We start from the raw sequence: 57,671 nt of genomic DNA, 5'->3' as shown, positions 1-57,671 counted from the left end.
TATTTCATTGTTATTGATGATAATAATCAAATCCTCGCCCACGGTGACAATGCAAGTCTTGTTGGCACCTCAGCATTAACGTTTAAATTACCCAATGGCACTAATCCATTGGCCACTATGCTGCCATTAGCGCGGGCGAAATCGAAAACCACCCTCGAATACCCCATAGCCGATCCTATGACTCGCGCTATCGAAGATAAGCTCGCCGAAGCCCGTTACTACCCGCAATGGGGCTGGACAGTGATAACAGGCGCCTATCTCAGTGATGTGAAAGCGAGTTTAAAGTCAGTTATTATCGATTACCTGATTATCATGTTTTTAATTTCAGTGCCGATTTTTGCTTTCTTCCTTGTGCTTAATCATTCCATTACCTCGCCATTGAATGATGCCATTGATGCCCTTGAAGATATTGCCCAAGGCGAAGGCGACTTAAGCCAGCGCATTAATGCCCAAGGTAAAGATGAAATTGCCCACCTTGCCCGCGCCTTTAACATGTTTGCGCAAAAAATTGGCGACATGGTCGGCCATTTACAGCCTTTAGGCCAAGCATTAGACACAGACGCCAAACAGCTCTTAATTGCAGTTGAAGAGTCTAATCAAAGTGCTGAGCATATCCACAGAGAAACGGGTAGCGTTGCCACCGCAGTCAATCAAATGCTCTCGACCACCCACGAAATGGCGAGCAACACCCAGCAAGCGGCCGATGCGGCGAACAGCGTAAAAGAACAAGCACAGCAAAGCCAAGTGGTGATCGACAACACGGTCAGCAATACTGAAAAGCTGGTGGCTGAATTAAAAGCCTCTGAGGTCATCACCCAAAAGCTGGGCGTCGCCTCACAGCAAATCGGTAGCATTCTCGATGTGATCCGCAGCATTGCTGAGCAGACAAACTTGCTCGCCCTTAATGCCGCCATTGAAGCTGCGCGAGCGGGGACCCATGGCCGCGGTTTTGCTGTAGTTGCCGATGAAGTCCGCGCCCTCGCCACTCGCACCCAAGACTCGACCAATGAGATCCAAAAAATCATTAGCGAGATCCAATCTGGTGTCGGCTCAGTAATGAAGAGCAACAATCAAACTCAGCTGCAATCCGATGAGCTGCAAGCCCAAGCCCACGAAGCGGGTAAAGCCATGGCGGCGATTCTGCAATTGATTGCCCATATCAGTGATATGAACACGCAATTAGCCAGTGCCACCGAAGAGCAATCACTGGTGACGGAAGAGATTAATCGAAATATTTGTAATATTTCGGAATTAACTGAAGTCTCAGTCAAAGCCAACGAGAGCAATAGCCATGCGGCTCAGTCACTGCAAGACATTAGCCAAGACATGTCCCGCACCTTGGGTCAGTTTAAAATCTAACTAACAGTATATGAGCTGTATAACTTGTCGACAGGGGCGCCATAGAGCGCCCTTTTCGTTGCACACGTTTTCCAGTAACCCTGGTTAACCGCTAGCTCACCAACAATGAATTTCAACGAAAAAGTCCCATTAACCACAAATTCTCTGTCACGCTAACGTTTGATATGCGGTATGCTTTAGCCTTAAAAATCCAACCGAGAAACTACCATGCGAATGACCTTAGCCGTTCACCCTGAACAGTACACAATTCATAGCTTTAGCCCGAATGCCGTATTGCCCAGTGAGGTTTTTGCACAGGACATGTATTTCATTGGTAAAACCCAAGAAGGTTTATCTTTAGTCATTTCCAGTGAGATGGAACTCGACAGCCTAGAGCAAGAACCGGGCTGGTGTTGTTTTGAAGTGCTCGGGCCACTCGGATTCTCGATGACAGGCATTTTATCTAAAGTGTCTGGCACCTTAGCGGACGAACAAATCAGTATTTTTGCGATTTCCACCTTTGATACCGACTACATACTCGTGAAAAATAATCGCCTCAAAAGTGCCATCGCCGCCTTGAAAAAACAGGGCTACCACATCATAGAATCGAAAGACGAAGTGTAATACCCCTTTAAATATGAGCTCATCCACTATGTACGAAAAATCTGTCACCATTACCGCCAAACATGGGATTCACACCCGCCCTGCAGCTTTACTGGTTAAAGAAGCCAAAACCTTTGACTGCGATGTCATGGTCGAATGTAATGGTAAGCAAGCCAGCGCTAAGAGTCTGTTTAAGCTACAAACTTTAGGGCTATATTCTGGCGTCACGGTAAGAGTGTTTGCCGAAGGTGAACAGGCACAAGCCGCGGTTGAGAAAGTCTCCGAGCTGCTGATCACGCTAAGCTAGGCCTTTATCCTATTTACTAGTGCACTGATTAGCACACTAATCTCTAAGTACTTACATGTAGATCTTACCGACGAGGGATAAGTTGAAAGGGATTCTGTTCGTGCCAATAGTTTACATGCCAACGCTTTACAAACTCAACGCCACTCAACTAGACTCGCTAGCGCTAACGGGCACTCAGTTCAGTGGTTAATTTAGGAAGGGATATGTCAATAACGGGGATTATAGTGTCATCGGGAATTGCCTTTGGTCAGGCACTTCACCTTATTCACACCGAACACCACCTCGATTATCGCCCTATTCCCCTGTCGAAAATTCCCCAACAACAGGGCAAGTTTACCAAAGCCTTGCAAGAGCTACAGGCACAACTGGCCCACAGCCAAGCCGCACTCGATAGCGATTCAGAAAATTATCAGCTGATCGAAGCCGATTTATTGTTATTGGAAGACGATGAATTAATCGAGCAAGTGAACGATGCGATTCGTACCTTACAACTGTCGGCAAGTGTGGCGGTTGAACGCATATTTGCCCATCAAGCCAACGAGTTACAATCCCTAGATGATCCCTATTTAGCTAATCGAGCCCAAGATGTACGCTGTTTAGGCCAACGCGTTGTCGCCGCGATCAATGGCCATTTAAACCAAGGGCTCGAAAAACTCGACAGACCCACCATCTTGTTGGCACAAGATTTAACCCCCGCCGAATTTGCCTTGCTGCCAAGGGAAAACCTCTGCGGTATTGTGCTCAAAACTGGCGGTTTAACCAGTCATACGGCGATTTTAGCCCGAGCTGCCGGCATTCCAGCCATCTTAAGTTGTCAGTTTGATGCCGATTCGATCCCCAACGGCACGCCCTTAGTACTCGATGCGCTCAATGGTGAGCTTTGCGTTAATCCCAATCCTGATCAACAGGCAAGACTTACCGTCACCTTTCACCACGAACAGGCAAGACGGGCGGCGCTGCAAACCTATAAGGATGGACCCGCGCAAACCCAAGATGGCCATATTGTGGGGCTTATGGCTAACGTCGGCAATCTCAACGACATCACCCATGTCAGCGATGTTGGCGCCGATGGTATAGGTTTGTTTCGCACCGAATTTATGCTGATGAACGTCAGCACCCTGCCCGATGAGAAAGCCCAATACAGCTTATATTGCGATGCATTGCACGCTCTGGGCGGTAAGACCTTTACCATCCGCACCTTAGATATCGGTGCCGACAAAGAACTGCCTTGCCTGTGCCAAGAAATAGAAGATAATCCCGCCTTAGGGCTGCGCGGCATTCGCTACACCTTGGCACACCCCGACTTATTTAAAACCCAATTGAGGGCTATTTTGCGCGCCGCAAACCACGGTCCGATCCGCTTGATGTTCCCTATGGTTAATCAAGTCGAAGAATTGGATGAAGTGTTTGCACTGATTGCCCAGTGCCAAGATGCCCTGGAAGAAGAAGAGAAAGGTTACGGTGAACTCAGCTACGGTATCGTTGTCGAAACCCCCGCAGCGGTATTTAACCTCAATGCTATGCTGCCACGACTCGACTTTGTCAGCATTGGCACCAATGATTTAACCCAATATGCAATGGCAGCCGATAGGACCAACCCGCAGCTTACCCGCGACTATCCGAGCCTTTCGCCTGCCATTTTAGCGTTAATTAACATGACAATAGTCCAAGCAAAAGCGGCCAATGTGAAAGTGTCGCTGTGCGGCGAACTGGCCAGTTCACCACAAATTGCACCGCTGTTAATCGGCATGGGGCTGGACGAACTCAGTGTTAACTTAAGCTCACTGTTAGAAGTCAAAGCTGCCATTTGCCAAGGCAACATCCAACAATTTTCGGCGCTGGCGCACACTGCATTACAACAAGATAGAATTGCAGGTCTACAGCAGTGTATAACAAGCTATAAATAGAGACATTTATTCGTTATGCTGCATTACAGAACAAAAACAATGACAAAAACAAGCAAAAGAGGCTCTAGATTATGGGATTTTTAAGCCGAATTAGGCGCTTGGTATCGGGTCAGACTCAGTTAGCTGGCGGTATCATGGTATATGCCCCCGTTTCCGGCGATATCGTCGCTATTGAAAAAGTCCCCGATGTGGTTTTTGCAGAGAAGATTGTCGGTGATGGCATTGCCATCGCCCCCAAAGGCGAATTAATTCTTGCGCCTATCGACGGCACCATCGGAAAAATTTTTGAGACAAATCATGCCTTCAGCATTGAGTCTCCCCAAGGTTTAGAATTATTTGTGCACTTTGGCGTCGGCACAGTCGAGCTGAGGGGCAAAGGTTTTAAACGTTTAGCCCAAGAAGGCCAAGAAGTGAAAGTCGGCGATCCGATTTTGTCCTTCGATATTGATTATCTTAAAGACCAAGTCGACAGCCTACTCACCCCTGTCGTGCTGGCAAACATGGAAGACGTCAAATACCTAGACAAGGCCCAAGGCAGTGTCACCGCAGGTAAAGACGTGATCTTTACGGTACAGCTCTAATTTAACATGCATCGTTTATCGGTTGTGTTTTGAATAATAAAAGGCTGGCTCACAATCATGAGCCAGCCTTTTACGTTTTTGGAAACCGAGCCTAACAAGGTATTTGAATTCGCCAAGCTGTAGCAGTCTCGATACACAGCACTTAGAATAATCCATTTCGGTCGTTTTCACGCTCAGCCATCACGTTAGCTGCAACGAGCTGATACATAGCTCTAGTACACTAATCCGCTTTAAACATGGCAAAATCGGGTCGCGGTAGTCTATCTAAAATACTGTACAGATAAATCACCAATACCGAGAGTGCGGCGCCAGTCAAAAACAGCCACTGACCGCCAAAATGATCCAATATAATACCGCCGCCAAGGGGCGCGAGCGCAAAGCCTAAGTCATAGAATGAGGCGGCGCCAAAGTAAGCACCACGAAGATGGTCAGGAGCTAGGCGGTCGATATGCACATTCATAGTGGGAAACAAAATCGTCTCGGCGACACTCATCACCACAATTGCGCCTATCCAGCCCCAAAAAAGATCCAGCGGATTAAATGCCAGCCAGATCTGTGAGCAGATCAGTAACAGCAATCCGATTTGAATCCGTTTGACAAGCGGAAAACGGGCCATGAGTTTCAATAGCAAAAATTGGGTTGAGATAATCACCATAGCATTAGTGAAAATCATGCCAGAAATTAACGTCAGTAAATCAGGCGCGCCAGCACGAGTGAGATATTGGATCAACGAACTGTCCATTTGGGCATAAATGAACATACATAAAATATTGGCGAAAATTAAACATTGCAGCAGTTTATCTTGCAATAGAATGGCGACAATTTGCTTACGGCTCACGACAGCCGCTTTTTTCGTGCTCGTCTCAGTATCACTCAATAAGCCATTCACGCCACGATTAACACCGTCACTTGTTATGCCATTTACACAGCCATTTACACAGTCACATGCACACTCACTTGCACCATCACTTTCAGTGCCACTCGTAGCGTCACTTAAATTGTCATTCGATGAGGCGCCAGCCGCCAAAGCCGCATCCTGACGGTTTTGATGGTTAAATCCCCAGTACAACATAATTAACAGCACGGCAAAGGCCACTGCAGTAAGGTAAAAACTGGACTGCTTGCCCGTAAGACCAAGCCATACCCCAAGCATAGGGCCAACGGCGCAGCCCACGTTGACGATGAAATACAGCGACTGCATCGCTAATTCGCGCGTCTTAGGATCGGCAATGATGTCACCAATAGCCGCCGATGTCAGTGGTCGCCATAATGAAGTCGCCATAGAGCAAAGGGTCATCACAACCACATACCCTTCGACAGAATTGGCTTCAGCCAATAACGAAAACGAGATGATATAAAGGATGCCCGTCAGGTACATCAGCTTATGACGACCTATTCTGTCGGACAATGAGCTACCAACAAAGCTGGTAAATACCGAAATAATCGCGGCGCTGGACAAGACCATGCCGACCTCAGTGGCACTTAGCGCGAATTTCTCATATAAAATAACGGCCAAAAATGGCCATACCATGTAATAACTGCCACGGGTGATAAAAGACCCAAACAAAAATATCCACATCAAGCGCGGAAATTGCTTAAATCGCTGCCAAGAAACATCGCTGTGCATTTTAATCCTTTAAAAGTCGCGCTAGAGTCAACGCCAGATATCAAACTGATTTTAATAAGAAAATAATATATAACAGACAGCTTAAGTTAAACAAGTGTAAAGGAAGATACGGAGTAACCAAGGGATAACTCATCCAGTAATACAGCAACGGCATGAGTAATAATTCGACAAAATTTACAACCTAAAATGGGACCATAAACACTTGTTGATCACAAAAACTTAAAAATAAATATGACGACTTGTTTTAGAATGAAATGATGACTATACCTCTAAGAAAGCTTTTTGATATTCAAGAGGAAAAACAATGAAATTTAGTCATAAGATTGTAGCTGCATCCTCTATATTACTTTTAGTCACAGTAACGCTGTTAACATCCAAACAATACTCTTCAATTCAAAATGAAATGAAGTCACAGGTTGAAGCCAGTGTTACCGAAATTGTCGATGGGGTTAGAAATACTGTTTCGTCGGAAATTGAATCCCGTAAACAAATGGCCGCTTACACGACAAGTCTATTGGAGCAAGATCTCAGCCCCACACATATTACTTCTGTTATTACTCGTCCAGTTGTTAAAAACACCTTCATACTTGTCGGATTCGGCTATGAAAAAGATGGTAGCAACATAAATAACAATCCTAGTTGGGACCCTGGCGCCGGATGGAACCCACGAATTCGTCCTTGGTACATAGATGCAAAAAAATCCGATAAGCTGATTATCACTGCGCCCTATGCTGACTCAGCATCTGGTGAAATTCTCGTCTCAATTGCAACACCGGTAAAAGATAATGGCGAGTTCATTGGGGCTATTTTCTACGATGTCAGCCTCGTAGGTCTAGCCAAACTCGTCAATGAGGTTAAGCTCTTTAATGCAGGGTATGTCTTTATTATTTCAGGAGATGGCACGACAATCGCGCACCCAGAGTCAAAACGAAATGGCACGCCAATGAGCGACTATTTACCACATGTTGAAGTGACGGAGAAGCCACAAAAAGTCAGCATAGATGGTAAAAATTATACCTTAGATTTCTCTCGAGTTTCAGGAGAGGACTGGTATGTCGGCGTTATCTTAGATGAAGATATAGCCTATGCTGCAGTCACAAACCTACGCAATAGTTCTATTATCTATTCCGTTATTGCCTTAATCATCAGTATCACAGTACTACTATTTTTGATTATCCGTTTAATGCGCCCATTACAAACCTTAAATGATGCTATTCAAGATGTTGCCTCCGGCGAGGGTGATTTGACTCAACGCTTAAATACTAAAACAGACACTGAGTTTTCAGCATTGGCAATAGGATTCAACACCTTCACTGCAAATCTACAGCAACTGATCATTCAATCTAAGTCAATTGGGCAACTCATACATAAAAGCTCAGAAATGACATCGTTAGAATTACAGCAATCTACTAATGCCATGAACTCGCAACTCCATGAACTAGAACAACTTGCAACTGCGATGCACGAAATGGCCACCACGTCTTCAGACGTAGCCCGTAATGCTCAAGGGGCGTCATCCGCCGCAAAAGAGGCTGATGAAGCGACAAATGTGGGTTCCAAAGTCGTCAGTGATACCACAAATGCTATTAACGCTCTGTCATCAAAAATCGATATGGCTGTTGCTGAAGTAAACACCTTAGGGTCAGCAACAGACAACATTGCCACTATATTGAAAGTCATTAATGACATTGCAGATCAAACAAATTTATTAGCCTTAAACGCAGCCATTGAGGCAGCAAGAGCTGGTGATTCTGGTCGTGGTTTTGCTGTGGTCGCAGATGAAGTCAGAACCCTCGCCCAAAGGACTCAACAATCTACAACTCAAATCCGTAACATGATAGAGCAACTCCAAACAGGAGCAAGGGCTGTTGCAGAGGTCATGAGTCAAAGTAAAGACAATGCAAAAGATGCGGTTACACTCGCCCAAGGTGCTAATACCGCATTAGACAAAATTCGTGAAGCAATATTGCAGATCAGCGATATGAATCTACAGATCGCCTCTGCAGCCGAAGAACAAAGTTTAGTTGCCGAAGAAATTAATAATAATACAATTAGAATTAAAGACTTATCCGTCCAAGTATCAGACACAGTTATTCATGCCAATACGGCTATGCATACGCAAACTCAGTACATCAAAGAGCAAGATACCATCCTTAATAAATTCATTGTTTAGGTATAGTAAGTCATGGATTCATCCATGACTTACGGTGGAAATCTTAATAAAGGTACTCATCATGAGCAGAATCGCATTGTTCGTACTAGGCACTATTCTTCAAATACCGCTACAGGCTAATGCCCAAGAAACGGAAGAGTCAGATCGACTGCAGCAGCTAGAGCAAAGAGTGAAGGAATTGGAGCAACAAGCGAAAGCTGCACAAACCAGTCCATCAATGCAATCCTCCTTACGCAATAGCCACTTTTCTCTCTACGGCTCGCTGCGTCCAACCTTAGAATACCAAGACAAAGCAGACGATGTATGGGATATAGGTGATGCCCTCTCTCGTTTAGGGGTCAAAGCTGATACCGAGTTTGCCCCAAATTGGCATGCTATTGCCCAAGGAGAATGGAAGATTCGCCTCGATGATAATGGTCGATTCGGTGAGGCGCGCCTCGCATTCGCCGGAATAGGCTCTCCCTTTGGTCAGATAACCTTTGGACGTCAACGGCCAGTGCAATACACTTTAGTCGCTGAGTACATTGATATTTTTAACAATGCAAACAGCCCGTTTGGTTACAACCAAGAGAGTCCATTCTTTGTTAATAATGCTTTGATATACGAACTGAAACTCAAACCCGTTACTGTAATGGCTTCTGCAATTTTTGATGGCAACTCTGGTGGCAGCGGCGCTGATACTATTAATGTCGGAGCCGGTTTTGACAAGAATGGATTACACTTAGGCGCCGCATATTTACAACAAGATGTCTATGCCAACGCGAATAGAACTGGAAAAGAACAACTGACAGGCGCGGTTATCTCATATGAGTTTAGCTCTGGTATATATGCTGCTGTTGGCTATCAAGCTAAAGATTACGAGTTTGAAACTGCAGTCAACCGCACTGGTAGTACTTTTGACAGTGCACTGGCTATCCCTTTTGCTAACGCCTATAAGCTAAAATTAGGGTATTTTTGGTTTAAAGATGGGATAGAAGATACTAGCAGTCAGGATTATGATGGCTATAACCTCACCTTAGAATGGCAAATTGCGGCAAATGTCCGTACACATTTAGAATACTTACAACAAAATAATGATCAACGCGAAGATGACACTATTATCGCCTTAGGCATTCGCTATGATTTTGATTTAAATTGGGAGTTCTAATTCAGATTCGTTTTATTCAAATTGGCAAAATATAGGGTTAGAGATGCAACAAATCTATGGCTTAAACCTAATGTCAGGAATAATCCCCTGCAGTAAAAGTAGCAGATCCAAAATTTGCGCTAGCTCAACTTCCTAACATCTAATCAGCGAGATAGCGGTAGTTTGTTACCGCCTCTCGTAACGTTTAAAAAATTCACTGCAGCTCTAATTATCGCCCTTAAGTGCAATCTTAACTGCAATATGAAGCGCAACAATTAGAGGCTTAAATAGTAAATTTCATTATTTCAACTTAAGCAAAAGTGTCGACTGGCTCCCCTTTGCCCGCCTCTTTCGCGCGCTCTTGGGATGACTCATTAACTTCCTCTACTTTCTGAGGCGAGATATTGGCTTGTTTCTGTTGAGCTTGTATCGATGATGACTGCATGCTCGCAGATGATTGACCCACATTGGCGATATTCATGATGATTTCCCTCAACTAATGACAACGATTACACGCTTAGACATTAGAGCGGAAAACTTAAGTGACGCTTAAGCCTTTAGCCTATTTTTAATACAAACGAACAGACTTTCCCCCATGCTCAGATAACGCTTACAGCCCGCAACAACAGGCATATAAAGGCGGATGCACTGACATTTTTATGCTCACGCTATCTCAGCGACACATCCCACTTGTGACATGCGCCGCACAATGCCACAATGCCAGCAAAATCAATGCTTGCCAGCCAAGCGTCCATCCACACTGGAGCATCATTTTGACCCTCTACGGTATTAAGAATTGCGATACAGTGCGTAAAGCACGCAAATGGATTGAAAATCATCAACTTCCAGTTCACTTCCATGATTTTAGAGATGACGGCCTACGTCAAGAAGACCTCGAATTCTGGTGTAACACCTCAGGCTGGGAAACCGTATTCAATAAGCGCAGCACGAGCTTTCGTGCACTCAGTGACGCAGACAAAACCGATATCGATCAAGCCAAAGCCATTCAACTTATGCTGGCGCAACCGACACTGATCAAACGCCCCGTCTTGGTCGTCGGTGAACTGGTGCTGATTGGCTTTGATGAAGCCGCCTATAAAAGAGTATTTTCACTATGATGCCAGCCGATGATTATCCCGTAACGGAACTAACAAAAGCGCTGATCGCCCGCCCTTCAGTGACGCCACTTGATGAAGGCTGTCAAACCTTAATGGCTGAAAGACTCAGCGCCATCGGCTTTAATATCGAACCTATGGTTTTTGAAGACACCACCAATATGTGGGCTCGCCGTGGTAATGAAGGTCCGGTCTTTTGTTTTGCCGGCCACACAGATGTTGTCCCAACGGGTGATGTGAGCCACTGGCACACGCCGCCTTTTGTGCCCACTATTATCGATGGCTACTTATATGGCCGCGGCGCGGCGGACATGAAAGGTTCATTGGCGGCTATGGTGATTGCCACCGAACGTTTTGTGGCTAAACATCCCGATCATCATGGCTCAATCGCCTTTTTAATCACCAGCGATGAAGAAGGCCCCTTCATCAACGGCACGACGCGAGTCATTGATACCTTAGAAGCGCGCAACGAGAAGATCACCTGGGCGTTAGTCGGCGAACCCTCATCAACCCTAAAGCTGGGCGATGTGGTCAAAAATGGTCGCCGCGGCAGTTTAACCGGCAACTTAACCGTGAAAGGCATTCAAGGCCACGTGGCCTATCCACATCTTGCCGATAATCCAATCCACAAAGCCGCGCCTTTCTTAGCCGAGCTGAGTCAGATGCACTGGGATAATGGCAATGAGTTCTTTCCGCCCACCAGCTTCCAAATCGCCAATATTAATGGCGGCACCGGCGCATCGAATGTGATCCCCGGCGCACTGGACGTGATGTTTAACTTCCGTTACTCCACTGAAGTGACAGCCGATATCTTGATTGAGCGGGTTGAAGCCTTATTGAAAGCCCACGAGCTAGATTACGATATCAGCTGGATTTTCAATGGCCTGCCATTTCTAACCGGCGATGGCCCACTGCTTGACGCGACCCGTATTGCTATTCGCCAAGTCACAGGCTATGAGACAGATCCTCAAACCACAGGCGGCACATCGGACGGACGCTTTATCGCGCCAACGGGTGCTAAAGTGTTAGAGCTTGGCCCAGTGAACGCCACCATTCATAAAGTGAATGAATGCGTTAAAGTGGACGACCTTGAGCAGCTAGCCCTGTGTTATGAAGTGATTTTGGAACAACTATTGTGCTAACACACCTCGAGATCCGCCCCGAAACCGCAAGACTTTACGGCTTAAACTCCCCTGAATTGGTGGAATATTTAAGTCCGTATCACCTTGGATATCATAGCTTTTGGATCGAAGCGAACACCGCCATCGCCTTTAATGCGATGGCGGAAAAAGCCAAAGATGCGGGCATAGCACTCGCCATCTGCTCTGCCCACCGCCCTTTTGAGCGACAACTGGCGATTTGGAATGCCAAGGCCAGCGGTAAACGCGCGGTATTGGATGCCAACGAGCAGGCGGTAAGTATTAAGGGATTGAGTGACGATGCCATCGTCGACTTGATTTTGCTCTGGTCGGCGCTGCCCGGTGCTTCACGTCACCACTGGGGCACAGATCTCGATGTGTTCGATGCGAATCAAATTGATGTCAAAGCCCTGCGTCTTGTTGAAGCTGAATATGTCCAAGCTGGCCCCTGCGCCAAACTGCATGCTTGGCTGGTGGAAAATGCCCATGATTTTGGCTTTTACTTCCCGTTTCAACAGGGACAAAGCGCGGTCAGTCCTGAGCCTTGGCACATCAGCTATTTCCCTGTATCACAATTATTATTGCCGCAATTCGATCGTGCCGAACTGGCAATTCTTTTAAAAAACAGTGATATGTTGCTAAAAAATGCGGTACTCGCACGATTAAATCCGCTAGTGGATGAATACGTGCTGCGTATCGCTCAGCCTTAGCTGTGGAATAATAGCCGCAGATTTTTGTAAAGGTTAAGCCCAGCGCTCTATCGCCAAAATGGGCGCCAAAATACGGCTTAACATAATGATATATTTAATTAAGTAGGTTTTATGGATTTTTCTGCACACCGTCAGCAGCTCATTATTGCCGATCGTAAATTAAGTTACCTTGATGTCGGTACAGGGCCTGTATTGTTGTTTGGTCACAGTTATTTGTGGGATAGCGCCATGTGGGCGCCTCAAATTGCCGCATTAAGCGCCCATTACCGCTGTATCGTGCCAGAACTGTGGGGGCATGGTCAGTCAGATTTACTGCCCGATAATGGTAAAACCCTGCTCGATCTTGCCGATCACATGTTGGCCTTAATGGATGGTCTCGACATCACGCAGTTTAGTGTTATTGGACTTTCAGTAGGTGCAATGTGGGGGGCCGAACTGGTACTCAAGGCGCCAGCAAGGGTTAAAACCCTCGTTATGCTCAACAGTTTTATCGGTTTTGAACCCGAAGTGACCCGCGCTAAATATGATGGCATGCTGGATATGATTACCGCCGCTAAGGCGATTCCTGCGCCGCTTATCAGTGCGATTTCACCTTTGTTCTTCGCAAACAATGCCGCGCATAACACACCTGAACTGGTCACTGGCTTCGAACACTCCCTTGCCACAATCTCAGCAGAAAAAATCCCAACGATAGTGAAACTTGGACGAATGATTTTTGGTCGTCGCGATACCATGGAATGTGCGGAGCAATTTACACTCCCCTGCCTCATCATGGCGGGCGTTGAGGATAAAGCGCGCAGTGTGCTCGAAAGCTACCTAATGAGTGATGCCATCGATGGCAGTCAACTGGTGCATATTCCTGCGGCGGGACATATCTCGCCCCTTGAACAAGCCGAATTTATCAATCAACACTTAGCCGATTTTCTCGCTAAACATCACTAATCTGTCACTAAATACCGTCGCTAAATAAAATCTTCAAGGTGTGGGCATTCGCATCTTGAAGATGGCTATTCGGCTTAACCCATACCCTCAATACCAAATCCACGTTCCCCCCCTGTTTAACCCATGAATATATTAGGCTTTACTTGATTTAGCACCGCAGGTTAGCTCGCCTAGTTTTCCAAGACTCCACCGTTAAATCAGCATTAACAAGTATAAATCACCATTTTGATGTCAACGTCTCAAAAAATGTTGCATAAAGGTGAAATCTACCATTTATCAACTACCTTTATTACTGTATTCCCTCAACAAGGTATTCTGCCATGAGAAAAAGTACAGTTGCCCTCTGCGTGCTCAGCACACTTTATATGCCGTCTCTTTATGCCGATGTTCAAATAAATGGATTTGCCTCTATTGTCGCGGGTTCGAGTCTCAGTGACGATAAAAGCTATTATGATTATGACAAAGAGCTCAACTTTAATAACGATTCAAAAGTTGCCTACAATTTACCGCCGATCTGGGCAGTGGCTTAAGAGCCACGGCGCAAGTGCTATCCCGAGGCAATAACGATTACAGTGCCGAATTTGAATGGGCTTATATCTCCTATGACATCAGCGACAAACTTATGCTCATGGCGGGCCGCCAGCGCTTTAACCTGTATAAATACTCTGATTATATTGACGTAGGCTATGCCTATCATTGGATCACCCCGCCCCGCGGCGTTTATTCGTTGCCGTTTAATTCAGGCGAAGGTGTCGGTTTAGTGTATTCCGATTTATGGGGCGATACCGAAGTCGGGTTGACCTATAAATACATCACCACTTCCGTTTCCGACTATGCACCTATAGGTTCATCAACACCTCCCGCGCCCTTCTCCGCCAAGGGCCACATAATGAACTTTAACTTTGTGACCTCTGGGTTTGAGTACGGCTTGAATATTGGCATAGTGACCGATTTCTCCTACGAGTTACCCGCTCTACTCGGCCTAGGCGATGCGATTGCCCAAACAAGGTTATTTAGTCAGCAAGTGGTCGATGATCTTTTGCCCATTAACGACAGCGCGTTACTCATAGGCGCTAACGTTAAATATGATGCGGGTAAATGGTTCGTGTTGGCGGAATACACCCGCATTGACGTCGATCCCAGCAGTTTTAACATCCAAGATTCGGCCTTTGTTTCCGGCGGGATCCGCTATAAAGATTTCACCTTCCACTTAACCTACGGTATCGATAAAAACGATCCACAATACGATGCCTATGAAGGCATGTTACCGCTATACAATAGCCTGCCACCAGCAAACCAAGCTGCGCTAGCGCCTCTGGTTTTTGGTACTAAAGCGGCGCTTGAAGCACAGCAAGAAGACAGCTCCTACTACATCATAGGTACACGCTGGGATTTCCATCCCTCAGCCGCGCTAAAACTGGAGTACACCAACTACAGCAATGACAAACCGTCCTCCGATGAACAGTTGCTGAGTATGGCAATAGACTTAGTTTTTTAAGGAGTTAAACATGAAACTATTAATAAGATCTCGGTTGATGATGAAAACCTTAGTCGCCAGTGTGCTTTTGCTTGGCAGTGCCAGTGTGCAAGCCGAAATTGCCGTCGTGGTGCATCCTTCTAATACGTCAGAAATTAGCGCTGCGGATATTTCACGTATCTATTTAGGTAAACTTAAGTCTTTCCCCAGTGGCGGCACTGTGGTCGCGCTCGATCAACCCGAGGGCTCACCCGCCCGTGATGCGTTCGTGAAGCAGATCCTCAATAAAACCGAGAGTCAGCTTAAAGCCTATTGGTCAAAACTTGTCTTTTCAGGCCAAGGCCAACCGCCAAAAGTCGTCGACTCTAGCGCTGAAATGCTCTCATTGATTGCCGCCAATCCCAATATGATCGGGTTTGTTGACGTCAGCGAAGTGAACGATAGCGTAAAAGTGATCAGTAAGTTCTAGTCCATCTAGCATCATCCTTGTCCGCCTTAACCTCTGGCGGACAAGGTTTTCACTCAGCATTAGCGCGATATTAACCCCAAACATACCCGCAAATGGCGCTCGAATCCCCAGAGAGAAGCTATCCATTTACAGTACTATTAAGAAAAAATAATCTCGATTTCTCAATATCCCGATTCAAACCTTAATTGGATAGACCAGCAGAAACAATTTTGCTGGTATACTCTTGCTAAAAATGTGCTGCTTGCATGAATTAGAGCATGAGAAGACATTTTATATGTCAATAAAACAATAGGTTAAAATGAAACTACTCAAACCTTTATTCGACAACAACCGCCGCTGGGCCGGACGTATACGTCAAGAAAATCCTGATTTTTTTGAGCAATTAGCGAAACAGCAACATCCTGAATATCTGTGGATTGGCTGCTCGGATAGTCGCGTACCGTCTAACCAAATCATCGATCTTATGCCGGGTGAAGTCTTTGTTCACCGCAATATTGCCAACATGGTGATCCATACCGATCTTAACTGCTTATCTGTGCTGCAATACGCCGTTGATGTGCTCAAGGTGAAGCACATTATGGTGGTAGGTCACTACGGCTGTGGTGGTGTGCGCGCGGCCATGGGTCAGCAACGTTTAGGCCTTATCGATAACTGGCTCGGGCATTTACGTGATATCTACCGTATCTATCAAGATGAATTAAAACAGATGGATGAAGCCAAACGTTTTGATCGCCTGTGCGAGCTCAACGTGATTGAGCAGGTTGCCAACGTCACCAGTTCAACCATAGTGCAAGAAGCCTGGGATCGCGGCCAAGAAGTCGCAGTACACGGCTGGATTTACGGCATTGATAACGGTTTACTGACAGATTTAGATGTCACTGTCGATCGTGAACACGGCTTAGCCAATCCACGCTAACAGCCTGAATGTAGGCTTTTAACCCCCAGCTGAGTGTCATCTATGCTCAGATAAAACCTGCCCCTGTGCAGGTTTTTCTTTTTCCATGGCAATTTTCAGCAATAAAACATCGCAAGGGTCTATTACCCCAGTTATAATCCGCCAGTTAATTGCAGCGCGACCTATGCGCGACATATTCTAAGGAGATACCTTCCATGCCCGGTTTTGAATTATTTGGTCCTGAAGAGAAGCAGGAAGTCGCTGACGTTATGGAAAACGGTTTTACCTTCCGTTACAACTTCGACCATATGCGTAATGATCGCTGGAAGGCTCGCGATATGGAGCAATTGCTCTGCGAGAAAATGAACGTGAAGCATGCTCACCTTTTATCAAGCGGTACCGCTGCACTGCAAACGGCCATGATGGCTGCGGGCATTGGCGCTGGCGACGAAGTTATCGTGCCACCTTTTACCTTTGTTGCCTCAGTTGAAGCGATTTTTATGGCAGGCGCGATCCCCATTTTTGCCGAAATCGACGAGACACTGTGTTTATCTCCAGAAGGTATTGAAGCCGCGATTACCCCACGTACTAAAGCGATTAACTTAGTGCACATGTGTGGTTCTATGGCGAAGATGGACGAGATCAAAGCCGTCTGTGCAAAACATAACATCAAGATTTTAGAAGATGCTTGCCAAGCCATTGGTGGCAGCTACAAGGGGCAAGCCCTAGGTACTATCGGTGATGTGGGTTGTTACTCATTCGATTCAGTCAAAACCATCACCTGTGGTGAAGGTGGCGCAGTGATCACTAACAACATTGAAATCTACAACAACGCGCACATGTTCTCCGATCACGGCCATGACCACATTGGTAAAGACCGCGGCGCTGAGTCACACCCTATCATTGGCTTGAACTTCCGTATTTCGGAAATGAACGCCGCCTTAGGGTTAGCGCAATTACGTAAACTCGATACCATTATCGATATCCAGCGTAAAAACAAAAAGACCATTAAAGATGCGATGGCCGCTGCTATCCCAGAAGTAACCTTCCGCCTGATCCCCGATCCAGAAGGCGACTCAGCGGGCTTCTTAACCTTTATGTTGCCAACCGAAGCGCGTACTATTGAAATCAGCAAAAAACTGGCTGAAAACGGCGTCGATGGCTGCTTCTACTGGTATGTAAACAACTGGCATTATTTGAAAAACTGGAAACACATTCAGGAGCTTAAGGCATCTGCTGCGTTGCCAATCACATTAATCGCCGACAGACCTGACTATACTCAAGTTTCTGTGCCTAAATCCGATGCCATTATGAGCCGCACCATTTCTATGCTCATCAAGTTGTCTTGGACCGATGCTCAGATTGCTGAGCGTATCGAAAACATCAAGAAAGCATTTGCCCAATAATTCTACGGGAGTTTGTTGCAATGAGTTTTAAGAATTTTAAAGTAGTTGAAAAAATGATCTTCGGCCGTGGCTCATTCGTCCAATTGGATGAAGTGTTAGCTGCTGAACGTAAAACCGCCGACGACTTCGTGGTATTTTTAGTCGATGACGTGCATCAAGGCAAAGCCCTTGAGGGCCGTATCCCAGCTAAAGCACAAGACATGGTGATTTGGGTTAACGTTGATGAAGAGCCAAGCACCATTCAAATCGACACGTTAACAGAGCAAGTTCAAGCTTTTAATAGCAAACTGCCTGTCAGCGTAGTGGGTTTAGGTGGCGGTTCAACCATGGACGTGGCTAAAGCGGTATCGCTGATGCTGACCAACCCAGGTGGCTCTGCCATGTACCAAGGTTGGGACTTGATCAAGAACCCAGCGGTACACCACATTGGTATCCCAACGATTTCTGGTACTGGTGCAGAAGCGTCACGCACCGCCGTGTTATGTGGTCCAGTGCGTAAGCTAGGTCTGAACTCAGATTACACAGTATTCGATCAAATCATCATGGATTCTGAGTTAATCGAAGGCGTTGAAACGGACCAATGGTTCTACACAGGTATGGATTGCTATATCCACTGTGTTGAATCTTTACAAGGTACCTTCTTAAACGAATTCTCTAAATCCTACGCTGAAAAAGCCATGGATTTATGTCGCCAAGTGTACTTAGACGACCATATAGAAAAAGACGACAAGCTGATGATGGCGTCTTTCATGGGCGGCATGAGCATAGCCTATAGCCAAGTGGGTGCCTGTCACGCGGTTTCTTACGGTCTGTCTTATATCCTGGGTTACCACCACGGTATCGGCAACTGTATCGCCTTTGACGTGTTAGAAGAATTCTATCCAGAAGGTGTTGAAGAGTTCCGTTTGATGATGAAGAAACACAACATCACACTGCCGAAGAACATCTGTAAAGATCTGCCAGACGAAACCATCGCTAAAATGGTTGCCGTGACTAAGAGCATGGGTCCACTATGGGCTAACGTTTACGGCGCGGGTTGGGAAGAGAAAGTCACAGACGAAATGTTGACTGCCCTGTTCCGTCGCATCTAAGCTCTAACACATATTAAAAGGGCTCAATTGTGAGCCCTTTTGTCTATATGCATTGTATTTCTATACTGTATATCTTTGATAAAATTAGGATAATTTGATGAATGTGACTCTGTTAATCCCGGCTCGTTACGGTTCAAGCCGCTTCCCGGGCAAACCCTTAGCCCCGATTAACGGCAAGCCAATGATCCAACACGTGTATGAACGCGCGTCGTTAGCCAAAGGCCTCACCAATATTTATGTCGCTACCGATGATGACCGCATTAAAGCGGCCGTTGAAGGTTTTGGCGGCAAAGTGGTCATGACCAGCCCAGAAGCGGCATCGGGTACAGATCGTATCAATGATGCGATAAACCAACTGGGACTGAAAGATGACGACTTAGTGATCAACCTACAGGGCGATCAACCCCTTATTGACCCAACATCCATCGAGCAAGTTATCAGCCTCTTCGAGCGTCACCCAGGTGAGTTTGAAATGGCCACCTTAGGCTTTGAAATCGTCAATAAAGCCGAGCTTGACGACCCTATGCATGTGAAGATGGTGTTCGATAACAACAACTATGCCTTGTATTTCTCTCGTTCGCGTATTCCTTTTGGCCGCGACACCCAAGATTACCCCGTTTATAAGCACTTAGGTGTGTATGCTTATACCCGCAAATTCGTCCAAGCCTTCGCCGCCCTACCATTAGGTCGTCTAGAAGATCTGGAGAAACTCGAGCAATTACGAGCATTAGAATACGGCCATAAAATCAAAATCGCCATTAGCGCCTTTGATTCTATTGAAGTTGATACGCCAGAAGATATTCGTAAATGTGAGCAACGTTTAGCGGTTGATTAATCACAGCTAAATCGTGCGCGAGTCTATTCGAAACAGGAGCTGAGTATGTCGACCTTAGAAGTCTGGATCATTATTATTTTGATCGTCGGTGTCATCGCCAGCAATCTTGCCGCGTTGAAGTACAGTGCTAAGTTCAAACTGCCGCAGTTCGGCCAACATGGTAAAGATAAACAGATAAAGCCTACTGCCGAGCCTTCGGCAGCAGAGAATGACGCAGATGCGGCTTCAAATAAGCCGAGTTCTGCGGACTCAGAGCCCAATAAAGCAGATGAGCCACCTAAGCGCTAAACTCAATAGTGGCCTTTAAAGAGTATGTTGAAAGATGACTCGTAAACACGCCTCTTAAAGACTGCGCTAAAAAGCTGAGCAATGACGTTAGCAAACATAGAAAAGGCGCCACAAGCGCCTTTTTTGCCTCTTATACCAATCGTATTAATCACAAGCTCATCCACGCATCAACCTTCAGCTTTTTTCGCTGATGTGCGACTCAATGGCTGCTCCTCAAGGTGCGCCACTAGAAAGACTAAGAAGCGAAACAGGGATTTAATCCTCAGATCGTGGCTTTTATTGGGCTCAGCTGCCACTAATTTCTGCAGTGATTTGATTTTAGAATAAGCATTCTCGACTAAAGCGTCGTTCTCTTTACCGACATACTTGGCAAACTCGGCAAATTCGCCAATAAACTTCAGGGTCACTTTACGGCGATTTAACGCAGTGAGTGCGGCGCCCTCTTTCAGTTTTGCCTCAAAAATACTGCATTCTAAACCGCTGGCGATCGCACTTTGCGATAAACCGCTGCTTAAGGCATCGGCCAGAAAACCCAAATTGGCTTTTAACTCAAAGGCAATCGCCTGCTTACTGGCGCTCGATTGTTGCCAGCGACTGCGTTCCTTATCGAAAATATCGTATAGCTCTTTCCAAATGCTCATGCGCTTTGCCTACCTTGCACTGAAACGCTCCCTTTCGTTTAATAGCACTCGACTTTATTTTTTTAATACTAGCGACTGAAAGTTATCATATTCACACTAAAACTAAAATCGGCATAAAAAAATGACCCGAACGAGTCGGGCCATAGTGCAACCATATTCAAATCGAGAGCAATGTATGAGCTGCCTGAGCGAAAAACGAACTCAGTGAGAACTCATGGTTAACTCGCAGCTAATCCAATGAAATATAAAGTTAAAGCACTTGCGATTTTTTCGCATTATTTTTCTCGGCGGCGAGTCGACGCTGCGCTTCTTTTTTCTCGCGGCGCGCTTCAATCACTTGATTTACATCGCTGCCGATATGCGCTTCGTTACGGGCTTTTGCCAGATTCACTTGGCGCTCACGCTCAACAAAACGTTTACGCTGCTCGTCAGAAATTTTGTCAATACAATGTGGACAACTGACACCTTGCACATAGGCAGGGCTCTGTTTTTCAGCTTCAGTGATTGGCATACGGCAAGCATTACATTGATCGTATTGACCTTTCTTCAAGTCATGGTTAACCGCGACGCGATTATCGAACACGAAGCACTCGCCTTCCCACAGACTTTCTTCTGCTTTGACTTCTTCAAGGTATTTAAGAATGCCGCCTTCAAGATGATACACCTCGTCAAAGCCTTGCTCTTTCAAATACGCGGTTGATTTCTCACAGCGAATACCACCAGTACAGAACATGGCAACCTTTTTATGTTTAGCAGGATCAAGATTCTGCTTCACATATTCAGGGAATTCTCTGAAGGTTTCAGTCACAGGGTTAACGGCATTTTTAAAAGTGCCGATTTGCACTTCATAGTCGTTACGAGTGTCGACTAAAATCACGTCAGGGTCAGAAATCAGCGCATTCCAATCTTGAGGCTTAACATAGGTGCCAACCACTTTAAGTGGATCAATGCCTTCAACGCCCATAGTGACGATTTCGTTTTTCAGTTTGACTTTAGTGCGGTAGAACGGCATTTCATCGTCGAATGACAATTTGTGAACAATATTGTCTAGGCCGTTTTGGCTATTAAGCCAAACCAATAATGCTTCGATCGCTTCTTGGGTGCCGGCAACTGTGCCATTAATCCCTTCGCTTGCGAGGAGCAGAGTGCCTTTGATCTCGGCCTGTTCCATCATGGCGAGCAGTGGCGCTCGGATAGATTCAAAATGCGGTAAAGACACGAATTTATATAACGCACACACGACGACTTTAGTCATAACACCCTCTTTGCTAGCTGGAACTTAATTTCCAGTGCATAAACAAATCAATCATCTGTAGACTGGCTACAGATCCCAAAATAGCGCGGAATTCTACCTGAGTCACAGCAAGATAAACACAGATAAAATGCAGGGTCTTTAATTCTTTACGCACAGAGGTAAGAAAAATCATTTTCAGCTGGCAAATTAAGCAGAAATTTCAATATGAAAGCGTTACCATCTGCGCCCTTTGCACACTGCCTGATTGGCACGCGGCATTCGTATTGGCACACTCGCGTCGTCAATAAGCATGTATATGTAGAAGACACAAGCCGACATCAGTGTTCATCGCACCAACTTGCGTCGCATTAGCGCCGCACAGTAGAGGAAATCCTAATGGTTCTTGCCGTTTTATACACTTTTCGCCGTTGCCCCTATGCCATGCGAGCGCGTTTGGGACTCTTACTCGCCCAATGCAATGTTGAAGTCCGCGAAATCACCCTTAAAGCTAAACCAGCGCAAATGCTGGCCGCTTCACCCAAAGGGACAGTGCCGGTATTAGTGCTAGCCAATGGCGAAGTGATTGCCGAAAGTCTCGAGATCATGCGCTGGGCACTCACGCAAGCTGATCCCTTAGCTCTGTTATGTCAGCAAAGCCCTGTAATTGCAGATAAAATGGCGCAACTTATTGCGCAAAATGATCAGCAATTTAAGCCATGGCTCGACCGCTATAAATATGCTGACCGTTACCCTGAACAAACGCAATCTGACTATTACCAGCAAGCGAGCCATTTCCTCACGCAACTTGAAGCATGCTTAGGACAACACTCCTTTTTAGTTGCCGATACACCTCGTCTTGCGGACTACGCCATAGTGCCTTTTATACGCCAATTTGCCGCAGTGGATCTTAAACGTGCACTGAGCGATGATTTTCCGCGACTCGCCGCTTGGCTAGAAAACCTCATTTCGAGTGAAATATTTATTCGAGCGATGGAAAAATATGTGATCTGGGACGCTAGCCATTCTCCAACTTGCTTGTTAGGAGACATGTAAGCCAATAAGATTTAAAGATTATTTTTATTTTATGTTATAGCCATTGGTAAAATATTCGAGTAAGGTATTTGACAGTTAGTGAGGTGGCTAATTTAGCTACCGGTCACTAGACAAGCTTCTCAAGATAAATGTAACCGCGCTTAATGTCTTTCAAAGGCGTGAATGATAGAACACAAGGATAAGGCAGTTGGAACATATGGATATCAATATCATTATTATGCTTGGGGGCCTGATGCTACTGCATTTTCTTTTCGCCCTTCGAGCCTTCAAGAGTAAAGTGGATCTCAGCACCAACAAAAAATGGTTATGGTGCCTACTCAGTCTGATCCTCGGCCCTATGGGATATTACGGTTATCACGGTTTTATTCCCCTCGATAGAATTCTCAAAGACTAAGCCGTCAAACACCATCACATTGGGCGACAACACTTGCTACAGCATCATTGACCCGCCCAATTCAAAGCACATAAATAAGCATTTAAATAAATACTTACAAGCACTTAAACAAGCAAAAAAATAGCGCAAGCTTAGGCTGCGCTATTTTAATGCCCCCTCTTTTACACAACCTTAAAATTCAAATCATTCGCTATAAATGGCTATGCAACAACACAGCATCATCGGGGACTTTTTGGATCACGGGCGCTTGCCCTTCAGCCAAGGCTTGTTTATAGCTTTGATTCATTTTAAGGGCGAGATACAAATCTGGCCGGATCAGAATGCCGCCTTCCCCAGTCTGCATGCCCGCTTGCTCGAACCAACTCAGCATCTGTCGTTTACGCCCCGCAAGCACTAAGCGTACTCCACGCTTTTTAAGCAATTGATGTAAATCTGCCAACATGGCCATCACACTTAAATCTAAATGGGTAAAACAAGGCACAGCATCAATAATGATGCAATCGACTGGCTCAGATTCCCGAATAAACTTTTCCAGTAAACGGCGCTTAAAATACGTCGCATTAAAGTAAGTTAACGGCGAATTAAAGCGATACATAAACACGCCAGGCACAGATTTGGCTTTACCCGAGTCATCGACGCTACGGATAACGCCCTTATGATCTAAGCCAAGCACTTGATCCGTGGGGCGCATTACCGTAGCAAGGAACTGGAATAACCCCAGTAACACGGCCAAAGTGATCCCAGGAATCACCCCAATAAACAGCACTGAGAACAAGGTGATACACGCAAGCAAGAAAGCTGACTTATCGCGCACACGCAGATTCCACAGCGACTTAAGATCGATAAGCGAAATAGAGGCAATCACCAATACCACCCCTAATGCTGCGCTAGGGATGTACTTCAACGGCGCAGTAAAAAACAGCGCCACAACGCCAATCAATACCGCCGCTATGATGGACACTAACTGGCTCTTGCCGCCATTGGCATCATTCACCGCAGTGCGGGAATCGGCGCCGCTCACCGCAAACCCTTGGGAGATGGCAGATGCGATATTGGCTAACCCTAACGCCCTGAATTCTTTATCTGCATCTATATCGTAACCATTTTTTGCCGCAAAACTTCGGGCCGTCAGCATCATGCTCACAAAGCTCACCATGGCTAAGTTGAGCGCTGGCACCACCAACTCACGGGCGATCCCCAAATCAAAAGCCGGTGCTTGGAATGAAGGTAAACCAGAGGTCACCTCTCCGACAACGCTAATGTCAAAGCTCGTCAGGTTAAATACCCAAACAAGGAACGCCGCCATCGCCATCGCGCACATAGATGCGGGCCATTGTGGACGAAACCGTTTCACTAAGGCATAAGTCGCCAGCGTCACAATCCCCATAGTCAAGGTCGGCCAATGGGTTTTTGATAAATAAGAAGGGGCGCCGCTGAGGCGTTCGATTAAATAGCGCTCGTCGAAGGTAAAACCAAAAATCTTCGAAAATTGTCCGACGATAATGGTGATCGCGACCCCGTTAAGCAATCCCATCAAAATCGGCTTTGACAGAAAGTCAGCAAGCACACCCAGCTTAAAACGGCTCGCAATCAAGCACCAAAAGCCTGTCATGGCTGTCATGGTCATGACTAACTGCCAGTGCTTCATGCTATCGCCAGCGGCAAGGGGCGTAACAACGGCGGCGATAACAGCGCAAGTTGCCGCATCTGGACCCACGATTAATTGCTTTGAAGTACCAAATAGCGCGTATACCAGCATAGGCAATACGCAGGAGTACAAACCCACAGCAGCATTGACGCCTGTGAGCTGGGCATAGGCAATAGCAACAGGGAGTGCCACAGCGGCAACTGACAAGCCTGCGCGCACATCATCCCTAAGCCATTGCTTTTCATATTGTAATAATTGCGCCAATCCCGGCATAAACGAAATCAAACTAGGGAACTTCACTCGGCAACCTCCATATACACACTATCAAGATAAGCACTAACCAGTATAACCGAGACTGAAAATATTCAGCGAAAAGGTCATGACCTAACAGCCAGCAATAGTATGTTGGTTATGGCATAAAGCCAATCATTACGCGAGTATTTTCCTCAGAATATTTATGGAGTTAGGCGCTGATTGCACACTAAGTTAGCGCAATATCATCGGCAGTGACACTAAAAGTAAACTGCCCATAAACCAATTAAAATGACGCTTACGTCTATCCGTATTGAGTTTCTTACTGATCGCCGCACCAACAAACACCCAAGTAAATGAAGCCGGAAATCCTACTACGTTAAAGGTTAATACCCCAAGAAAGGCACTGAGCCAAAAGCCATCACAGCCGAGAGTGAAAGCGCTGCACAGAGTGATGGTCGACATCCACGACTTAGGATTAATCCATTGAAATAAAGCGGCCTCAATCAGGGTCATAGGTTTTCGTCCGTCATCTAAATGCGTGCTCTGTACAGGCGATGTCACTAATTTGTACGCCAGATACAGCAAATACGCTAAAGCGAAATATTTCAATACTTGGTGCAATACCGGTAATGCTTCAAACAAGGTTCCAAGCCCAAATAACACCGCAAGGTGTAAAGAAGTCGAACCCAAGCGGATCCCTGCAATGTGCGGCACAGTGCGCAGCACACCAAAATGTGCACCAGAGCTCGCTAAGAGGATATTGTTCGGTCCGGGCGTCATGGTCATGGTTGCACAAAACAACGCGGCAGAAGCCATCAAGGTCCATAATTGTGGATCATAAAGTAGTGCGGTATTCATATTCACCTTAAATTGTATGCATACATTTATTGACATAAACAGATGCAATAAATAATATACGGAGAATATTAGAGATCAATGGATTTATTGTCATGGGTACAATCTGGACGCCAGACCTAACAGCTTTTTCAGGTCAGAAATATCAGCGCTTAGTCAGTGCGATAGAACAAGGCATTTTGCAGAAGGTGTTAACCCAAGGCAGTAAACTGCCCCCGCAGCGCCGTTTAGCCGATGCCTTAGGCATCACTATTGGTACTGTGACCCGCGCCTATGCATTGGCGGAACAAAGGGGTTACGTTGAAGCACGCGTCGGTGATGGCACCTATGTCAACGCCTCCCCAGTACCAGAGATCGGTAACGTACAATTGAATATGGCGACCTGCCAGCAGCCACTCACAGATCAAATTAGCACCCTCAGTGATTGCCTCAGCCAATTAGCAAAAGACCCGACAAAGCTCAGCCAGTTACTGGGTTATCGCGCCAGTCCATTAGATCAACACCAACAAGTGTTTCACCAATGGCTTAACCAACGCGGCATACAACAAACGCCTGAGCAACTGATTTTTACCCACGGCGGCCAGCAAGCGATTTTTGCCTGTTTAAGTGCATTTTTATCGACGGGCGATGTGCTGCTGCACGAGCAATACAGTTATCCAGGCGTGAGAATTTGCGCTAAGCAACTCGGCGTGACCAGCATTGGTGTGCCCCTCTCCCATGAAGGCGTGGATCTCGCCCGCTTTGAGGCGTTAGTGCAAATCCATCATCCCAAGTTAGTTTATCTAACCCTGAATAATCAAAATCCTACCTGTATTCAATACAGTGAGCCGCAGCGGCAAAAACTCCTCGAATTGGCCGAGCAGTATCAGTTTTATATCATTGAAGATGATGTGAATTATTGTTTACCCGAAGAGTGGCATTCGCCCCTGTGGCAATTAGCAAAACAGCTGGCTATCCCACGGGTAATTTATATTTCAAGCCTGTCAAAATTGTTTTCTGGCGGCCTAAGGCAAGGTTTTATTCTGGTGCCTGAACCACTTATCGCCCAAGTGCGACTCGCGATTCATAGCCAATGCTGGATGGTATCGCCGCTGAACATTGAAATAGCCTGTCAGTTGATTAAGAAAGGCCAAATCACTGCCGATCGCGATACCATAGTTCGCCAACGCCAACGTATCTCTATAGCCATGGGCGAACGACTGGGATTAACCCAAACTTGGCGAGGACTGAACGGTTGGCTACAACTGCCAGAAGATATCAAAGCCCATCACCTCGTCACTGCACTGGCCGCTAAAGGCATTTTGATCCGTAATGGAGATGACTTTAATTGCCATGACAATTTTATTCGCTTGAGCCTTGGCGGCGCCGAAAACGACACTCAATTTCAACATGCGATTGAATGTATCGAGGCGACTGTTCACTCCCTGGTACAAAATGCCTATTCAGTGGTGTAATCTCGCTTAAAAACCTCCGAACTCAGCCAATTTTTATGCGCCATGTCAGATGAAGTTAATTCACACTAAATAGCTAATTTGTAAAATTAGAGAGCATAAAAAAGCGCCAGTAGCATGTATGCTACTGGCGCAGATGTGACTGACAAGCATGATGAAGGAGCAATTAGCTATAAACCACTAGCGCAGCACTATTTAATCTTTAGTTGGTAAACACTCGTCGTGCCGCTGACTTCATTGCCTATGATTAACAAAGGATTACCGTTAGGGCTTTTATCGGCACTGACAAACTTCATCCCTTCTGGCCCTAAATCACCCGCCAATGTTGCATCCCCTTTGACTTCACCCGTATCTGTATTGATAACAAAGTCGGCCTCAAAATCACGATTCACAACATAGTCGATAAAATGCACATCGAAGGGATTGGTCACGTCATAAATCATAAAGCCTGCGGTGCGTTCCAAACCAACAAAGGCATATAGTCGTTGACCAATTTGACCTAGGGCTAAGGCTTCTGGCTCTGGTCCTTTATCATCGCTGCGGCTATCGCCTTTATTTTCTTCGTTATTATTGTTGAAGTGACTGCCTAAAAGTGCCGCGGTAATACGTTCAAAATCACTCGCACTGTCAAAGACTTGCTGACCGTCTGCGCTCCAAATCGAGAATGAGCGAGCACCGAAGCTGACTATCTTGTCGTAATCGCCGTCCTTATCGTCGTCACCCATGCTAGTGGTCACTTTAAGGCGAGCTAACTGCGTTTTATCTTTTGCGGCGGCAAATTGTGGGTGATTTGGGTCGAGCACTAAATCCCCTGCGCGGGCTTCTTCAGAAAAGCCTGCATAATCACGGGAATCACCTTCGTTGGCCGTAACGATAAAGTCTGTATTGTTCCAACGGTAGGTCGCGACAGTATCGGGTTGATACATGCCGTAGACGCCTGTGTAGCTTTGCAGGTTGACAAGATTGTCTTTGTCACTCGCATCAATTTTATTCACCTCAAGTCCGTAATCCTTAAGGCCTAGTGGTAAAATCTTGGCGACTTTGGCACTGGCGATATCAATTACGGCAATGGCATTGTTCTCTTGCAAACTGACAAACGCACGGCGGTTATCTTGGCTAATCGCGATATATTCAGGTTCTAAATCCTGCGCCACACTCGCCATTGGACCATTGATTTTAATGTCTGGCGTGATCTCACTGGCACGTGCACCGCCCTGATTAAATTCACTAAAACCGATAATAGTCGCAGTGGCTGCGGGCTTACCGTCAGTAATTGCAATCAGCGCCACACTGCCTTCAGGATCTAAGGTATAGGCTGGATTTGGCTCGCCTTCATTGGCCACTAATAAGGTTTTACCATCGTGGGTAAATGCCACGTTATCGGGTAAAGCGCCGACTTCTACCGCGCTGATAAACTGCGGTGCATCTGTGCCGTTAAGCTGATAAAAAGCCACAAAACCATTGGCTTGGGTTTTATTGCCGGCAGCATCGCCACGTTCAATCGCAGCCGCTAACAAGTTGCCTGAAATGCTCACACTGTTAACGCTACCCATAAAGGTTTGGCCAACGTCTTTAGCCACATCAAGTTCACCAAATTTTTCGAGATTATTCAATGCTAACGGATCAGCGGCATTGGATGCCGTTGCTAATAAACTGCCATCTATAATGTCCACTTTGCCGCTAATGGCATTGACCACAAAAATACGGTTAGATGCACTGTGATATTCAACGATTTCGGCGGCACTTAAGCCATAAACACCAGTCTGATGGCGACCAATTAACTCAGCTTTTAAGCCTGCAGTTTGTGGCTGGCAAACATATTGTGTTTGCGCTGCTGCAATTTCGCTGTCATCTAATTGGCCATTATTGTTAGCATCTAATCCGGTATCGATACGCTGACCACCGGCGGGACAATTGGCATCACCGATATTCAATGCCGTCACGTTAACCAGTGAATTTAAGCCGTTGTCGCCTTTATCACCTGCTGCGCCATCATCACCGCTGCAGGCTCCAAGTAATAAGCTCGCCATAATGGCAGCGGCTAGCGGAAGTCGTTGTGTTTTCATCGTGTCATTCCTGAATATTTTATTTTTAGTAGGGTGAAGCTAAAGCCCACTAAACTAGTCAGCATAAAAGACGCAGGGATGACAAAGCCGTGACACTCAGATGACAACTCGCACTTTCGAACGAGTCAGTTTGAACCATAAGGATTTGAAGGACTAAGATGTAAAGAACTAAGTTACAAAAGACTGCAATTTGATAAGAAAGACTTGATAAGAAAGATTTAAATGAAGAATCTTGTGAAGATAACGGCTCAATCCACTAAAGTGATGCCTCGATAATCAAACTTACCACTTAGTTACAATTTAATCGGTAAAATACAGTAAAGAAATCAGCGCAAAGATTGGTTTATTTGTCCGAGCACTTTACTATGCTATTGCTTGCTGTCTGAACTGTGCAAATAGACAATACCGCAATTCACTTTTGCCTAATCCCCGCCAATGATCTTGATCATGTGCTCTCGCTCTTAATGTAGAAACTGGTAGCGCAGGAACTGGCTTCAAAATGGCGGATTAATCGTGAATTGTCCTAGTACAATTTAAACCACACCGCATAAACCTGTGAAATACGCTTTCATTTCTTTCGCCACCCGAGGTAACAGTGGACCCACAATCACAACCTTCTGCCCATAACGGCAGACGTATACCGAATTTAGCGCTGCTTATTCCCATGCTTGCGGCGATTGTCGCGATCACGCCATTGGCCATCGACATGTACTTACCTGCGATGTCGACATTGGCCCTCAGTTTTCATACCGATGTCACGACAGTGCAACAGTCCCTGAGTATCTACTTAGCGGGTTACGCACTGGGCATGTTATGTTTCGGCCCCCTAGCCGACCGCATTGGTCGTCGTCCTATGGTGATATTGGGACTGAGTGGATTTATGCTCACCAGCTTACTGATTGGGTTTGCGGGTCAAGTCGAAGTCTTTCTTGGCCTACGTTTTTTACAGGCCTTTATCGGCGCGGCTGCGACTGTGGTGGTGCCGGGATACATCAAAGAAGTCTATGGTGACAATACCGCCAAGGGTATGTCATACGTGAGTTTAATCATGATGTTAGCGCCATTGTTGGCTCCTAGTATTGGCAGCGTGATCCTCGAACTCGGTGATTGGCATTTAATCTTCTTCATTCAATCCGCCTATGCCGCTACCCTGTTATTACTGGTGCTGTTTGCGCTGAAAATGCCCAGCGATAAAGATATGGATACCCGCAGCCAGAAATCGTTTCTTGGCGCCTATGCGACCGTATTTTCCCGCCCTGGCGTTAAGCTAAACATTGCCAGCGGCGTGTTAACGTCTTTTTCATTTTTCTGTTATCTCACCGCATCGCCCTTCGTTTACATGGAAGTCTTTGCCTTAGATAAATCCTATTTTGCCATCTTGTTTAGCACTAACGTCGGCGCCTTAATGCTGGCCAATATCATTAATACGCGCATCGTGGGCCGTTATGGTTCGCTCCGTATGTTGCATGTGTCGACCTTTTTCGGGGCGATTGCTGGTGTCGGTTTATTAACCGTAAACCTGCTGGATATGAGCTATCACTTTACCGTGATCATGCTTATTCCTTTGATGGGTAGCCTAGGGGTGATGTCAGTTAATGCCGATGCGATAGTACTGATGAAGTTTAAACAAGAAACAGGAACCGCAACCGCAGTTATTGGCACCTTAAGATTTGGCTGTGGCGCACTGGCGGGGCCGTTATTGGCAGTGTTTTACGATGGCACAGCCGTGCCCTTTTCTGCCCTCATGTTAGGTTCTATTGTGTTAGTCGGTATTTGCCAATTCAATCGTCCAAAGCATCAAATACCGCCGACGGTTTAAGGATCTATTTTTAAGGGTCTATTTCTAAGAGCCATGGATACCAATGCCACATCGGCAACACATGTTTGATCGCGTGAAAACAGCGCATTGGCTTTCACAGATGTAGCAAATAGGTAATATTTAATCGCGACAGTTAAGTATCTGCTTATCTAACCTCCCACACCAAAACGGCACTTTTAGTGCCGTTTTTGCTTTTTAAGCATCTAACAATCTGAAAAATATAAGATAAGCCCATAAACCAGCCTAGGTTACTTGGCGATTCAAGCAAGTTAACGAGTCATTCAAACGTGAAATTGTTTCAAGTTGGTTATTTTTTACATAAAAGGCTTGAAATGTTGTTTTTTTTGAATATGATGAAATTCTGTTCATTGCAACAGTTGCTGCATCCTAAGGGATGAGTCACTTGTCTTCGACGAAGTCAGTTCAGCATTTCGGAGTCTGAATTACCCTTCAGGCTTAATTTTTAGAGCGATTACCGTCGCTGTAACAAGATACTGTTTACCGTAACGGTACTAAGCAATAGGAGTTCCACATGGAGATGTTATCCGGCGCCAGCATGATAGTGCGTTCTTTGATCGATGAAGGCGTAAAGCACATTTTTGGTTATCCTGGCGGTTCAGTTTTAGATATCTACGACGCCCTGCACGTTATCCCCGGTATTGAACACATACTCGTTCGCCACGAACAAGCCGCCGTACACATGGCCGATGGCTACGCCCGTGCCACGGGTAAAGTGGGCGTGGTATTAGTCACCTCAGGCCCAGGCGCGACCAACGCGATTACCGGTATTGCCACCGCTTACATGGATTCTATCCCCCTTGTGGTGTTATCGGGTCAAGTCCCGAGCAATCTTATCGGTAACGATGCCTTCCAAGAATGCGACATGATAGGTATCTCTCGCCCTGTGGTGAAACACAGCTTTTTAGTTAAAGATCCGACTGAAATTCCTGAAATTATTAAAAAGGCTTTTTACATTGCCTCTACTGGCCGTCCCGGTCCTGTGGTTGTCGATCTGCCAAAAGATTGTTTAAACCCAGCTCTGCTGCACGAATATTGCTACCCAGAAAGCGTCAAAATGCGCTCGTACAATCCAACGACATCAGGCCATAAAGGTCAGATCCGCCGTGGTCTTCAAGCCCTGTTAGCCGCGAAAAAACCGGTACTTTATGTCGGTGGCGGCGCGATTATCTCAGGTTGTGATAAGCAAATTCTACAATTAGCTGAGAGATTAAACATTCCCGTCGTCAGCACGTTGATGGGGCTTGGCGCTTTTCCAAGCACTCACAAAAACAGTTTAGGCATGCTTGGGATGCACGGTCGCTACGAAGCCAACATGACAATGCATAACTGCGATTTGATCTTCGGTATTGGTGTACGCTTCGACGATAGAACCACCAATAATGTGGAAAAATACTGTCCGAACGCGACCATTTTGCACATCGACATCGATCCATCTTCTATTTCGAAAACTATCCACGTGGATATTCCTATCGTGGGTTCGGCCGACAGTATTTTAGACAGCATGTTGGCACTGTTAGATGAATCGAACGAACACAACGACAACGATGCCATTGCCACTTGGTGGAATGACATTGAACAATGGCGCAGCCGCGATTGTCTGGCCTATGACAAAAACAGTGGCCGCATCAAACCACAGCAAGTAATTGAAACCTTGTATAAGCTGACCAATGGCGATGCCTATGTCGCTTCAGATGTTGGCCAGCACCAAATGTTTGCCGCCTTGTACTATCCGTTCGATAAGCCGCGCCGCTGGATCAACTCAGGTGGCCTAGGGACGATGGGATTCGGCTTGCCCGCCGCGATGGGCGTAAAAATGGCCATGCCTGATGCCACCGTTGTGTGTGTTACGGGCGATGGTTCCATCCAAATGAACATTCAAGAGCTTTCAACCGCGCTGCAATATGATACGCCAGTAAAAATTATCAACTTAAACAATCGTTTCCTTGGCATGGTAAAACAATGGCAGGACATGATTTACTCTGGCCGTCACTCACATTCCTATATGGATTCAGTGCCAAATTTTGCCAAAATTGCCGAGGCCTATGGTCATGTTGGCATGACGATCAGCGATCCCGCCGAACTTGAGTCAAAAATGGCTGAAGCGCTGGCGATGAAAGACAGGCTGGTCTTTATCGATATCATGGTGGATGAAACTGAGCACGTGTACCCCATGTTGATCCGCGGTGGTGCGATGAATGAAATGTGGCTGACCAAGACGGAGAAATGCTAATGCGTCGAATTATATCTGTATTATTAGAAAACCAATCCGGCGCCCTGTCTCGTGTGGTCGGTTTGTTTTCACAGCGCGGTTATAACATTGAAAGTTTAACAGTGGCGCCAACGGACGATATCACCCTGTCGCGGCTTAACATCACAGTCGTTGCCGATGAAATGGTGTTAGAGCAGATAGAGAAGCAGCTACATAAGTTAATCGATGTGTTAAAAGTATCGAATATTACTGAGTCTGCTTATATTGAACGTGAGCTTGCCCTTGTTAAGGTCCGTGCCCAAGGCGAATTTAGGGAAGAAGTGAAACGTATGGCGGATATTTTCCGCGGTCAGATTGTCGATGTGACGGCGAATTTATACACCATCCAAATGGTGGGCACGTCAGATAAACTCGATGCCTTTATTCATGCGCTGGGGGAAGTCACCAAATTGGTCGAAGTCTCACGCTCCGGCGTGGTGGGTTTGGCCCGCGGCGAAAAGGCCATGAAAGCCTAGTTTTCTCACGGAAATCTCGCGGACATTTTCGCATAAGCACAAAAACATCAAGGGGAGCATAATGCTCCCCTTGTTTTTTAAGCGGTTATCACAGCATCAATTATGACTGGCTGTCTAACAAGCGCGATGAGGTGATCTCAATTTTGCGTGGTTTCAATGCTTCAGGAATTTCACGCACTAAATCAACATTGAGTAAGCCATTTTCTAAACTTGCACCGAGCACAGTGACATAGTCTGCCAGCTGGAAAGTACGCTCAAAACCGCGTTCAGCTATGCCTTGATACAGGTATTTACGCTCGGTTTGGCTTTCAGCTTTATTGCCTTTCACCAGTAATTTTTCACCTTCACTGCTGATCTCAAGTTCATCCATTGAGAATCCGGCTACGGCCATCGTTATGCGATAACGATTTTCGCCGAGTAATTCGATGTTATATGGAGGATAACCTGAGTTGCCATTATTGGCGGCGGCATGTTCTGCCAATTGCGCTAAACGGTCAAAACCAATGGCACTGCGGTAAAGTGGTGTTAAATCATAAGTACGCATATTCATATCCTTGTCTTAAGCAATATGGAGAATTGGCGGACTGTTTTCAGGATGAAAACGTTTATAGAGTCTGCCGAATTAAATCTTCTGTCCTTACGGCACAGAATTCACACTAGGACCCTCATCGAGCGATCCTGAAATAGATATAAGGACGGGAGAGAGAATTTCAAGCAAGAAAATTAAAAAAATGTGCAGAACTTTAAAAGACCAATAAAAACAAACTCTAATTCAACTTTAAAACGGTGAAGCGAGACGTGAATGATATCGCTGCATTAGATTCATTGCGCACGGCAAGCAGTATTCGCTAAATTGCAGCCAATAAAAAAGGAGCCTAGGGCTCCTTTTTCAGTCTTAGCATCGAATTAACGAGTGCGTGGACACAGTTCTTCAGCGCTGAAGAAGTAAGCAATTTCACGAGCAGCAGATTCAACAGCATCAGAGCCGTGAGCCGCGTTTTCGTCAATGCTTTCAGCGAAATCAGCACGGATAGTACCAGGAGCCGCTTGAGCTGGGTTAGTTGCACCTAAAATTTCACGGTGAGCTAAAACAGCGTTTTCGCCTTCTAATACTTGGACCATGATAGGACCAGAAGTCATGAATGCAACCAGAACACCGAAGAAGCCGCGCTCGCTATGCTCAGCATAGAAACCTTCAGCTTGTTCTTTAGTCAGGTGTAACATTTTTGATGCAACGATCTTAAGACCAGCAGTTTCAAAACGATTGTAGATAGCACCGATGTGGTTTTTTGCAACAGCATCAGGTTTGATAATAGAAAATGTGCGTTCGATCGCCATAACTAGCTTCCTTTGTCAGCAAGTTTAAAAAAATTCGCGCGGATTATACGAAATTTAAAAGCTAAATCCTATCTTTATAGCAAATTAGTCTGAGATATTGCGCACATTCGCTTTATTCGTAATCAGCTTGATCACGCAAAAGACCCCGCTAGGAGGATAAATCCTCAGCAGGGTCCATTAACTCATTAAAAAATGGGATTATTTTCTATTTTTTGCCCAAATACCTGCCCAAGCAATCAAAGCGACTAAAATGACTGCGGGAGCAAGATCTAACAAGTGATGGAATAAACCGACACCGCCATGCCCTGGATGAGCCCAAGCCATTGAAGGGACAAGCATACATAACAATACAAGCAAAAGTTTCATGTGAACATCCTTGCAGTTGCGATAACAAAGTTAAGCCATTTAAATGCCTTAACCAATATACAACAAGGTACGATATCCGCTAAAAATGAACTTGACTGTGATCAAACTCTCGCCAAATATTCTCTGCGCCCCTGCAAATACGTGAGGTAAATCACCTTAGTTAAACGTCAAAAGGACAAGATGCCTCACATAAAAAGCCGTATCACCGCTGTGCTCACTACTTTTCATCAATCCAACACTGCTGAATCGCTTCCAGTATTTTTTCATTACAGTGCTTGGGATCATCGGCAAAATCATCCAAGGCTAACACCCACTCATACAATTGGGTGAAATGCAGCTGAGTAGGATTCACCTCTGGGTGTGCTTCGAGTAATTCCAACGCAATATCTAACGAATCTATCCAGGTTAATGTCATCGTTTTCCCCTATTCGGTTCGCTTTAATGGGTAAGTTCTTGCTAAACGGCGTTACCCATAAGGAGGTGAATCAAGTGTTGATATTCCGTAGTCAATACTCGACAGCAAGGACACTAACCCTGTGCTTGCGTCACCTTTTTCACTTTAATCGCATTTTTTTCAACAAAATCAATAATAGCACCCGCCACATCTTTCGTGGTGGCGCCTTCAATTCCTTCAAGACCGGGTGAAGAGTTCACTTCCATGATCACAGGGCCGTGGTTTGAGCGTAGCAAGTCAACACCAGCCACATTAAGCCCCATGGTCTTAGCCGCACGAATGGCGACTGAGCGTTCCTCTGGGGTTAATTTGACTAAACTTGCCGTGCCACCACGGTGCAAGTTAGAGCGGAACTCACCGGGCATAGCTTGACGCTTCATGGCGGCAATCACTTTATCGCCGAGCACGAAACAGCGAATGTCTGCGCCATTGGCTTCTTTAATATATTCCTGCACCATGATGTTGGCTTTAAGGCCCATAAAGGCTTCAATCACGCTCTCAGCCGCTTTACGGGTCTCGGCTAATACCACGCCGATACCTTGGGTGCCTTCGAGTAATTTAATCACCAGAGGCGCGCCACCCACCATATCAATCAAGTCGGGGATATCACTCGGTTTATTGGCAAAACCAGTAATGGGTAAGCCAATACCACGGCGTGACATCAACTGCATAGAACGCAGTTTGTCACGTGAGCGCGAGATCCCAACAGAATCATTTAAAGCATATACGCCCATCATCTCAAACTGACGCAAAACTGCCGAACCATAAAAGGTAATCGACGCCCCAATGCGGGGGATCACAGCATCAAATGCGGGTAACTCTCGCCCACCAATGTGGATACTCGATTGCCGCATGTTGATATTCATATAACATTCAAGGGGATTGATTACGTGTACTTCATGACCACGTAATTGAGCCGCTTCAACGAGTCGCTTCGTTGAATATAACTCAGGCCCTTGCGATAAGATCGCTATTCTCATTCTGGTCTCCGGCAACCATTAATTTTGAGCGCATAATACGCCTGCGCAGGGATAAATCAAACAACTAGAGGCATAGACAAGATTAGTTGCACAAATGCTCAACGCCAAAAGCAAAAAACCAGTCACGTGGACTGGTTTTAACAATTATCGCGGCAGCATTAATTGCCTTCGCTGACCATGTTAACCGTGTATTTAGGGATCTCAATCACCATGTCAGTGTCGACCACTTTCGCCTGACAAGATAGACGGCTTTCGGGCTCAAGTCCCCAAGCTTTGTCTAACATATCATCTTCCAGCTCATCACTTGACTCAAGATCATTAAAGCCTTCACGCACGATACAGTGACACGTCGTGCAAGCACAGGACTTTTCACATGCATGCTCGATATTGATGCCATTACGCAGCGCAACATCAAGAATGGTCTCACCAACATTCGCCTCAAGCACTGCGCCGTCAGGGCACAACTCGGCATGGGGAAGAAAGACTAATTGGGGCATTACATCACCTATATGTTGTCGATCGACTGGCCTTTGAATGCCACTCGAATAGAATTGTCCATACGTCTGGCAGCAAAATCTTGGGTTTGCTCATCCAGTTTTTCAATCGCGAGCTTAATCGCATCGGCATCATCGCCCGCGGCAACTTGCGCCACATTGGCCATAGTGGCATCGATTTGTCCACGCTCATCGGCATTCAGCAAGTCGCCATCTTTCGCTAACGCGGCATGTAAAGACTCGAGTACCCTCGCCGCCTCCACTTGCTGCTCGGCCAGCATACGACGACCGATATCGTCTTTGGCATACTTCATCGAATCTTTCAGCATAGTGGCAATTTCAGTATCCGATAAACCAAAAGATGGCTTAACTTGAATACTTGACTGCACGCCGGTGGATTTCTCCATCGCGGTCACGCTGAGTAAACCATCGGCATCCACTTGGAATGTCACACGAATGTGCGCAGCGCCTGCGGCTAACGGCGGAATACCTTTTAAGGTAAAACGCGCCAGTGAGCGGCAATCGGCAACGAGCTCACGCTCGCCCTGCACCACATGGAATGCCATGGCCGTTTGACCATCTTTAAAGGTGGTAAATTCCTGTGCTCGCGCAACCGGAATCGTCGTATTACGCGACACTACTTTTTCCACTAAACCGCCCATGGTCTCTATGCCTAATGACAAAGGGATCACATCGAGGAGCAGCAAATCAGATTCGGGTTTATTACCCACTAAAATGTCGGCTTGAATAGCTGCACCAATGGCGACAACACGATCGGGATCGATAGACGTCAGTGGTGGTTTACCGAAGAAAGCTTCAACCTGTTCACGCACTAATGGCACGCGCGTTGAACCGCCAACCATCACAGTTTCAAGCACTTCATCCGTTGTCACGCCCGCATCACGCAGGGTACGGCGACAGCTGGCAATGGTCTTCTTAACCAACGCCGCAATCATGGCATCAAATTCAGCTTTAGTAACGATTTGCGTCAGTTCAGTCCCATCGGCAAGGATCACTTTTGCTTCTGTTTCTGCTGCATCCGTTAAGGCTTCTTTGACTCGACGCGATTCAATCAACAGTTGACGGCTTAATTGTGAGTCGATGTCGCTAAGCTGCCACACTTGTTGCATATGTGCTTGCAGTAAATGATCGAAATCATCGCCGCCAAGCGCTGAATCACCACCGGTGGCTAACACTTCGAATACACCGCGATTCAAACGCAAAATAGAAATATCGAAGGTACCGCCGCCTAAGTCATAGATGGCAATCACGCCCTCTTGCTTAGAGTCTAAGCCGTAGGCAATCGCAGCAGCCGTCGGTTCATTCAACAGACGTAGCACTTTAACACCCAGCAAAGCTGCGGCATCTTTTGTGCCTTGGCGCTGGGCATCATCAAAATAAGCAGGCACTGTGATCACGACACCTTGCAGCTCGCCACCTAAGGTTTTTTCAGCACGGGCGATCAGCGGACGTAAAATCTCCGCAGACACTTGCACTGGATTCACTTGGCCTTGGGGAGTCACGAATAAAGGTAAACCGTTTTCGCTTTCGGCAAACTCGTAGGGGAATGATTGCTCGCCGGCTTTAATATCAGCCAGGCTGCGGCCCATAAAACGCTTAACCGAAACGATCGTGTTTTGCGGATCCTGCGCCGAACTCAACGCCGCAAGGGCGCCGACTTCGACTGAATCTTGGGTATAACGCACGATAGAAGGTAATGAATGCTGTCCAAGTTCGTCCGGCAGGGTTGCCGTCTCTCCACTTCGAACAGCCGCCACCAAAGAATTGGTCGTACCTAAATCGATGCCAACGGCAAGTCTATGTTGGTGCGGCGCGGCACTTTGACCGGGCTCAGCTATCTGCAAAAGGGCCATATATATCCAACTTAGTAATGCCAACTCAAGCGTGCTTGAGTTGGCAAAGTAACATAAACACGGAAAATCAATCTAACAGAGCGTCTTCGACTCTGGTCAACTCGTCGTGTAATTTTGCCATAAATTTGAGTTTGCGAACTTGATCCGCCGCTAACAATGCATCTTCAGCCTGCTCACTGGTTAACAGTTGAGTCAATTGCTGAGTGAGTTGCGCGCGGTACTGCGCAAACGATTGGTATAGCTCGTCAATACTCGCTTGAGGATCGGCACTATCGCGTATGTCTTCCAACGCCTCACGCCATTCCATTTGCTGCATCAAGAAGCCAGTATCTTTCACTGTGGTGGTTTCATGGCTTAATTCAATGCCACGCAGCGACAGCATATGCTCGGCGCGGCGAATGGGATCTTTTAAGGTTTGAAAACCATCATTGACTTGCGCCGTGCGCTGCACCGACAGCAGTTTTTGCTGCTCAGTATCATTGGCAAATTTATCGGGATGAACCGCCCGTTGCAGTTCGCGATAGCGTTCTGCAAGTAAGGCGGTATCAATATCGAAGGCAGGGGAAAATTTAAACAGCTCGAAATAATTCATGCGTCAACTTTAGCGGTTAAACAGTGAAACTCTCACCGCAACCACACTCACCTTTTGCGTTAGGATTATTAAATTGGAAGCCTTCGTTCAGCCCTTCTTTAACAAAATCCAGCTCGATCCCTTGAAGATAGATGAGGCTCTTGGCATCGATGATGATTTTCACATCTTCGATATCAAACACTTCATCGTCATCATTTAAAGAATCAACGAACTCAAGTACATAAGCCATACCAGAACAGCCTGATGTTCTTAAGCCGAGACGCAGGCCTACACCTTTGCCTCGGTTAACTAAGAAAGATCTGACACGATCGGCTGCCGCTGGGGTCATTGTAATCGCCATCTTAACTCCAGATGTTACTTAGCTTGTTTCGATTTGTACTCGTCGATAGCAGCTTTAATGGCATCTTCAGCCAAAATTGAACAGTGGATCTTCACCGGTGGCAATGCCAATTCTTCAGCGATATCTGTGTTCTTAATCGCCGCAGCTTGTTCGATAGTCTTGCCTTTAACCCACTCAGTTACCAGTGAGCTAGACGCAATCGCGCTACCACAACCGTAGGTTTTGAACTTAGCGTCTTGAATGATGCCATCAGCACCAATTTTCAACTGAAGTTTCATCACGTCACCGCAAGCAGGCGCACCTACCATACCGGTAACGACCGAAGGATCGTTTTTATCAAAAGAACCAACGTTACGTGGGTTCTCATAATGATCTATCACTTTTTCACTGTAAGCCATGGTACTGCTCCAAAATTATCTATTGTAAAGGTCAGAATTAATGATGTGCCCATTGAACTTGGTTCAGGTCGATTCCATCTTTAAACATTTCCCACAAAGGAGACATTTCTCTTAATTTATCAATAGATTGAGTAATTACTTCGATAGCATGATCGATTTCTTCTTCGGTTGTGAAACGGCCGATAGAGAAACGAATCGAGCTATGTGCCATTTCATCGTTTAAGCCAAGCGCACGTAATACGTAGCTAGGCTCTAGGCTGGCAGAGGTACAAGCCGAACCCGATGAAACCGCTAAATCTTTCAGTGCCATCATTAACGACTCGCCTTCAACATAGTTGAAGCTGACGTTGAGGCTACCGCTAACGCGCTCAATCGCATCACCATTGATATAGGTTTCTTCAATGTGCTTGATGCCATTCCATAATTTGTCACGTAATGCACCGATACGAGCGTCATCAGAGGCCATTTCCGCTTTTGCGATTGCAGCAGCTTCACCTAAACCTACGATTTGATGCGTTGGTAACGTACCGCTACGCATACCACGCTCATGACCACCACCGTGCATTTGCGCTTCTAAGCGAATGCGTGGCTTACGACGAACATATAGCGCGCCGATACCTTTAGGGCCATACATTTTGTGACCAGAAATCGAGATCAAATCCACTTTAGTGGCTTGCACATCGATAGGCACTTTGCCTGCACTTTGCGCTGCATCCATGTGGAAAATAATGCCTTTTGAACGGCATAGCTCACCGATTGCATCGATATCGTGGATCACACCGATTTCGTTGTTCACGTGCATGATGCTGACAAGGATAGTGTCGTCACGCATTGCCGCTTCTAAACGTTCCATCGGAATGATGCCGTTAGCCGCTGGCTCTAAATAAGTCACTTCGAAACCTTCGCGCTCTAATTGGCGACAGGTATCAAGAACGGCTTTATGTTCAGTCTTACTGGTGATGATGTGCTTGCCTTTCTTGTGATAGAAATGAGCAACACCTTTAATCGCTAAGTTGTTCGATTCCGTCGCGCCAGAGGTAAACACAATTTCGCGGTGATCGGCGTTAATTAACTCGGCAATTTGATTGCGAGCAATATCCACCGCTTCTTCAGCTTGCCAGCCGTAGCGATGTGAACGTGAGGCTGGATTACCAAAGATGCCGTCCATTGTCATGCATTGGAACATCTTTTCCGCGACTCTTGGATCAACAGGCGTGGTGGCGGCATAATCTAAATAGATAGGAAGCTTCATAACACACTCCGTACTGAGCAGTCTCTGCCGAGGCTACATACAACGTACAAAAATTATTTTTATCGTATAACAAAGTTCAGTTATAAACTGACTCTTTGTTCCTTTTGCATAGTGTCTTGCTTAAGCGAGATAAATTGCACATCTCGTTTCTGCATCAAGCCAGCAAGACTGATACCATCTAAAAAATCTGAAATTTGTTTGCTTAAATCGCCCCAAAGTGAATGGGTTAAGCAGCGAGTTCCACTCTGACAATTGCCAAGTCCTTGGCAACGAGTCGCATCGACAGACTCATCTACAGCATGGACAACCATGCCGACTGAAATATCATTGGCTTCTAGGCCTAAGCGATAACCACCGCCCGGTCCACGTACACTGGCAACTAAACCGTGTTTTCTTAGCTTAGCGAAGAGTTGTTCCAGATAGGAAAGCGAAATCCCTTGTCTCTCAGAGATGTCCGCTAAGGGAACTGGTCCCGATGCTGAGTGGATGGCCACATCTAGCATAGCGGTTACTGCATAACGACCTTTTGATGTAAGTTTCATAACTACCATAGCTCCCGAAGAGGTATGCTTTATTTCAACATACCCGAGTAAATCAGTCAAGTATTAAAACCTACTAAAACACTCAAGTATTGAGTGTGCACATAACCAATACCCTTTCATCTTGGTGGGGTATTTAACCTTTTTCCGGCTTAAGATTCAATGCTAGAGCGCCAATTAATCGACATCTAGCACGATATAAACCCAGGATAAAAGTGATCAGTACACTATGGCGCGGTCAAACTAAGGTTTGACCGCGGTATGAGCCTTTATAACAAGATCCGCTAAAGTAGAACCCTTGAAACTAGACTTTTAAGTCACTCAGACCATTACGTTAAAGCTAAATACTCGGATCAAACTCATCGATAGCATTTTGTCGCTTATCGGCGGCGGCTTTCTCTGCATCATTAAACTCGCCCATATCCAGCTCTGGCAGTTTTTCGGTGCAGACATTACCGCCCAGCCCTTGAATGGCTTGACACAACTCTTGAACTTTCGAGTCCATCAGATGCATATGATCCAGCATCTGCCCTATCGCATTGGCAACAGGATCGGGATTATCCGGTGATACTGCGTACGCATCAAAACCGTATTTTTTCGCCATCGCGCTGCGGCGTTCGGTTTTCTCTTTCGATTGCGGTGACGGTGATGCCACCACGCGCCCAGGAATACCGACTACTGTGGTATCTTTTGGCACATCTTTTACCACTACCGAGTTTGAACCCACACGCGCACCGTCGTGCATGGTAATAGGGCCGAGGATTTTTGCCCCCGCGCCCACCACCACGTTATTGGCTAACGTCGGGTGACGTTTACCCGCCTGCCATGTGGTTCCGCCAAGCGTCACACCATGATAAAGGGTGCAATCATCACCAATCTCAGCCGTTTCACCAATCACCACACCCATACCATGGTCGATAAAAAATCGATGACCTATGGTCGCACCTGGATGGATTTCTACACCCGTCAACCAACGGGAAAAAGTCGATAAACAACGTGCCGTTAAGCGCCAATCGCGCTTCCATAGCTTATGGCTTATCCGATGCAACCAAATGGCATGCATGCCCGGATAGTTAACCAAGATCTCAAACGCGCTGCGCGCCGCAGGATCACGGTGATATATAGATTCAATGTCTTCTTTTAGCCTAGCTATCACGCCCATTGTTTATCCCTTTACGGTCATTCTGTACGGTAATTATTGATGATTAGGATTTGGCTATTTGTCTTTAGAACCCGTCACTTTCTCAATAGAGGTCAAAATACCCCTGAGAATATTCATCTCCTGACTCTCAATCCGTGCGCGGCTAAACAAGCGGCGCAGTTTCATCATCACTTGTCCGGGATGATTCTTAATGATAAAGCCGGTTGATAGCAGTGTCGTCTCAAGGTGTGCAAAGAAACGTTCCTGATCGGCGGCCAAGGGATACTCAGTCAGCTCTTCTTCGGCCACTTCTTTTTGTGCGAGGTGGGCAACACGGGTTTCATAACAAATGATTTGTACGGCTTGCGCAAGATTGAGCGAGCTGTATTCAGGATTTGCAGGAATCGCCACATGATAAGTGCACTGTTGCAACTCTTCATTGCTCAACCCGTGGTTCTCACGGCCAAACACGATTGCAACGGGGCCTTTAAGTGCCTCTGTCGCTAATCTCACCCCAGCTTCTCTTGGCTCTAACATCGGCCAATCTAAGGTACGACTACGCGCGCTGGTTGCGATCACGAGACTGCAATCGGCAATCGCTTCAGCGAGTGAATCCACTTTCACAAGATGTTTCAGAATATCCGATGCACCCGCGGCTAATGCAATGGAATGCCCATCGGGTTCAACACGCGGTTCTGCAAGGTACAGATTTGACAGACCCATAGTCTTCATCGCTCTGGCAGTGGAACCAATATTGCCGGGGTGCGAAGTCCCCACTAAAACCACTCGAATATTACTTAGCATGAAACAACTTAATTTAATTCATAAAACGTTGGGGACGAATATTATCACAGCCATTGCCGAATGCTTATATGAAAATCGGTATTTGATATAACTATCAAATCGGGTATAATGCCGCCCGCTATTTTAACGTTCTTTAACATCCAGGGGATTGCAATGCATCCGATGCTGACGATTGCTGTACGCGCTGCCCGCGCGGCCGGCCAAAATATTATGCGCGCCTATACCGAACTTGACCGTATTGAAGTCAGTTCAAAAGGTATCAATGATTTTGTTACCAGTGTAGACAAGGAAGCAGAAGCGACAATTACTTACCAAATTCGTAAATCTTACCCTGATCACACTATCGTGGGTGAAGAGAAAGGCGAAAACCGCGGTGAGAATAACGACTACGTTTGGATAGTTGACCCTCTGGATGGCACTAACAACTTTGTTAGAGGCATTCCCCACTTCGCGATTTCTATCGCTCTGCAACATAAAGGTAAAACTGAAGTTGCGGTTGTTTACGATCCTGTCCGTGAAGAACTCTTTACCGCCGTCCGTGGTAAAGGCGCAAAACTCAATGATTTCCGTCTGCGTGTTACCAACGTGAATGAATTAGCCCCTACCATGATTGGTACTGGCTTCCCATTCAAGGCGCGTCAACACACTGAAACTTATATGGCTATTTTCGGCGAAGTCTTCGGCCAATGTGCTGACTTACGTCGTGCAGGTTCTGCCGCATTAGATTTAGCCTATGTTGCTGCGGGTCGTTTAGACGGCTTCTTCGAAATTGGCTTAAAGCCATGGGATATCGCTGCTGGCGATCTTATCTGCCGCGAAGCGGGCGGTACGGTTACCGATTTCACTGGCAACCATAACTATTTGATTTCTGGTAACATCGTTGCAGGTTCACCTAAAGTGACCACAGAATTAGTTAAAATCATGCGTCCTTTATTGAACGAAGCTTTAAAACGTTAATTGTAGGCGTTAATCTCGAAGCGTTAGTCTCGAAGCGTTAGCCTCGATTAACACTTAGCTTTCCAAAACGCATAGACACAAACCGTTAGACATAAAAAAGGCCAGTGGCAAACTCTTCTAAGAGCGCCCACTGGCCTTTTTGTTTATGTGGCTTTCATTCTAAAGCCTTCAGTACTCGAGCCATCAAGTCCTCACATCCTCAGTCGCCAAAACATAGTATCTGAGAAATAGTGCTTAAGAATAAAAGGAGTCTCCTGCAAGCGTCAGCACTGATTTCAGCACCAATCGGCTAACAGGACGTACAACCACTAATTGAGTTATCTCCCCGCTAAGGCTTGCGCTGGCGCAATCTGGCTGGCTTTCCAAGCAGGATAAAGCGTGGCGATTAAGCTCATCACAAACGCCATCACAATCACCAACGCCGCATCTGAGCCATGTAACTCAGACGGTAAAAAGTCGACAAAGTACACATCGGCTGACAGCAGTTGAATACCGAGTAACTGCTCCATAGTACTGGCAATCGCACTTAAATTCAGTGCCACACTCACGCCGATAATCCCGCCAAGACCACAGCCAAGCAGCCCATTCAAGGCGCCCTGCACCATGAAAATACCCATCACAGCAAGGCGGCTTAGGCCCATAGTCATCAAAATCGCAATCTCAGAGGCTTTATCCCGCACCGCCATTACTAAGGTGGAAACGATGTTAAAGCAGGCGACACCAATCACCAGCACTAGCACTAAGTACATAACAGTGCGAACCAACTGAATGTCTTGATATAAATGCCCTTGGGTACGGGTCCAGTCACTGATATACACCGACTGCTTTTGCGCATAACCAAGTTCACGCACTTTGACGGGTGCATCAAACACTTTATCGACGCTAATACGCACGCCAGTCACGCCGCTCTTCATGTTCAAAATCTGCGCAGCGTACTGCATAGGAATATAAGCCGTGGTCAGCTCAAGCTCGCCGCCAAGATTATAGGCGCCAGACACCACAAAACGATGGCTCTTCGCCGCGCGTAAACTGCCCGCCGCTTCTGGATCCATATCCTGCACATATAAGGCCAGCGTATCGCCAACCTCAAGCCCCAACTTGGTCAACAAACTCTGCCCAAGGACGATGTGATTTTCATCTTGGTCTAGACTCTGCCAGCTGGCATCGCTCATAAATTGCGCCAGTGTCGAGACCTTGATTTCTTCTTTTGGATCGATCCCCACGACAGCTAAACCTTGAAAACCGCCGGGCTTTTGCACTAAACCTTGCATGCGGATAAAAGGCGCCGCGCCGCGAATACCTTCAATTAACAGCGCGCCCTCGGCAACACTCTGCCAGTTCGCGATAGGCTCGCTCACACCGACTATGTCCGCCTGCGGCACGACGCCAAGCAATCTATGTTCTAACTCGCGCTCAAAACCATTCATTGCCGACAAGACGATGATCAATACCGCCACGCCTAAGGCGATGCCAGCAGTCGAAGCGAAGGAAATAAAGCTAATAAAGCTGTTGGATTGGCGGGCGCGATAAAAACGCCAACCAATAGATAAGGCTAACGGTCCTTTCATACTTGGGTTTCCGCCGCTAATTGCAGGAAGCCGTTCTTCATCATCAGTTGACGGTCCATACGGGCGGCCAATTTATGATCATGGGTCACCACCACAAACGCCGTACCCAGTTGTTCGGCGAGTTCGCGGATCAACTCATAAACCGCATCGCCACTGTTGGCATCTAAGTTACCCGTAGGTTCATCGGCCAGCACTAATTTAGGTTTATTAATCAAGGCCCTTGCGATAGCCACACGTTGACGTTCGCCGCCAGATAGCTCGGCGGGAATGTGCGTCATGCGATGCCCTAACCCGACCCGCTCCAACAAGGCTTTAGCATCGGCGAGCGCCAGCTTACGATCTTTACCTTGAATAAATGCCGGCATAGCGACGTTTTCTAACGCGGTAAATTCTGGCAATAAATGATGGAATTGATAGATAAAACCTAAGTCTTGGTTACGGATCTGCGCTTGGCGCGCACTGGACACTTGATATAAATCTTCGCCTAATAGCAAGACTTTACCTGCGGTTGGTTCATCCAACGTGCCCATGATGTGCAGCAAGGTACTCTTACCTGAGCCTGAACTGCCGACAATCGCCAACTGCTCGCCCTTAAACACTTGCATATCAACATTAGACAACACTTGCGTGGTCACGGCGCCATCATGGTAACTCTTACTGACACTCTGCACTTGCAGTAACACGTCTTGCATTGAAGTTCTCTCTTAAACAGGCTTTGGCATCGATTTATGTCATTAAATCAATGCATTTAATTATTCGCATCTTGCTAAACCGTCGCTCAATTCAAAAATGCCGACGGTTTACAGCTATTGGCGCATACCGTTACTCATATCTGAGCGCAGTCGCGGGTTGCACATTAGCAGCGCGCAGTGCGGGATATAAGGTCGCCAACAGGGTTACCAGTAGCGTACCAATCACGATCACAGACAACTGCATCAATTCCAGTTTCACCGGCAAACTTTGCCCTACGCCTAAAATAGAAATCCCTAAGGTGGTCATAATGCCATTCAGATTCAAGGTGATGAGTATCCCAACCGCCAGCCCCAGCACTAAACCGAGCACTGCATTGAGCGACCCTTGCACCACAAAAATACCCATCACGGCGGGTGTGGTCACGCCTTGGGTTTTGAGTACCGCCACATCTGTTGTTTTATCGACCACCATCATGACCAGCGCCGAGACGATATTGAATGCGGCCACGGCCACAATCAGACTCAACATCAGCGACATCATGTTCTTTTCCATTTTGACCGCACCGAACAAGTGGCCATAGGTATCACGCCAATCGCTGGTTGTCGCCTTAACACCTTGTTTAGCTAATATATCCTGCACTTTAGGCGCTAAAGCAGGTGCGCTAAAGGGATCGGCTAAATAGAGTCTGAGCTGTTCAATCGCCTCACTGGGTTGGCGCATAAGCCGTTTCGCATCTTGATAATGGATATACGCCACGCCCGCATCGACCTGAGAGCCCATTTCAAAAATGCCCGAGACCAAAAACTTACGTTGGCTCGGCACTGGGCCTAAGGGCGAATACACCACGCCATCGCCACTCAGTAATCGCACTGTATCACCTGGGGCGACTTTAAGTTGCCTTGCCAGCTCAGAGCCCAAAATCACCTTGTAGTCGCCGCTCGTCAGCTGCTCAAATGCACCTGAGTAAGTGTGCTGGGCAACCGAAGATAACTTTTCCGCTAACTCGGGGAACACGCCATAAACCTGCACAGCACGAATACTCGCCGCCGATTGCACCATGGCCTGCGTCGACACGCTCGGCGTCACGCCTAATACGCCAGGTAAGGCTTTAAGCGCACTCGCTTGCTTAGTCCAATCGACTAAAGGCGCTTCACTATAAAGGGTTAATTGCGGTACTGCGCCTAAGATACGTTGCTTGAGTTGGCCTTCGAGACCATTCATCACAGAACTCACGACAATGAGCGCGGCAACGCCTAAAAAAATGCCCGAAACGGCAAATAGAGTAATGAACGACGCGAACGCGTTCGCTTTTCTGGCCCGCCAATAACGGTAACCAATATAGAAAGGAAATCCTGGATTCATTGAAAGAGGGTTACGTCCTGTGTGCTGAACTTGCTAAATCATGAAGATGGGCACGATAATAGGGGTATTGGTCCTATAAATAAAGAGGCAAGCCTTGTTCACTGACACCAATCCGTATTTTAGTGTGCCTCACCCTTTTACCGCCTACTTAAGTCTGTGGCCGAGTTCCGAGCCATTACCCTCTGAAATGGCATTAAGATCAATGCAATCATTGGGTATTCAGCTACTCAGCGAAGTAAAAACGCTCGAGGCCAATTGCTTGCTGCAACTGCGCCATTTAGACAACGACGCTAAGGTGGTGGTGGACTTTTTAAAGCTGCAATCCCGCAAAGTGGATTTAGTACTGCAGCATGTATTAGAGAAAGAAACTCAAGAAGGCGAAAAATTCATTGGCAATCAGTTTGGTGGCAGCGGCCTAAGACTGCTCACACCCACAGCCTTGGACATCGGCTCAAACTATAAAATCACCCTGTTTATTCACGACGAGTTAGTCGCCATTCTCTGTTTTGGCAAAGTAACCGCCTCTACCGCGCAAAAAACGCTATCTACCGAGAGCAGCGCCAATCGAGATACTAATAGCGGTGACACACAAAGCCCCGAGTTCAATACTCAGGCGGAACTTCAGTCTCCTGCCACGCAATGGCAAACCGACTTTGAATTCAGTCAAATTCTCGAAGCTGACGTGGAGCAATTAGTCAAAGCCAGCCTCAATGTGCAGCAGAAACAACTCAAGTTACGTAAACTCGCCAGAGACGAGCGTCAATAGCCGCTGACTTTTCACTGGCACCTGCGCCATCAAGTCTCTACAATGTCTGCAACTCTTTGTGAATGAATCAGTTTATCGCACGCCAATGACTCACATATCAGCCCTAACGCCGCCAGCCGTCAAAAATGGCAATCAAATTCAGACTCTGTCCACCGTGGGCGGCGTTTGCCAAGCCGTTACACTCGCCAGTTTAGCGCGTCAACATAAGGGGACGACCTTAGTTGTCACCAGTGATACGCCAAGCGCCTTAAGCTTAGAGCTAGAACTGAGTTATTTGCTCTGTAAAACAGGCATTAAGGTCAGATTATTCCCTGACCGCGAAACCTTGCCCTACGACAGTTTTTCGCCCCATCAGGATTTGATCTCTCAGCGACTCGAAACCCTGTCGCAGCTGTCTCAAATTGAGCAAAACATCGTTATCGTGCCCGTCACGACCTTGATGATGCGCCTGCCACCTAAGGCCTATTTGAGCGCCAACGTGTTTGTGCTGAAAAAAGGCGACAGCTACAAGTTACACGATGTACGCCAGCATTTAACCGACACTGGCTACCATTCGGTTGAGCAAGTGTATGAACACGGCGAGTTTGCGATTCGCGGCTCGATTCTGGATATCTTCCCCACTGGGATGAATATGCCGCTGCGCATCGAGCTATTCGATGAAGAAGTGGAGACCATCCGCCATTTTGATCCCGAAACCCAACGTTCATTGCAACCTGTTGACTCGATTCGCCTATTGCCCGCGAAGGAATTTCCGACCGACAGCTCAGCCATCGAAGGCTTTAGACAAAGATACCGTCGCCGTTTTGAGGTCATAGTTAAAGAGCCGGAATCAGTTTATCAGCTGGTGAGCCGCAACTTGATGCCGGCGGGGATTGAAAACTACCTCCCGCTGTTTTTTGATGACACAGCGACCCTATTCGATTACTTGCCCAAGGATACTCAACTCGTCACTTTAGGGGATATCGAAAAGTCGGCGCGCGCGCATCTGCAAGAAGTCGAACATCGCTATCAAGACAGGCGCGTCGATCCACTGCGGCCGCTACTGGCGCCTAAAGAGCTGTATTTACTCATTGAAGAGTTATTTGCCGCCTTTAAACCGCTACCACGTTACCAAATGCACGTGCCGACAGATGGCACTGAAACGACGAAAGCGGTGGTTATTGCCGCCAGCACCCTGCCCGATATCAGCGCCAACCATAAATTAAAGCAACCGCTGTTAGCGCTGCAAGATTATGCCAGCAGCGCCAAGCGCATGTTGTTTAGCGCTGAGTCCGAAGGTCGCCGCGAAGCGCTGCTTGAATTGCTCGCTAAAATTCAGTTAAAACCTGCGCTGTTTAACCATTTTGATGAATTTATTCAAAGTGATGCCAAGTTAGGCCTTATCGTGTCGCCGCTATCACGCGGTTGTTTACTGCAGATCAGCGCCAAAGATAGCATCAGTATCATTTGTGAGACTGAACTCTTCGGCCATCGTATTTCCCAGCAACGTCGCCGTGAAAAACATCGTCAGATCAGTAACGATGCCCTGATTAAAAACTTGGCCGAACTCAAAGTCGGTCAACCCATTGTGCATTTAGAACACGGTGTTGCCCTCTACAAAGGCTTAGTCACGCTAGATACAGGCGGACTGGTCGCCGAATACCTGCAACTGGAATACGCCGGCGGCGATAAACTGTATGTGCCAGTGTCTTCATTGCACCTTATCAGCCGCTACAGTGTTGGTGCCGACGAAGACGCCCACTTAAATAAACTCGGTAACGAGATCTGGGCAAAAGCCAAGAAAAAAGCCATTGAAAAAATCCGCGATGTTGCGGCCGAGCTGCTTGATGTCTATGCCCGTCGCCAATCCCGTCCCGGCGAAAGCTGTGAGATTGACGAAGAAGAATACGCCCAATTCGCTCGCGGTTTCCCCTTCGAGGAAACCGTCGATCAAGAAAGCGCCATCATCGCCGTGTTAGCCGATATGCAATCGCCGACCGCAATGGACAGATTAGTCTGTGGCGATGTGGGCTTTGGTAAAACCGAAGTCGCCATGCGCGCCGCCTTTGTGGCCGTCAACGCCGGCAAACAAGTGGTCGTGCTGGTTCCGACCACATTGCTTGCCCAGCAACACTATGAAAACTTTAAAGACAGATTTGCCGACTGGCCCGTAGTCACCGAAGTGATGTCACGTTTTCGTACCGCCAAAGAACAGAATCAAGTGCTGCAGCAACTGGAAGAAGGCAAAGTCGATATTGTTATCGGGACCCACAAGTTACTGCAATCTGAGGCCAAGTTTGAAAACTTAGGCCTGCTGATCATCGACGAAGAACACAGATTTGGTGTACGTCAGAAAGAGAAAATCAAGGCGCTGCGTGCCAACGTCGATATCTTAACCCTGACCGCGACGCCTATTCCACGGACCTTAAACATGGCCATGTCGGGCATGCGCGATTTATCGATTATCGCCACCCCGCCCGCCAAACGTTTAGCGGTGAAAACCTTTGTGCGGGAATCCGATCCTGCAACAGTGCGCGAGGCTATTTTGCGGGAAATTCTCCGTGGCGGCCAAGTGTATTATCTGCACAATAATGTTGAAACCATTGAGAAATGTGCCCAAGGTATTATCGATCTACTGCCTGAAGCGCGAGTCGTCGTTGCCCATGGGCAAATGCGTGAGCGTGACCTTGAGCGGGTGATGTCAGACTTTTATCACCAAAGATTCAACGTGTTAGTCTGTACCACTATTATCGAAACTGGTATCGACGTTCCGAGTGCCAACACCATTATTATCGAGCGCGCCGATACCTTTGGTCTGGCGCAGTTACACCAATTACGCGGCCGCGTCGGACGCTCGCACCATCAGGCCTATGCCTATTTGATGACGCCGCATCCTAAACGTATGACCCCAGATGCGCGTAAGCGTTTAGAAGCCATTGATGCCCTTGAAGATCTCGGTGCAGGCTTTATGCTGGCGACGCAGGATTTAGAGATCCGCGGCGCAGGTGAACTCTTAGGTGATGAGCAGAGCGGCCATATTTCGAAAATTGGTTTTAGCTTATACATGGAAATGCTCGAAGCGGCAGTCAAAGCCTTAAAACAAGGCAAAGAGCCTTCGCTGGCGCAAATGCTCAATCAGCAATGCGAGATTGAACTGCGTATCCCCGCCCTGCTGCCTGAGGCCTATGTGAGCGACGTGAATATTCGTCTATCCCTCTATAAACGCATTGCTGGTTGCGAAACCGAAGCGGCGCTGGATGAGTTAAAAGTCGAATTGATCGACCGTTTTGGCCTATTACCCGAACCGACGCGCAACTTAATGGAAATGACCCTCTATAAACATGAGGCGACTCGCTTAGGGGCGACTAAAATAGAAGTGCACAGTAAAGGTGGCAGCATCGAATTTAGTCATGATCACGTCATCGATCCTATGTTTATTATTGGATTACTCCAAAGCCAGCCACAAATCTATCGAATGGAAGGACCGAATAAGTTAAAGTTCAGCCTTGCGGCCGAAACCAGCAAAGACAGGCTCGCTTTGGTCAAACTCTTGCTCGAACAATTATCGCAACATCGTCTTGGAGATAAATAGTGTTACGTAAACTCGCGGTCTCTATCGCTACCCTCATTGCACTATCGCACAGTCAGGTCGTCCAAGCGGAAGCTTGGTTCGAAGTTGAAGTCTATGTATTTGAACGCCAAAGTCAGTCAACTGAGCAATGGTCAGATACGCCGATCAAGACGAAAACCGATAAAGCGATAGACTTGATCTCTCCAGCGGTTGCACAAGTCGTTACCCCAATGGCGAGTGAGTCGGCGCCTTGTACGCTAGTATTTGATGCCGATGCCAATAGCCATTGCGCCGAAACCTTAAACGGTGAGCCAACTTCTGAGCCTATAGCCGCCGCGCCAACCAGTGTTGAATATCGCTATCCGCCAGTGATCCCATCAGAAATCAGCAGCGCAACGACCAGCTATGCCAGCGCTAATGGTGGCCCAGTGTTATTAGCGCGCAGCCAAAGCCAATTCGCGAGCATTATCAATAGTATCTCCCGTGAACGCGGCACGCGCAGTTTACTGCACATGGCGTGGCAACAACCGATGCGTGGCAAAAGTGGTTCAGTGCCTATTCGTTTATTTGCGGGTAAGGATTTCTCGGATACCTATCATTTTGATGGCAGAAAAATTGTTACGCCAACTCAAACTGAACCTATGATCAATGCCGATGCGCCTATGCTTGCGCCAGTGGTATCACCGGTGTGGGAATTAGATGGCACACTGAATATCTATTTAAGCCACTATTTGTATATTGAAACTGCACTGAATATGCGAAAAGAAGGCAGGAAGCTATTACCAGCAATGCCAAGCGATGCCGCCGATACCAGCGCAACACTCACGGCGCCTAAAGTCATGACACCGTTTTTAATGTCGGTGCCTTTGGAGCAAAACCGCCGGGTGAAGAGTGAAGAAATCCATTATTTAGATCACCCCGAAATGGGCATGGTGATCCAAATTCGTAAGATGGCACAACCTAGTGCACAGCAAAAAAGTCAGAATGCCGAATCGATACAAACGGTTGGGCAATACTGAGTCAGCAAGTAAACAGCGAAAGGCTTGAGTCTTACTCTAAAATGAATGACTTAGACTGTACTGCTGTTTAAGACTGCACTTTTAGCTTAAGACTGTACTGCTGTTTAAGACTGTACTATGGAGAAGTCGAGGTAGATATGATCGGCTTCGTCTTCTCCCACAGTAACCGTTAATCCCTCGGTACAAGGCACGCCCACTTCGCACCAAGTAATCAAGTTATTCACCGCAATATCACTGCCTTGGGCTAATACTTCGACACTACCATCACGGCAATTGGTGACATAGCCTGTCACGCCCAAGGCTCTGGCCTTAGTCAAGGTCGCATGCCGACAACCCACACCTTGTACTTTACCCGTTAAACTTATCAATACACGCTTCATCTCACGCCCCTTTTGCATTGCACACAAGCCTGTTATTGGATTAAGCATAGCCGCAATTATCCGAAGGCTAAGTGTTAACCTATGGATCTATAGAGCAAAAAACAAACGATATTTTATTTTAGGCAAAAAAAACAGCTAACAAGACTGCAGTTAGCTGTGTCGGGCGACATACGCAAAGGGATATCCAATAAATGGACAAATACAACAGCAACTCTGTAGCATTTTGTTACAAAATAGCAAGGCTGGCTACTTTACACAATAAATAATTATTTTCAAGAGTTTGAAAAGTAAAACTATCCCTCCCCAGCGAATATAATGCTTTTAGCTGAAAACGGCTCCTACCTCTGCCTGCATTGTTCATTAAAAAAACACCCCTGTGAAAATCGCAGAAACATGAGGGCGCATTGACGTTCAACGCTGGGATTGTGCTTGTCCAGACCAGCTCGCAATTGCGAAACGAGGGTTTGGGAAGTGAGGGTTGTAGAATTGAAGTGTCGCTATGCTACTCCAATAGCGGCTGATGTGTTTGGCGAAGCGTTACAGCAAGACAAGCAAAAATATGCCAGCTACACATTCAAAAGACAACAGCAAAAAACCGGCATAGTCTGCCGGTTTCTGTTTTATTGCGCGATAAGTTGATTACGCGATAACCTGCTACTCGCTGATCATCTGACCATTTTGATAGCGATACTCGGATGAGGGTTCACCATTAAAGTAATACACCGACCTGCCGTGCAGTTGATTATCGAGATACTCATCACTTTGCAGCAGGCTGCCATCTTCGTTAAAACTGTAGCCTTTGCCCTGCAATTGACCTTTATCATCATATTGCGTCAGCCCTAATAAATGGCCGTTAGCGGAAAAGGCCTGCCAGCTCCCGACTTCGTGTCCTGCTTCATAGTTGCCATGCCAGAGCTTAACCATGCTGTAGCTGCTTTCATCTTGCAGCAGCCATTGGCCTTCACGTTGACCGTTAACATACTGACCTTGAGCTTGCAGCTGTTTATCAAAACCACGCTGTAAATATGCGCCATGTAACTTAGCGTTTTTATAAAATGCTCGGTGCATTATTGTGCCATCAGCTGAGATTTCACTCTGTTCACCGTTAAGCTGACCTTGTTGATTAAACTGCTCATTGCGGGTCGTGTCAGTATTTTGTGTGACCCACTGACCAACTTTTAAGCCCAAGTGGTATTGGCCCTTCACAAAACTGCCGTCCTCGGCGTTATCTTCTCGATAGGCACCGTGCATTTGACCTTTGCTGTAGTTGATTTGCCTGACATAACCATTCCAGCCAGCACCGATATACAAGCCTTCATATTGCCCCTTGAGTTGTTCATCACGTTCAAGCAGCTCACCAGCCGAGTCAAAGCGCTGACGTAAACTCCAATCTTTTACAGTATCTTGCTGATATTTATGGGTTAGATTTCCAGTAGCATCGAAGCGCTGTTCCGTGCTAATAAGGCCTTTAGCGAGGTATTGAGTATCGGTTTGGGTGGCGACATTACCAACATCATCATAGGTAATATTTTGTATTTCTCGGCCATCATTATCGTACTCTTGCTGCATGGCTAACAGCCCTGGCCCTTTAAAACGCTGCTGTAAACCTACCTGCTTGCCATGCTGATAATGTTTAAGCTCTTGCAGAATATCTGCAGCCTGATAAATCAACACTTCTCCATGCATTTTTCCATTCAGGTAAACTTCTTTAGTGTATAACCAGCCCTCTTTAGCCCAAAACAGTCGTTCACCTTGGTATTTTCCCGCCACCATATTCACGCTTTGTTCTGGCTTACCATTGTCATAGAAGCTCTCATATCGCCCTTCCATACCGTTTGCGCCATAGTTTGCACGCGATGCCAGCTGGCCGTTGGCATGATAACTTTCTACCGACCCCAACTGTGCATCATTCACTCGATGCTCATGGCGCTGCAATTGACCATTTTGATAGTAGCTTTTCTGCTCGCCGTTCAACTGCCCATTCTGGTAGTGGTACTCTCCCGAAAGCGCTCCGTCTTCCCAATAATGCAGATGCGTGCCCTGATAATGTCCTTGCGCATCGCTACTGCCCTTGCGAGACAATTGACCGTCGGGGTAGAAAAACTCGAAATCGCCAACGATAAAACTCTCGACTAAATTGGGATTGTTGACACTGCCCTTAAAAACCGGTTTATCCGTTTCTAAATAAAATAGCTGCAATGGCCACTCGCCATTTTGTTCTGTCGGCGCTTGCTCCAGATAATAAATGGCTTCGCCCGGCACATCGCTAAGCCGCCATTCTTGGTCGAGTAAAATTCGCTCAGCCGACAAATTAAACGACATCAGTAGCGCAGATAATAGTAATAAGACTCGCATATTCTGCTCCTTAAGGTAACGCAGGGAATGTATTAACCCACTGTTTATTTACAGGTTCGCCGCTTATCGTCAGCTGTTCTATTTGTGCTGCGCGCCCCGCCAGCACAAACCAGCGTTGCTCACGTAATACTTGCTGCAACGGGCGCTGATAAAAATCAGTACTGTCACCTTGCATAGCAGGCGCAAGGGGTAAATTCTGCGCATTTAGAAAACGATAGCGCCGCATAAATTCGGCCACGGTTTGAGTGGTATCCAAATC

At 46.7% G+C, this 57,671-nt stretch carries 55 protein-coding genes and 1 pseudogene (1 of these 56 running past the window's edge); 29 read left to right on the top strand and 27 right to left on the bottom strand.

What is annotated here, in order from left to right:
- The 5 genes from FW758_RS04190 to crr form a co-directional block, all read left to right on the top strand.
- On the top strand, positions 1–1,359 hold the 3' portion of the coding sequence (locus FW758_RS04190; RefSeq protein WP_006081817.1) for a methyl-accepting chemotaxis protein. It extends 279 nt beyond the left edge of the window; only the last 1,359 of its 1,638 coding nucleotides appear in the window; its start codon lies off the left edge, out of view; the stop codon is at positions 1,357–1,359.
- A 207-nt stretch (positions 1,360–1,566) separates the two neighbouring features.
- On the top strand, positions 1,567–1,962 hold the full coding sequence (locus FW758_RS04185; RefSeq protein ID WP_011846923.1) for an ACT domain-containing protein: 396 nt from the start codon (positions 1,567–1,569) through the stop codon (positions 1,960–1,962).
- 28 nt (positions 1,963–1,990) lie between these two features.
- On the top strand, positions 1,991–2,248 hold the full coding sequence (locus FW758_RS04180) for an HPr family phosphocarrier protein (protein ID WP_006081819.1): 258 nt from the start codon (positions 1,991–1,993) through the stop codon (positions 2,246–2,248).
- A gap of 203 nt (positions 2,249–2,451) precedes the next feature.
- Complete coding sequence (gene ptsP / locus FW758_RS04175) at positions 2,452–4,155, top strand: phosphoenolpyruvate--protein phosphotransferase (protein ID WP_259563444.1); 1,704 nt, start codon at positions 2,452–2,454, stop codon at positions 4,153–4,155.
- A 71-nt stretch (positions 4,156–4,226) separates the two neighbouring features.
- On the top strand, positions 4,227–4,736 hold the full coding sequence (gene crr, locus FW758_RS04170; RefSeq protein WP_006081821.1) for a PTS glucose transporter subunit IIA: 510 nt from the start codon (positions 4,227–4,229) through the stop codon (positions 4,734–4,736).
- A 220-nt stretch (positions 4,737–4,956) separates the two neighbouring features.
- Here the strand turns inward: crr and FW758_RS04165 are convergent, their stop codons facing one another.
- On the bottom strand, positions 4,957–6,363 hold the full coding sequence (locus FW758_RS04165; RefSeq protein WP_446444715.1) for an MFS transporter: 1,407 nt from the start codon (positions 6,361–6,363) through the stop codon (positions 4,957–4,959).
- 304 nt (positions 6,364–6,667) lie between these two features.
- On the opposite strand from FW758_RS04165, the gene FW758_RS04160 reads away from it, so the two are divergent.
- Together FW758_RS04160 and FW758_RS04155 are read left to right on the top strand one after the other, a co-directional pair.
- A complete protein-coding gene (locus FW758_RS04160) occupies positions 6,668–8,536 on the top strand; it encodes a methyl-accepting chemotaxis protein (protein WP_446444714.1) in 1,869 nt (622 codons plus the stop codon).
- A 61-nt stretch (positions 8,537–8,597) separates the two neighbouring features.
- Entirely contained in the window at positions 8,598–9,683 is a 1,086-nt protein-coding gene (locus FW758_RS04155) for a porin (RefSeq protein ID WP_107947730.1), read from the top strand.
- Positions 9,684–9,972: 289 nt separating this feature from the next.
- On the opposite strand, the gene FW758_RS04150 is transcribed toward FW758_RS04155, so the two are convergent.
- Positions 9,973–10,143, bottom strand: coding sequence for a hypothetical protein (locus tag FW758_RS04150; RefSeq protein WP_446444713.1), 171 nt, complete (start codon positions 10,141–10,143; stop codon positions 9,973–9,975).
- A gap of 292 nt (positions 10,144–10,435) precedes the next feature.
- Between FW758_RS04150 and FW758_RS04145 the strand changes: the two genes are divergently transcribed.
- The 12 genes from FW758_RS04145 to FW758_RS04090 all read left to right on the top strand — a co-directional run bounded on the left by FW758_RS04145 (position 10,436) and on the right by FW758_RS04090 (position 20,029).
- Complete coding sequence (locus FW758_RS04145; RefSeq protein ID WP_446444758.1) at positions 10,436–10,780, top strand: ArsC family reductase; 345 nt, start codon at positions 10,436–10,438, stop codon at positions 10,778–10,780.
- Positions 10,780–11,919, top strand: coding sequence for a succinyl-diaminopimelate desuccinylase (dapE, locus tag FW758_RS04140; RefSeq protein ID WP_446444757.1), 1,140 nt, complete (start codon positions 10,780–10,782; stop codon positions 11,917–11,919). Before FW758_RS04145 ends, dapE begins: the two co-directional genes overlap by 1 nt.
- The gene (locus FW758_RS04135; RefSeq protein WP_446444712.1) at positions 11,913–12,626 is read left to right on the top strand and encodes a M15 family metallopeptidase; all 714 of its coding nucleotides are present in this window, start codon (positions 11,913–11,915) and stop codon (positions 12,624–12,626) included. Before dapE ends, FW758_RS04135 begins: the two co-directional genes overlap by 7 nt.
- Before the next feature lie 111 nt (positions 12,627–12,737).
- A complete protein-coding gene (locus FW758_RS04130) occupies positions 12,738–13,568 on the top strand; it encodes an alpha/beta fold hydrolase (RefSeq protein ID WP_446444711.1) in 831 nt (276 codons plus the stop codon).
- A 320-nt stretch (positions 13,569–13,888) separates the two neighbouring features.
- Positions 13,889–14,098: a hypothetical protein gene (locus tag FW758_RS04125; protein WP_446444710.1), complete on the top strand. Its 210-nt coding sequence runs from the start codon at positions 13,889–13,891 to the stop codon at positions 14,096–14,098.
- A 14-nt stretch (positions 14,099–14,112) separates the two neighbouring features.
- Entirely contained in the window at positions 14,113–15,066 is a 954-nt protein-coding gene (locus FW758_RS04120) for a porin (protein WP_446444709.1), read from the top strand.
- 10 nt (positions 15,067–15,076) lie between these two features.
- Positions 15,077–15,514: a hypothetical protein gene (locus FW758_RS04115; RefSeq protein WP_063883509.1), complete on the top strand. Its 438-nt coding sequence runs from the start codon at positions 15,077–15,079 to the stop codon at positions 15,512–15,514.
- Positions 15,515–15,812: 298 nt separating this feature from the next.
- The gene (gene can / locus FW758_RS04110) at positions 15,813–16,430 is read left to right on the top strand and encodes a carbonate dehydratase (RefSeq protein WP_012089329.1); all 618 of its coding nucleotides are present in this window, start codon (positions 15,813–15,815) and stop codon (positions 16,428–16,430) included.
- A 194-nt stretch (positions 16,431–16,624) separates the two neighbouring features.
- Positions 16,625–17,815, top strand: a complete 1,191-nt coding sequence (gene kdnA, locus FW758_RS04105; RefSeq protein WP_446444708.1) for an 8-amino-3,8-dideoxy-alpha-D-manno-octulosonate transaminase KdnA — start codon at positions 16,625–16,627, stop codon at positions 17,813–17,815.
- Between the two features lie 20 nt (positions 17,816–17,835).
- Positions 17,836–18,906, top strand: a complete 1,071-nt coding sequence (gene kdnB, locus FW758_RS04100; protein WP_259510407.1) for a 3-deoxy-alpha-D-manno-octulosonate 8-oxidase KdnB — start codon at positions 17,836–17,838, stop codon at positions 18,904–18,906.
- 97 nt (positions 18,907–19,003) lie between these two features.
- Positions 19,004–19,741, top strand: coding sequence for an 8-amino-3,8-dideoxy-manno-octulosonate cytidylyltransferase KdsB (gene kdsB, locus FW758_RS04095; RefSeq protein ID WP_006081834.1), 738 nt, complete (start codon positions 19,004–19,006; stop codon positions 19,739–19,741).
- A gap of 45 nt (positions 19,742–19,786) precedes the next feature.
- The gene (locus FW758_RS04090; protein WP_446444707.1) at positions 19,787–20,029 is read left to right on the top strand and encodes a DUF2897 family protein; all 243 of its coding nucleotides are present in this window, start codon (positions 19,787–19,789) and stop codon (positions 20,027–20,029) included.
- A gap of 167 nt (positions 20,030–20,196) precedes the next feature.
- On the opposite strand, the gene FW758_RS04085 is transcribed toward FW758_RS04090, so the two are convergent.
- A complete protein-coding gene (locus FW758_RS04085; protein ID WP_006081836.1) occupies positions 20,197–20,670 on the bottom strand; it encodes a hypothetical protein in 474 nt (157 codons plus the stop codon).
- Positions 20,671–20,920: 250 nt separating this feature from the next.
- A complete protein-coding gene (gene trhO, locus FW758_RS04080; protein WP_012197232.1) occupies positions 20,921–21,925 on the bottom strand; it encodes an oxygen-dependent tRNA uridine(34) hydroxylase TrhO in 1,005 nt (334 codons plus the stop codon).
- A gap of 375 nt (positions 21,926–22,300) precedes the next feature.
- Here trhO and FW758_RS04075 point away from each other — a divergent pair, with 375 nt between their 5' ends.
- Complete coding sequence (locus FW758_RS04075; protein ID WP_446444706.1) at positions 22,301–22,957, top strand: glutathione S-transferase; 657 nt, start codon at positions 22,301–22,303, stop codon at positions 22,955–22,957.
- Positions 22,958–23,153: 196 nt separating this feature from the next.
- Positions 23,154–23,351, top strand: a complete 198-nt coding sequence (locus FW758_RS04070; RefSeq protein ID WP_006081839.1) for a hypothetical protein — start codon at positions 23,154–23,156, stop codon at positions 23,349–23,351.
- A 190-nt stretch (positions 23,352–23,541) separates the two neighbouring features.
- Here FW758_RS04070 and FW758_RS04065 read toward each other — a convergent pair whose 3' ends face one another.
- Entirely contained in the window at positions 23,542–25,299 is a 1,758-nt protein-coding gene (locus FW758_RS04065; protein ID WP_011846940.1) for a SulP family inorganic anion transporter, read from the bottom strand.
- 186 nt (positions 25,300–25,485) lie between these two features.
- On the bottom strand, positions 25,486–26,112 hold the full coding sequence (locus FW758_RS04060) for a LysE family translocator (RefSeq protein WP_446444705.1): 627 nt from the start codon (positions 26,110–26,112) through the stop codon (positions 25,486–25,488).
- Between the two features lie 92 nt (positions 26,113–26,204).
- Between FW758_RS04060 and FW758_RS04055 the strand changes: the two genes are divergently transcribed.
- Positions 26,205–27,563: an aminotransferase-like domain-containing protein gene (locus FW758_RS04055; protein WP_446444704.1), complete on the top strand. Its 1,359-nt coding sequence runs from the start codon at positions 26,205–26,207 to the stop codon at positions 27,561–27,563.
- 188 nt (positions 27,564–27,751) lie between these two features.
- Here FW758_RS04055 and FW758_RS04050 read toward each other — a convergent pair whose 3' ends face one another.
- Complete coding sequence (locus FW758_RS04050) at positions 27,752–29,626, bottom strand: choice-of-anchor I family protein (RefSeq protein ID WP_446444703.1); 1,875 nt, start codon at positions 29,624–29,626, stop codon at positions 27,752–27,754.
- A gap of 595 nt (positions 29,627–30,221) precedes the next feature.
- Between FW758_RS04050 and FW758_RS04045 the strand changes: the two genes are divergently transcribed.
- The 3 genes from FW758_RS04045 (at position 30,222) to ilvN (ending at position 34,190) form a co-directional block, all read left to right on the top strand.
- Complete coding sequence (locus FW758_RS04045) at positions 30,222–31,445, top strand: multidrug effflux MFS transporter (RefSeq protein ID WP_006081844.1); 1,224 nt, start codon at positions 30,222–30,224, stop codon at positions 31,443–31,445.
- Between the two features lie 532 nt (positions 31,446–31,977).
- A complete protein-coding gene (locus tag FW758_RS04040) occupies positions 31,978–33,696 on the top strand; it encodes an acetolactate synthase 3 large subunit (protein WP_006081845.1) in 1,719 nt (572 codons plus the stop codon).
- Positions 33,696–34,190 (top strand): acetolactate synthase small subunit, encoded by a 495-nt coding sequence (gene ilvN / locus FW758_RS04035; RefSeq protein ID WP_006081846.1) that lies wholly within the window; start codon positions 33,696–33,698, stop codon positions 34,188–34,190. Before FW758_RS04040 ends, ilvN begins: the two co-directional genes overlap by 1 nt.
- A 100-nt stretch (positions 34,191–34,290) precedes the next feature.
- On the opposite strand, the gene FW758_RS04030 is transcribed toward ilvN, so the two are convergent.
- From FW758_RS04030 to trmJ, 14 genes are all read right to left on the bottom strand, one after another.
- Positions 34,291–34,734 carry an Hsp20 family protein gene (locus tag FW758_RS04030; RefSeq protein ID WP_006081847.1) on the bottom strand — a complete coding sequence of 148 codons (444 nt, stop codon included), beginning with the start codon at positions 34,732–34,734 and terminating at the stop codon, positions 34,291–34,293.
- A 362-nt stretch (positions 34,735–35,096) separates the two neighbouring features.
- Entirely contained in the window at positions 35,097–35,528 is a 432-nt protein-coding gene (gene ndk / locus FW758_RS04025; protein ID WP_446444702.1) for a nucleoside-diphosphate kinase, read from the bottom strand.
- Positions 35,529–35,726: 198 nt separating this feature from the next.
- On the bottom strand, positions 35,727–35,894 hold the full coding sequence (locus tag FW758_RS04020; protein WP_006081849.1) for a hypothetical protein: 168 nt from the start codon (positions 35,892–35,894) through the stop codon (positions 35,727–35,729).
- A gap of 217 nt (positions 35,895–36,111) precedes the next feature.
- On the bottom strand, positions 36,112–36,309 hold the full coding sequence (gene iscX, locus FW758_RS04015; RefSeq protein ID WP_006081850.1) for a Fe-S cluster assembly protein IscX: 198 nt from the start codon (positions 36,307–36,309) through the stop codon (positions 36,112–36,114).
- A gap of 113 nt (positions 36,310–36,422) precedes the next feature.
- Positions 36,423–37,328, bottom strand: a complete 906-nt coding sequence (gene rimK, locus FW758_RS04010) for a 30S ribosomal protein S6--L-glutamate ligase (RefSeq protein WP_006081851.1) — start codon at positions 37,326–37,328, stop codon at positions 36,423–36,425.
- 158 nt (positions 37,329–37,486) lie between these two features.
- Positions 37,487–37,825 (bottom strand): ISC system 2Fe-2S type ferredoxin, encoded by a 339-nt coding sequence (gene fdx / locus FW758_RS04005; protein WP_446444701.1) that lies wholly within the window; start codon positions 37,823–37,825, stop codon positions 37,487–37,489.
- An 8-nt stretch (positions 37,826–37,833) separates the two neighbouring features.
- The gene (hscA, locus tag FW758_RS04000) at positions 37,834–39,696 is read right to left on the bottom strand and encodes a Fe-S protein assembly chaperone HscA (RefSeq protein WP_012587532.1); all 1,863 of its coding nucleotides are present in this window, start codon (positions 39,694–39,696) and stop codon (positions 37,834–37,836) included.
- Between the two features lie 67 nt (positions 39,697–39,763).
- Complete coding sequence (gene hscB, locus FW758_RS03995; protein ID WP_012089341.1) at positions 39,764–40,288, bottom strand: co-chaperone HscB; 525 nt, start codon at positions 40,286–40,288, stop codon at positions 39,764–39,766.
- Between the two features lie 16 nt (positions 40,289–40,304).
- Positions 40,305–40,628, bottom strand: a complete 324-nt coding sequence (gene iscA, locus FW758_RS03990; protein ID WP_006081855.1) for an iron-sulfur cluster assembly protein IscA — start codon at positions 40,626–40,628, stop codon at positions 40,305–40,307.
- A 14-nt stretch (positions 40,629–40,642) separates the two neighbouring features.
- A complete protein-coding gene (gene iscU / locus FW758_RS03985; protein WP_006081856.1) occupies positions 40,643–41,026 on the bottom strand; it encodes a Fe-S cluster assembly scaffold IscU in 384 nt (127 codons plus the stop codon).
- A 37-nt stretch (positions 41,027–41,063) separates the two neighbouring features.
- Entirely contained in the window at positions 41,064–42,278 is a 1,215-nt protein-coding gene (locus FW758_RS03980; protein WP_006081857.1) for an IscS subfamily cysteine desulfurase, read from the bottom strand.
- Between the two features lie 80 nt (positions 42,279–42,358).
- On the bottom strand, positions 42,359–42,820 hold the full coding sequence (gene iscR / locus FW758_RS03975) for a Fe-S cluster assembly transcriptional regulator IscR (protein WP_006081858.1): 462 nt from the start codon (positions 42,818–42,820) through the stop codon (positions 42,359–42,361).
- Positions 42,821–43,157: 337 nt separating this feature from the next.
- The gene (gene cysE, locus FW758_RS03970; RefSeq protein ID WP_006081859.1) at positions 43,158–43,979 is read right to left on the bottom strand and encodes a serine O-acetyltransferase; all 822 of its coding nucleotides are present in this window, start codon (positions 43,977–43,979) and stop codon (positions 43,158–43,160) included.
- A gap of 54 nt (positions 43,980–44,033) precedes the next feature.
- Positions 44,034–44,762: a tRNA (cytosine(32)/uridine(32)-2'-O)-methyltransferase TrmJ gene (trmJ, locus tag FW758_RS03965; RefSeq protein ID WP_006081860.1), complete on the bottom strand. Its 729-nt coding sequence runs from the start codon at positions 44,760–44,762 to the stop codon at positions 44,034–44,036.
- Positions 44,763–44,915: 153 nt separating this feature from the next.
- On the opposite strand from trmJ, the gene suhB reads away from it, so the two are divergent.
- Positions 44,916–45,719, top strand: a complete 804-nt coding sequence (gene suhB / locus FW758_RS03960; RefSeq protein ID WP_006081861.1) for an inositol-1-monophosphatase — start codon at positions 44,916–44,918, stop codon at positions 45,717–45,719.
- A 317-nt stretch (positions 45,720–46,036) separates the two neighbouring features.
- Here suhB and lolE read toward each other — a convergent pair whose 3' ends face one another.
- The 3 genes from lolE to FW758_RS03945 form a co-directional block, all read right to left on the bottom strand.
- Positions 46,037–47,287 (bottom strand): lipoprotein-releasing ABC transporter permease subunit LolE, encoded by a 1,251-nt coding sequence (gene lolE, locus FW758_RS03955; RefSeq protein WP_071939409.1) that lies wholly within the window; start codon positions 47,285–47,287, stop codon positions 46,037–46,039.
- The gene (lolD, locus tag FW758_RS03950; RefSeq protein WP_446444700.1) at positions 47,284–47,979 is read right to left on the bottom strand and encodes a lipoprotein-releasing ABC transporter ATP-binding protein LolD; all 696 of its coding nucleotides are present in this window, start codon (positions 47,977–47,979) and stop codon (positions 47,284–47,286) included. The genes lolE and lolD overlap by 4 nt, the downstream gene beginning before the upstream one ends.
- A gap of 130 nt (positions 47,980–48,109) precedes the next feature.
- Positions 48,110–49,342, bottom strand: coding sequence for a lipoprotein-releasing ABC transporter permease subunit (locus FW758_RS03945; RefSeq protein WP_446444699.1), 1,233 nt, complete (start codon positions 49,340–49,342; stop codon positions 48,110–48,112).
- Positions 49,343–49,436: 94 nt separating this feature from the next.
- Here FW758_RS03945 and FW758_RS03940 point away from each other — a divergent pair, with 94 nt between their 5' ends.
- The 3 genes from FW758_RS03940 (at position 49,437) to FW758_RS03930 (ending at position 54,677) form a co-directional block, all read left to right on the top strand.
- Entirely contained in the window at positions 49,437–50,108 is a 672-nt protein-coding gene (locus FW758_RS03940; RefSeq protein WP_446444698.1) for a hypothetical protein, read from the top strand.
- Positions 50,109–50,193: 85 nt separating this feature from the next.
- A complete protein-coding gene (gene mfd / locus FW758_RS03935; protein WP_446444697.1) occupies positions 50,194–53,679 on the top strand; it encodes a transcription-repair coupling factor in 3,486 nt (1,161 codons plus the stop codon).
- Positions 53,679–54,677 carry a peptidoglycan binding protein CsiV gene (locus tag FW758_RS03930; RefSeq protein ID WP_446444696.1) on the top strand — a complete coding sequence of 333 codons (999 nt, stop codon included), beginning with the start codon at positions 53,679–53,681 and terminating at the stop codon, positions 54,675–54,677. Before mfd ends, FW758_RS03930 begins: the two co-directional genes overlap by 1 nt.
- 104 nt (positions 54,678–54,781) lie before the next feature.
- On the opposite strand, the gene FW758_RS03925 is transcribed toward FW758_RS03930, so the two are convergent.
- From FW758_RS03925 to FW758_RS03915, 3 genes and pseudogenes are all read right to left on the bottom strand, one after another.
- Positions 54,782–55,057, bottom strand: coding sequence for an acylphosphatase (locus FW758_RS03925; RefSeq protein ID WP_446444695.1), 276 nt, complete (start codon positions 55,055–55,057; stop codon positions 54,782–54,784).
- Positions 55,058–55,711: 654 nt separating this feature from the next.
- Complete coding sequence (locus tag FW758_RS03920; protein ID WP_446444694.1) at positions 55,712–57,412, bottom strand: toxin-antitoxin system YwqK family antitoxin; 1,701 nt, start codon at positions 57,410–57,412, stop codon at positions 55,712–55,714.
- A 10-nt stretch (positions 57,413–57,422) separates the two neighbouring features.
- Positions 57,423–57,671, bottom strand: a pseudogene (locus tag FW758_RS03915) (hypothetical protein); the annotation flags it as partial.

It is taken from the genome of Shewanella sp. 1180_01 (assembly GCF_052850535.1).
The sequence above is the reverse complement of the archived record's forward strand: the minus strand, read 5'-3'. Positions and strand labels throughout refer to the sequence as shown.

Coding starts and splice junctions, on each gene's coding strand:
- crr (WP_006081821.1), top strand. CDS start 4,227: ATGGGATTTTTAAGCCGAATTAGGCGCTTGGTATCGGGTCAGACTCAG.
- mfd (WP_446444697.1), top strand. CDS start 50,194: ATGACTCACATATCAGCCCTAACGCCGCCAGCCGTCAAAAATGGCAAT.
- kdnA (WP_446444708.1), top strand. CDS start 16,625: ATGCCCGGTTTTGAATTATTTGGTCCTGAAGAGAAGCAGGAAGTCGCT.
- ndk (WP_446444702.1), bottom strand. CDS start 35,528: ATGGCGATCGAACGCACATTTTCTATTATCAAACCTGATGCTGTTGCA.
- fdx (WP_446444701.1), bottom strand. CDS start 37,825: ATGCCCCAATTAGTCTTTCTTCCCCATGCCGAGTTGTGCCCTGACGGC.
- hscA (WP_012587532.1), bottom strand. CDS start 39,696: ATGGCCCTTTTGCAGATAGCTGAGCCCGGTCAAAGTGCCGCGCCGCAC.
- kdnB (WP_259510407.1), top strand. CDS start 17,836: ATGAGTTTTAAGAATTTTAAAGTAGTTGAAAAAATGATCTTCGGCCGT.
- FW758_RS04085 (WP_006081836.1), bottom strand. CDS start 20,670: ATGAGCATTTGGAAAGAGCTATACGATATTTTCGATAAGGAACGCAGT.
- iscR (WP_006081858.1), bottom strand. CDS start 42,820: ATGAAACTTACATCAAAAGGTCGTTATGCAGTAACCGCTATGCTAGAT.
- iscA (WP_006081855.1), bottom strand. CDS start 40,628: ATGGCGATTACAATGACCCCAGCGGCAGCCGATCGTGTCAGATCTTTC.
- ilvN (WP_006081846.1), top strand. CDS start 33,696: ATGCGTCGAATTATATCTGTATTATTAGAAAACCAATCCGGCGCCCTG.
- FW758_RS04040 (WP_006081845.1), top strand. CDS start 31,978: ATGGAGATGTTATCCGGCGCCAGCATGATAGTGCGTTCTTTGATCGAT.
- FW758_RS04055 (WP_446444704.1), top strand. CDS start 26,205: ATGGGTACAATCTGGACGCCAGACCTAACAGCTTTTTCAGGTCAGAAA.
- FW758_RS04115 (WP_063883509.1), top strand. CDS start 15,077: ATGAAACTATTAATAAGATCTCGGTTGATGATGAAAACCTTAGTCGCC.
- FW758_RS03920 (WP_446444694.1), bottom strand. CDS start 57,412: ATGCGAGTCTTATTACTATTATCTGCGCTACTGATGTCGTTTAATTTG.
- FW758_RS04180 (WP_006081819.1), top strand. CDS start 1,991: ATGTACGAAAAATCTGTCACCATTACCGCCAAACATGGGATTCACACC.
- FW758_RS04155 (WP_107947730.1), top strand. CDS start 8,598: ATGAGCAGAATCGCATTGTTCGTACTAGGCACTATTCTTCAAATACCG.
- FW758_RS04070 (WP_006081839.1), top strand. CDS start 23,154: ATGGATATCAATATCATTATTATGCTTGGGGGCCTGATGCTACTGCAT.
- FW758_RS04185 (WP_011846923.1), top strand. CDS start 1,567: ATGCGAATGACCTTAGCCGTTCACCCTGAACAGTACACAATTCATAGC.
- FW758_RS04130 (WP_446444711.1), top strand. CDS start 12,738: ATGGATTTTTCTGCACACCGTCAGCAGCTCATTATTGCCGATCGTAAA.
- kdsB (WP_006081834.1), top strand. CDS start 19,004: ATGAATGTGACTCTGTTAATCCCGGCTCGTTACGGTTCAAGCCGCTTC.
- FW758_RS04160 (WP_446444714.1), top strand. CDS start 6,668: ATGAAATTTAGTCATAAGATTGTAGCTGCATCCTCTATATTACTTTTA.
- iscX (WP_006081850.1), bottom strand. CDS start 36,309: ATGACATTAACCTGGATAGATTCGTTAGATATTGCGTTGGAATTACTC.
- FW758_RS04125 (WP_446444710.1), top strand. CDS start 13,889: ATGAGAAAAAGTACAGTTGCCCTCTGCGTGCTCAGCACACTTTATATG.
- lolE (WP_071939409.1), bottom strand. CDS start 47,287: ATGAAAGGACCGTTAGCCTTATCTATTGGTTGGCGTTTTTATCGCGCC.
- suhB (WP_006081861.1), top strand. CDS start 44,916: ATGCATCCGATGCTGACGATTGCTGTACGCGCTGCCCGCGCGGCCGGC.
- trhO (WP_012197232.1), bottom strand. CDS start 21,925: ATGACTAAAGTCGTCGTGTGTGCGTTATATAAATTCGTGTCTTTACCG.
- FW758_RS03925 (WP_446444695.1), bottom strand. CDS start 55,057: ATGAAGCGTGTATTGATAAGTTTAACGGGTAAAGTACAAGGTGTGGGT.
- can (WP_012089329.1), top strand. CDS start 15,813: ATGAAACTACTCAAACCTTTATTCGACAACAACCGCCGCTGGGCCGGA.
- ptsP (WP_259563444.1), top strand. CDS start 2,452: ATGTCAATAACGGGGATTATAGTGTCATCGGGAATTGCCTTTGGTCAG.
- FW758_RS03945 (WP_446444699.1), bottom strand. CDS start 49,342: ATGAATCCAGGATTTCCTTTCTATATTGGTTACCGTTATTGGCGGGCC.
- FW758_RS04150 (WP_446444713.1), bottom strand. CDS start 10,143: ATGAATATCGCCAATGTGGGTCAATCATCTGCGAGCATGCAGTCATCA.
- FW758_RS04075 (WP_446444706.1), top strand. CDS start 22,301: ATGGTTCTTGCCGTTTTATACACTTTTCGCCGTTGCCCCTATGCCATG.
- FW758_RS04165 (WP_446444715.1), bottom strand. CDS start 6,363: ATGCACAGCGATGTTTCTTGGCAGCGATTTAAGCAATTTCCGCGCTTG.
- lolD (WP_446444700.1), bottom strand. CDS start 47,979: ATGCAAGACGTGTTACTGCAAGTGCAGAGTGTCAGTAAGAGTTACCAT.
- FW758_RS04090 (WP_446444707.1), top strand. CDS start 19,787: ATGTCGACCTTAGAAGTCTGGATCATTATTATTTTGATCGTCGGTGTC.
- FW758_RS04050 (WP_446444703.1), bottom strand. CDS start 29,626: ATGAAAACACAACGACTTCCGCTAGCCGCTGCCATTATGGCGAGCTTA.
- FW758_RS04020 (WP_006081849.1), bottom strand. CDS start 35,894: ATGAAACTTTTGCTTGTATTGTTATGTATGCTTGTCCCTTCAATGGCT.
- dapE (WP_446444757.1), top strand. CDS start 10,780: ATGCCAGCCGATGATTATCCCGTAACGGAACTAACAAAAGCGCTGATC.
- hscB (WP_012089341.1), bottom strand. CDS start 40,288: ATGAATTATTTCGAGCTGTTTAAATTTTCCCCTGCCTTCGATATTGAT.
- FW758_RS03980 (WP_006081857.1), bottom strand. CDS start 42,278: ATGAAGCTTCCTATCTATTTAGATTATGCCGCCACCACGCCTGTTGAT.
- FW758_RS04060 (WP_446444705.1), bottom strand. CDS start 26,112: ATGAATACCGCACTACTTTATGATCCACAATTATGGACCTTGATGGCT.
- FW758_RS04030 (WP_006081847.1), bottom strand. CDS start 34,734: ATGCGTACTTATGATTTAACACCACTTTACCGCAGTGCCATTGGTTTT.
- iscU (WP_006081856.1), bottom strand. CDS start 41,026: ATGGCTTACAGTGAAAAAGTGATAGATCATTATGAGAACCCACGTAAC.
- rimK (WP_006081851.1), bottom strand. CDS start 37,328: ATGAGAATAGCGATCTTATCGCAAGGGCCTGAGTTATATTCAACGAAG.
- trmJ (WP_006081860.1), bottom strand. CDS start 44,762: ATGCTAAGTAATATTCGAGTGGTTTTAGTGGGGACTTCGCACCCCGGC.
- cysE (WP_006081859.1), bottom strand. CDS start 43,979: ATGGGCGTGATAGCTAGGCTAAAAGAAGACATTGAATCTATATATCAC.